This is a genomic window from Streptomyces sp. 7R007, assembly GCF_054850255.1.
In genome coordinates this window covers 1-57,671 of sequence record NZ_JBTWMV010000013.1, presented here as the reverse complement: position 1 = coordinate 57,671, position 57,671 = coordinate 1, and the positions used below count along the sequence as shown (strand labels likewise).

The 57,671-nt window shown below is 70.6% G+C and carries 44 protein-coding genes and 3 pseudogenes; 27 read left to right on the top strand and 20 right to left on the bottom strand.

Going from position 1 to position 57,671, the window contains the following annotated elements; all coding sequences use genetic code 11:
* Positions 1–637 precede the first annotated feature (637 nt).
* From ACYF6T_RS18920 to ACYF6T_RS18910, 3 genes are all read right to left on the bottom strand, one after another.
* On the bottom strand, positions 638–3,706 hold the full coding sequence (locus tag ACYF6T_RS18920; protein WP_461697905.1) for an alpha-L-rhamnosidase-related protein: 3,069 nt from the start codon (positions 3,704–3,706) through the stop codon (positions 638–640).
* Positions 3,707–3,924: 218 nt separating this feature from the next.
* On the bottom strand, positions 3,925–6,633 hold the full coding sequence (locus tag ACYF6T_RS18915; RefSeq protein ID WP_461697903.1) for a SpoIIE family protein phosphatase: 2,709 nt from the start codon (positions 6,631–6,633) through the stop codon (positions 3,925–3,927).
* Positions 6,634–6,875: 242 nt separating this feature from the next.
* Positions 6,876–7,901 (bottom strand): LacI family DNA-binding transcriptional regulator, encoded by a 1,026-nt coding sequence (locus ACYF6T_RS18910; RefSeq protein ID WP_461697901.1) that lies wholly within the window; start codon positions 7,899–7,901, stop codon positions 6,876–6,878.
* A 227-nt stretch (positions 7,902–8,128) separates the two neighbouring features.
* On the opposite strand from ACYF6T_RS18910, the gene ACYF6T_RS18905 reads away from it, so the two are divergent.
* From ACYF6T_RS18905 to ACYF6T_RS18885, 5 genes are all read left to right on the top strand, one after another.
* Positions 8,129–9,490, top strand: coding sequence for an ABC transporter substrate-binding protein (locus tag ACYF6T_RS18905; protein ID WP_461697899.1), 1,362 nt, complete (start codon positions 8,129–8,131; stop codon positions 9,488–9,490).
* Positions 9,487–10,413: a carbohydrate ABC transporter permease gene (locus tag ACYF6T_RS18900; RefSeq protein ID WP_461697897.1), complete on the top strand. Its 927-nt coding sequence runs from the start codon at positions 9,487–9,489 to the stop codon at positions 10,411–10,413. Before ACYF6T_RS18905 ends, ACYF6T_RS18900 begins: the two co-directional genes overlap by 4 nt.
* Positions 10,414–10,417: 4 nt before the next feature.
* Positions 10,418–11,281 carry a carbohydrate ABC transporter permease gene (locus ACYF6T_RS18895; RefSeq protein WP_461697895.1) on the top strand — a complete coding sequence of 288 codons (864 nt, stop codon included), beginning with the start codon at positions 10,418–10,420 and terminating at the stop codon, positions 11,279–11,281.
* Between the two features lie 146 nt (positions 11,282–11,427).
* Positions 11,428–13,509 carry a glycoside hydrolase family 2 protein gene (locus tag ACYF6T_RS18890; protein ID WP_461697893.1) on the top strand — a complete coding sequence of 694 codons (2,082 nt, stop codon included), beginning with the start codon at positions 11,428–11,430 and terminating at the stop codon, positions 13,507–13,509.
* Positions 13,510–13,567: 58 nt separating this feature from the next.
* Positions 13,568–15,238 (top strand): ricin-type beta-trefoil lectin domain protein, encoded by a 1,671-nt coding sequence (locus ACYF6T_RS18885; protein WP_461697891.1) that lies wholly within the window; start codon positions 13,568–13,570, stop codon positions 15,236–15,238.
* A 166-nt stretch (positions 15,239–15,404) separates the two neighbouring features.
* On the opposite strand, the gene ACYF6T_RS18880 is transcribed toward ACYF6T_RS18885, so the two are convergent.
* Complete coding sequence (locus tag ACYF6T_RS18880; protein WP_461697889.1) at positions 15,405–15,977, bottom strand: TetR/AcrR family transcriptional regulator; 573 nt, start codon at positions 15,975–15,977, stop codon at positions 15,405–15,407.
* A 185-nt stretch (positions 15,978–16,162) separates the two neighbouring features.
* Between ACYF6T_RS18880 and ACYF6T_RS18875 the strand changes: the two genes are divergently transcribed.
* Both ACYF6T_RS18875 and ACYF6T_RS18870 read left to right on the top strand, forming a co-directional pair.
* Entirely contained in the window at positions 16,163–17,614 is a 1,452-nt protein-coding gene (locus tag ACYF6T_RS18875) for an MFS transporter (protein WP_461697887.1), read from the top strand.
* Positions 17,615–17,712: 98 nt separating this feature from the next.
* The gene (locus ACYF6T_RS18870) at positions 17,713–19,179 is read left to right on the top strand and encodes a carboxylesterase/lipase family protein (protein WP_461697886.1); all 1,467 of its coding nucleotides are present in this window, start codon (positions 17,713–17,715) and stop codon (positions 19,177–19,179) included.
* Between the two features lie 435 nt (positions 19,180–19,614).
* Here ACYF6T_RS18870 and ACYF6T_RS18865 read toward each other — a convergent pair whose 3' ends face one another.
* Together ACYF6T_RS18865 and ACYF6T_RS18860 are read right to left on the bottom strand one after the other, a co-directional pair.
* Positions 19,615–19,926, bottom strand: a complete 312-nt coding sequence (locus ACYF6T_RS18865) for a type II toxin-antitoxin system PemK/MazF family toxin (protein WP_461697884.1) — start codon at positions 19,924–19,926, stop codon at positions 19,615–19,617.
* The gene (locus ACYF6T_RS18860; protein ID WP_461697882.1) at positions 19,923–20,108 is read right to left on the bottom strand and encodes a hypothetical protein; all 186 of its coding nucleotides are present in this window, start codon (positions 20,106–20,108) and stop codon (positions 19,923–19,925) included. The genes ACYF6T_RS18865 and ACYF6T_RS18860 overlap by 4 nt, the downstream gene beginning before the upstream one ends.
* A gap of 720 nt (positions 20,109–20,828) precedes the next feature.
* On the opposite strand from ACYF6T_RS18860, the gene ACYF6T_RS18855 reads away from it, so the two are divergent.
* The gene (locus ACYF6T_RS18855; protein ID WP_461697880.1) at positions 20,829–21,245 is read left to right on the top strand and encodes a hypothetical protein; all 417 of its coding nucleotides are present in this window, start codon (positions 20,829–20,831) and stop codon (positions 21,243–21,245) included.
* A 625-nt stretch (positions 21,246–21,870) separates the two neighbouring features.
* Here ACYF6T_RS18855 and ACYF6T_RS18850 read toward each other — a convergent pair.
* Positions 21,871–23,220, bottom strand: a complete 1,350-nt coding sequence (locus ACYF6T_RS18850) for a LuxR C-terminal-related transcriptional regulator (RefSeq protein WP_461697878.1) — start codon at positions 23,218–23,220, stop codon at positions 21,871–21,873.
* 448 nt (positions 23,221–23,668) lie between these two features.
* Here ACYF6T_RS18850 and ACYF6T_RS18845 point away from each other — a divergent pair, with 448 nt between their 5' ends.
* Both ACYF6T_RS18845 and ACYF6T_RS18840 read left to right on the top strand, forming a co-directional pair.
* Entirely contained in the window at positions 23,669–24,370 is a 702-nt protein-coding gene (locus ACYF6T_RS18845) for a cutinase family protein (RefSeq protein WP_461697876.1), read from the top strand.
* A 112-nt stretch (positions 24,371–24,482) separates the two neighbouring features.
* Positions 24,483–24,782 (top strand): annotated as a pseudogene (locus ACYF6T_RS18840) (transposase); the annotation flags it as partial.
* Positions 24,783–25,148: 366 nt separating this feature from the next.
* On the opposite strand, the gene ACYF6T_RS18835 reads toward ACYF6T_RS18840, so the two are convergent.
* Positions 25,149–26,222, bottom strand: coding sequence for a lipocalin family protein (locus tag ACYF6T_RS18835; protein WP_461697874.1), 1,074 nt, complete (start codon positions 26,220–26,222; stop codon positions 25,149–25,151).
* A 72-nt stretch (positions 26,223–26,294) separates the two neighbouring features.
* On the opposite strand from ACYF6T_RS18835, the gene ACYF6T_RS18830 reads away from it, so the two are divergent.
* The gene (locus ACYF6T_RS18830; RefSeq protein WP_461697872.1) at positions 26,295–26,969 is read left to right on the top strand and encodes a TetR/AcrR family transcriptional regulator; all 675 of its coding nucleotides are present in this window, start codon (positions 26,295–26,297) and stop codon (positions 26,967–26,969) included.
* A gap of 15 nt (positions 26,970–26,984) precedes the next feature.
* Here the strand turns inward: ACYF6T_RS18830 and ACYF6T_RS18825 are convergent, their stop codons facing one another.
* Positions 26,985–27,893, bottom strand: coding sequence for a LysR substrate-binding domain-containing protein (locus ACYF6T_RS18825; RefSeq protein WP_461697870.1), 909 nt, complete (start codon positions 27,891–27,893; stop codon positions 26,985–26,987).
* Positions 27,894–28,095: 202 nt separating this feature from the next.
* Between ACYF6T_RS18825 and ACYF6T_RS18820 the strand changes: the two genes are divergently transcribed.
* From ACYF6T_RS18820 to ACYF6T_RS18810, 3 genes are all read left to right on the top strand, one after another.
* Positions 28,096–29,316: an FAD-dependent oxidoreductase gene (locus ACYF6T_RS18820; protein WP_461697868.1), complete on the top strand. Its 1,221-nt coding sequence runs from the start codon at positions 28,096–28,098 to the stop codon at positions 29,314–29,316.
* Between the two features lie 40 nt (positions 29,317–29,356).
* The gene (locus ACYF6T_RS18815; RefSeq protein WP_461697866.1) at positions 29,357–30,250 is read left to right on the top strand and encodes an alpha/beta hydrolase; all 894 of its coding nucleotides are present in this window, start codon (positions 29,357–29,359) and stop codon (positions 30,248–30,250) included.
* A gap of 92 nt (positions 30,251–30,342) precedes the next feature.
* Positions 30,343–31,281, top strand: a complete 939-nt coding sequence (locus ACYF6T_RS18810) for an NAD(P)H-dependent oxidoreductase (RefSeq protein WP_461697864.1) — start codon at positions 30,343–30,345, stop codon at positions 31,279–31,281.
* Positions 31,282–31,317: 36 nt separating this feature from the next.
* Here the strand turns inward: ACYF6T_RS18810 and ACYF6T_RS18805 are convergent.
* From ACYF6T_RS18805 to ACYF6T_RS18790, 4 genes and pseudogenes are all read right to left on the bottom strand, one after another.
* A pseudogene (locus ACYF6T_RS18805) lies at positions 31,318–31,470 on the bottom strand (FAD-dependent oxidoreductase); the annotation flags it as partial.
* 100 nt (positions 31,471–31,570) lie between these two features.
* Positions 31,571–32,575, bottom strand: a complete 1,005-nt coding sequence (locus ACYF6T_RS18800) for a DNA polymerase Y family protein (protein WP_461697862.1) — start codon at positions 32,573–32,575, stop codon at positions 31,571–31,573.
* Positions 32,576–32,702: 127 nt separating this feature from the next.
* Positions 32,703–32,858: a hypothetical protein gene (locus tag ACYF6T_RS18795; protein WP_461697860.1), complete on the bottom strand. Its 156-nt coding sequence runs from the start codon at positions 32,856–32,858 to the stop codon at positions 32,703–32,705.
* 428 nt (positions 32,859–33,286) lie between these two features.
* Entirely contained in the window at positions 33,287–33,580 is a 294-nt protein-coding gene (locus ACYF6T_RS18790) for a hypothetical protein (protein WP_461698080.1), read from the bottom strand.
* Between ACYF6T_RS18790 and ACYF6T_RS18785 the strand changes: the two genes are divergently transcribed.
* Entirely contained in the window at positions 33,533–33,811 is a 279-nt protein-coding gene (locus tag ACYF6T_RS18785; protein WP_461698075.1) for a DUF6233 domain-containing protein, read from the top strand. The genes ACYF6T_RS18790 and ACYF6T_RS18785 overlap by 48 nt on opposite strands.
* Here the strand turns inward: ACYF6T_RS18785 and ACYF6T_RS18780 are convergent.
* Positions 33,789–34,307: a GNAT family N-acetyltransferase gene (locus tag ACYF6T_RS18780; protein WP_461697859.1), complete on the bottom strand. Its 519-nt coding sequence runs from the start codon at positions 34,305–34,307 to the stop codon at positions 33,789–33,791. The two genes, ACYF6T_RS18785 and ACYF6T_RS18780, sit on opposite strands and share 23 nt — an antisense overlap.
* Between ACYF6T_RS18780 and ACYF6T_RS18775 the strand changes: the two genes are divergently transcribed.
* The 4 genes from ACYF6T_RS18775 to ACYF6T_RS18760 all read left to right on the top strand — a co-directional run bounded on the left by ACYF6T_RS18775 (position 34,306) and on the right by ACYF6T_RS18760 (position 37,490).
* Positions 34,306–34,896: a helix-turn-helix domain-containing protein gene (locus ACYF6T_RS18775; RefSeq protein ID WP_461697857.1), complete on the top strand. Its 591-nt coding sequence runs from the start codon at positions 34,306–34,308 to the stop codon at positions 34,894–34,896. The genes ACYF6T_RS18780 and ACYF6T_RS18775 overlap by 2 nt on opposite strands.
* Positions 34,893–36,065 carry an MFS transporter gene (locus ACYF6T_RS18770; RefSeq protein ID WP_461697855.1) on the top strand — a complete coding sequence of 391 codons (1,173 nt, stop codon included), beginning with the start codon at positions 34,893–34,895 and terminating at the stop codon, positions 36,063–36,065. The genes ACYF6T_RS18775 and ACYF6T_RS18770 overlap by 4 nt, the downstream gene beginning before the upstream one ends.
* Before the next feature lie 73 nt (positions 36,066–36,138).
* A complete protein-coding gene (locus ACYF6T_RS18765; RefSeq protein WP_461697853.1) occupies positions 36,139–36,270 on the top strand; it encodes a hypothetical protein in 132 nt (43 codons plus the stop codon).
* Positions 36,267–37,490 carry a bifunctional class I SAM-dependent methyltransferase/NUDIX hydrolase gene (locus ACYF6T_RS18760; protein WP_461697851.1) on the top strand — a complete coding sequence of 408 codons (1,224 nt, stop codon included), beginning with the start codon at positions 36,267–36,269 and terminating at the stop codon, positions 37,488–37,490. The genes ACYF6T_RS18765 and ACYF6T_RS18760 overlap by 4 nt, the downstream gene beginning before the upstream one ends.
* A gap of 263 nt (positions 37,491–37,753) precedes the next feature.
* Here the strand turns inward: ACYF6T_RS18760 and ACYF6T_RS18755 are convergent, their stop codons facing one another.
* Complete coding sequence (locus ACYF6T_RS18755) at positions 37,754–38,353, bottom strand: TetR/AcrR family transcriptional regulator (protein ID WP_461697849.1); 600 nt, start codon at positions 38,351–38,353, stop codon at positions 37,754–37,756.
* A gap of 118 nt (positions 38,354–38,471) precedes the next feature.
* On the opposite strand from ACYF6T_RS18755, the gene ACYF6T_RS18750 reads away from it, so the two are divergent.
* The 3 genes from ACYF6T_RS18750 to ACYF6T_RS18740 all read left to right on the top strand — a co-directional run bounded on the left by ACYF6T_RS18750 (position 38,472) and on the right by ACYF6T_RS18740 (position 41,015).
* A complete protein-coding gene (locus ACYF6T_RS18750) occupies positions 38,472–39,221 on the top strand; it encodes an SDR family NAD(P)-dependent oxidoreductase (protein WP_461697847.1) in 750 nt (249 codons plus the stop codon).
* 14 nt (positions 39,222–39,235) lie between these two features.
* Positions 39,236–39,985 (top strand): SDR family oxidoreductase, encoded by a 750-nt coding sequence (locus ACYF6T_RS18745; protein WP_461697845.1) that lies wholly within the window; start codon positions 39,236–39,238, stop codon positions 39,983–39,985.
* A 487-nt stretch (positions 39,986–40,472) separates the two neighbouring features.
* A complete protein-coding gene (locus ACYF6T_RS18740; protein ID WP_461697843.1) occupies positions 40,473–41,015 on the top strand; it encodes an ATP-binding protein in 543 nt (180 codons plus the stop codon).
* 61 nt (positions 41,016–41,076) lie between these two features.
* On the opposite strand, the gene ACYF6T_RS18735 is transcribed toward ACYF6T_RS18740, so the two are convergent.
* Complete coding sequence (locus ACYF6T_RS18735; RefSeq protein WP_461697841.1) at positions 41,077–41,649, bottom strand: TetR/AcrR family transcriptional regulator; 573 nt, start codon at positions 41,647–41,649, stop codon at positions 41,077–41,079.
* Positions 41,650–41,796: 147 nt separating this feature from the next.
* Between ACYF6T_RS18735 and ACYF6T_RS18730 the strand changes: the two genes are divergently transcribed.
* The 3 genes from ACYF6T_RS18730 (at position 41,797) to ACYF6T_RS18720 (ending at position 46,037) form a co-directional block, all read left to right on the top strand.
* Positions 41,797–42,537 carry an ABC transporter ATP-binding protein gene (locus tag ACYF6T_RS18730; RefSeq protein ID WP_461697839.1) on the top strand — a complete coding sequence of 247 codons (741 nt, stop codon included), beginning with the start codon at positions 41,797–41,799 and terminating at the stop codon, positions 42,535–42,537.
* Entirely contained in the window at positions 42,534–44,957 is a 2,424-nt protein-coding gene (locus tag ACYF6T_RS18725; RefSeq protein WP_461697837.1) for an ABC transporter permease, read from the top strand. The genes ACYF6T_RS18730 and ACYF6T_RS18725 overlap by 4 nt, the downstream gene beginning before the upstream one ends.
* Positions 44,958–45,158: 201 nt before the next feature.
* Entirely contained in the window at positions 45,159–46,037 is an 879-nt protein-coding gene (locus ACYF6T_RS18720) for an MBL fold metallo-hydrolase (protein WP_461697835.1), read from the top strand.
* Between the two features lie 202 nt (positions 46,038–46,239).
* On the opposite strand, the pseudogene ACYF6T_RS18715 reads toward ACYF6T_RS18720, so the two are convergent.
* The 3 genes and pseudogenes from ACYF6T_RS18715 to ACYF6T_RS18705 form a co-directional block, all read right to left on the bottom strand.
* A pseudogene (locus ACYF6T_RS18715) lies at positions 46,240–47,496 on the bottom strand (DUF4246 family protein).
* A 6-nt stretch (positions 47,497–47,502) separates the two neighbouring features.
* A complete protein-coding gene (locus ACYF6T_RS18710; RefSeq protein WP_461697833.1) occupies positions 47,503–48,108 on the bottom strand; it encodes a hypothetical protein in 606 nt (201 codons plus the stop codon).
* A gap of 180 nt (positions 48,109–48,288) precedes the next feature.
* On the bottom strand, positions 48,289–49,446 hold the full coding sequence (locus tag ACYF6T_RS18705; RefSeq protein WP_461697831.1) for an FAD-dependent monooxygenase: 1,158 nt from the start codon (positions 49,444–49,446) through the stop codon (positions 48,289–48,291).
* Positions 49,447–49,533: 87 nt separating this feature from the next.
* Between ACYF6T_RS18705 and ACYF6T_RS18700 the strand changes: the two genes are divergently transcribed.
* On the top strand, positions 49,534–50,091 hold the full coding sequence (locus ACYF6T_RS18700) for a TetR/AcrR family transcriptional regulator (protein ID WP_461697829.1): 558 nt from the start codon (positions 49,534–49,536) through the stop codon (positions 50,089–50,091).
* A 164-nt stretch (positions 50,092–50,255) separates the two neighbouring features.
* Here ACYF6T_RS18700 and ACYF6T_RS18695 read toward each other — a convergent pair whose 3' ends face one another.
* A complete protein-coding gene (locus ACYF6T_RS18695) occupies positions 50,256–51,143 on the bottom strand; it encodes an arylamine N-acetyltransferase family protein (protein WP_461697827.1) in 888 nt (295 codons plus the stop codon).
* A gap of 267 nt (positions 51,144–51,410) precedes the next feature.
* Between ACYF6T_RS18695 and ACYF6T_RS18690 the strand changes: the two genes are divergently transcribed.
* Positions 51,411–57,611: a DNRLRE domain-containing protein gene (locus ACYF6T_RS18690; RefSeq protein WP_461697825.1), complete on the top strand. Its 6,201-nt coding sequence runs from the start codon at positions 51,411–51,413 to the stop codon at positions 57,609–57,611.
* Positions 57,612–57,671 lie beyond the last annotated feature (60 nt).

The following is a 57,671-nucleotide window of genomic DNA, read 5'->3' as shown; positions in this document are numbered from 1 at the left end:
GGCTATCGACGCCGCATCATGAACCCGATCAACAAAGCGCGAAGGAAGACGGCGAACACGATGGTGATCCCCCATGTGGGCAGCCCTGCTGCATCCGGAGACCAACCGTGTTGGTGACCATCGCACGTTCGCCTCTCGCGTCGCCTGCCTCGCTTACCCCGGACACGATGAGCAGCATAGGTGAGGGGCCCGTCCGGGCATGACACGGACGGGCCCCTCATCGAGCGCCGGGCAGGCCTTGCACCTGCATCTCCCCGCAGGAAGCGGGGCGTCTTTCCTTGGACCACCAACGCAGCACCAGCCGACCGGAGTTCGGCGACCAGCTCTAGATCCACTATAGCCGGTGCAAGCGCATGGTCTTGGCAGTGGCGTTGCAAGCACGAGGCCCGCGGCGGCAGATCAAAGGCATCGCGGCGCGCGCACGAAGACGCCGCTTCGCCCGCACTGCCAGGTGGCCCATCCGGGCAGGGGCACCGCACACGCACGTATGGTCAGCAGGCTGGGTGCGTAGGAGTGTTGCGTGCCGCGTTCGGCACGAACCCCCGGGGCCGCGGCACGGCCCCGGGCCGGGTGCCGGCGCTGCCGCGGGGGCTGCGCCTGGTGCCCGGACCCTGGGCCTCGACGGTGTGCCGCCGGGTCAGCCGGCCGGGATCGCGTGGAAGCCGGTGTGGCCCGATCCCACCCGGTAGATCGCTCTGCCGTCCCTGACTCCCAGGTAACTCGCGTCGCCGGTCACCCGGTAGGTGCCGCCGTCCACCGTCGGCAGCGCCACGGTGGCGGTGACGTTGACCGGGACGTCCACGGACGTGTTCACGCCGTAGCGGACGCGGGTCCAGTCCACGCCGACCTCGCCTCGCTCGGTCCACTGGGTTCCGGAAGCGTGCGTGAGGCCCTTGTCGGCGGGCGCGATACGCACCGTGGCCGCGCCGGGTGAGGTGACGGTCAGGCCCAGCACGCCCTCCAGGATGCCGGTGATGCCGGAGCCTCCCCAGCCGTGCGAGAAGCTCTCGTTGCTGCTCTGGGAGACCTGGGCGCCGGTGCAGGCGGAGGTCGCGCAGCCCGGGGTCCACTGCTCCCACAGGAAGGTGCCGCCCTCGGCCAGCACCTGGGCGGGGCCGTCGTGGGTGGGGTCGGTGAGCAGGTCGACCAGGGTGTCCGGGCGGTCGGTGATCCGCAGCGCGTCCAGCAGCGTGCGCAGGGTCATCGGGCCCTGCTGCATGCCGAGTTCGGTGATGCGCTCGCCGAGCGCCGCGTACTCGGACGGGGTGGCCACGCCGTTGGCGACGGGAAAGGTCGTGGCGTGTTCGCCGCCGTGCTCGATGCGGCTGCCGTCGGCGGTCAGCCCGTCGCTCCAGGCGCCGGTGTCCGGATCGCGCAGCTGCGTGCGCATCGCCTCGGCGATCCGGTCCGCGCGGCCAGCGTACGTCGTTTGCGTGCCGGTGTCGTCGAGCGCGGCGGCGGCCTCGGCGACGGACCGCAACGCGCCCACGCCGAGGGCGTTGACCACGGTGCGGTCGGTGTTGCCGCTGGTGACGTAGCCGTACCGCATGGGCGCGGGCCAGTCGATGATGCCGTACAGGTAGGAGCTGGTGCCGCCGGGCAGGTCGGCTATCAGGCCGCGGCTGTCGACGGCCGCCCAGATGTAGTCGGCGATGTTCTTCATCACCGGCATGGCCAGGGCGAGGAGTTGCCGGTCGCCGGTGGTTTCGTAGTAGCGCAGGACCCAGGCGGGGAACATCTCGGTGTAGTCGGGGATGTCGCGCTTGGCGTCGCCGTTGGGGTAGACGGCGTTCATCGCGCCGTTGCCCCAGTAGCGGGCCTGGGAGTTCATGAAGGCGACGATGGCCTGGCGGGTGAGGCTGCGCTCCCCGGAGGCGGCCATGGTGGCATACGACTCGTCCACGGTGTCGCCGAGGAACTGGCCCTTCTCCCGGGTGGGGGTGTCCAGGAAGACGTTCTGCGCGGACTGCAGGGCCGAGCGCTGCATGAGGGCGAAGACGTCGTCGAGGGTGTCGTCGGAGGAGGTGAAGGCGGCCGGGTGGGCGGCGTCGGTGTTCTGCACGACGGCGGTGACGTCGTCGGTGGTCAGGTTCTCGCCGGGGTCGCTGATCTGCAGGTAGCGCCAGCCCCAGTAGGTGAAGGGGCGCGCGGTCTGGGCGCCGTCCTTCTCGGTGTAGGAGAAGCGCATGGTGCTGCCCTGCGTGTCCAAAGCGGAGGTGCCCGCGCGGGAGTTCTCCACCCAGGCGCCCGCGTCGTGGGCGGCGCTCAGCGGTTGGTCGACGGTGACGTTCCTGCCGTCCACGGCGGTGACGGTGCGGGTCTCGGGGTGGCCCGCGCCATAGCCGTCGGCCGGGGCGTCGACCACGATCTCGTCGCCGGCCACGACGTTCGACGTCGCCGCGAGCGTGAGCGTGGTGTCGCCGGTCTGGACGGCCGAGGCCAGGGTGGAGTTGTTGCGCCGGTAGCTGGTGGTGAACGTCAGCCGGCGGCCCGCGGTGCCCTCCCGCAGCCGCACTGACGGCACGGCCGAGTAGATTTTACCGAAGTCGGCGAAGACGGTGCCGTCGGGCAGGTGCAGCAGGGACACCGGGTGGACGACCTGGTAGGACAGGTGGGCCTGCAGGGCGGAGAGGTGGGTGAAGGCGCACGGCGCGGAGGCGCCCTCGTAGGAGGAGCAGGAGGCGGGGGCCGGCCGGGGGTGGGGGCCGACGACGGTGGCGGCGGACCAGCCGCCGTCGTCGTAGCCGGCGGTGTCCCAGCCGGTCAGTTCCGCGGTCGCGTCGTAGTACTCGACGCGGTCGCCGGCGTCGCTGTTGCGGTAGGTCAGCGTGTCGACGCGCTGGGGGTCGTAGCGGTGCACCTTCCAGGAGCCGTCGGAGACCATCACGTCCCGGCTGCCGTCGGCGTGGTCGACGACGACCTTCACCAGCAGGCCGTCCGGCCCCTCGGGGCTGCTCGGCCCCTTCGCGCGGCCCTGGCAGGTGCAGTTCCAGTAGTGGGTGACGACGCCGACCGGGAGGTTCTCGCCGGCCTCGACGCCGTGCAGCGTGGCGACGTCGTAGTAGCCCTCCCCGGCGTACTCGTAGGAGGAGCTGCGCTGCACCACGCGGCCGGCGACGTCGACCTGCCAGTCGCCCATGGCGGCGACGTAGACGCGGGCACTGCGCACGGGGCTGCCGTCGGACACCCGCATGACCTTGCGGGCGGCCGTCCATTCGTTGGCGGCGTCGTTGCCGGTGGCGGGTCGGCGGATCCACTGGGCGCCGGACCAGTCCTGGTCGCCGAGGCCGGTGCCGAAGGACGCGGCGGCGTAGGGCGATGCCAGGCCGGCGCGGTCCCAGGTGCGCACGCTCCAGCGGTAGGACGTGCCGGGCCGCAGCCGCGGTCCGTCGTAGGCCACCCAGGACTGCTGGGAGCCGGACACCCGGCCGCTGTCCCAGACGGTGTCGCCGTCGGCGTCACGCACCACCAGCTGATAGGCGGACTGCACCTCGCCGCTGTCCGTGTCCTGGGGCAGCCAGCCGAAGGACGGGGTTCCGTCGACGGCCGACGGGTCGGTACGGTCGTCGACGGTGAGGCCGGCCGGTGCCTCGGGGGCGTGGTCGGGGGCCGGGGCGGCCAGGGCCTGCGGGAGCGCGGTCGCCCACAGTCCCACCACCAGCGCCAGCACACTGATTCTTCGTCGCGGTGACCACCGCAGGTTCATGACACGCTCCCCATCGAGCATTTGAACATTTCAATCGTGCGGGCAGACGCGGGAGTCAGCCAGGGCGCGGAGCGAAAGGGTAGCGACATAAGCCCACTTCACATGGGCAGCCGCTTACACCTCGGACTCGACTCCTGAATTTGAAACGTATCAATCCCTCGTCGTTCGTGAGGCTAGGTAACGGCTGTGTCACCTGTCAACGGCCGTGCACACGCCTGTTACAGGTCGGTCCACTGCTCCAGCAGGGCCTCGGCCGTATCGCCGCCCGGCTCCTTGTCGTCCCGGTCGTGGAGCGCCTGTTCGGTCCAGATGACCTTGCCGCCGGACGTGTAGCGCGTCCCCCACCGCTGCGCGAACCGCGCCACCAGGTACAGGCCCCGGCCGCCCTCGTCGGTGGTGGCGGCCCGGCGCAGATGGGGAGACGTGCTGCTGGCGTCGGACACCTCGCAGATCAGCGTCTGGTCGTACAGCAGCCGTACCGTGATCGGCTGAGTTCCGTAGCGCACCGCGTTGGTGGCCAGTTCCGAGACGATCAGCTCGGTGGCGTAACTGACGCTGTCGAGTCCGCGCTCGGTGAGCCAGCGCGTGCAGGCCGCCCGGACGGGGGCGATGGCCGCCGGGTCCGAGGCGAGGTTCCAGGTCGCGATGTGTCCGGGGTCCATACAGCGGGTGCGGGCCACCAGGAGGGCCACGTCGTCACTGGGACGGGCCGGCAGCACGGATTCGAGGACGGCCTGGCAGGTCGCCTCGGGATCGCGTTCCGGATGGCCGGTGAGCGCGTCCCGCAGCAGCTCCAGGCCTGCGTCGATGTCCCGGCCGCGGGCCTCGACCAGCCCGTCGGTGAAGAGCACCAGACGGCTCCCCTCGCCGAGGGCCAGCTCGGCCGTCTCCACGGGTTCTGTTCCGCCCAGCCCGAGGGGCGGTGACACGGGTACGTGGGGGAATTCGACGGTGCCGTCCGGGCGCACGACGGCCGGGCCCGGGTGGCCTGCCCGGGCCATGGCGGCGCGGCCGGAAGCGGGGTCGTACACCGCGTACAGGCAGGTCGCCCCGGTCACGTCGGGACCTTCGTCGCCGTCGGCTTCGTCCGTGTCGATCCGGGTGACCAGGTCGTCGAGGTGGGCCATCAGCTCACTCGGCGACAGGTCGAGCGCGGCAAGGGTGTGTACGGCGGTGCGCAGCCGTCCCATGGTGGCGGCCGCGTGCAGACCGTGGCCGACGATGTCGCCCACCACCAGCGCCACCCGCGCCCCGGGCAGCGGGATCACGTCGAACCAGTCGCCGCTGACATCGCTCGACTCGGCGGGCAGATAGCGGTAGGCCACCTCCAGCGCGGTCGGCGCGGGCAGGGAGGCCGGCAGCAGGCTGCGCTGCAAGGTCACCGCCATCGCGTGCTCGCGGGTGTAGCGGCGGGAGTTGTCGATGGCGACCGCCGCCCGCGCGGCCATCTCCTCGGCCAGCGCCAGGTCGTCCTCCTCGAACGGTTCCGGCTTCTTCGACCGCCAGAACCCCGCCACCCCCAGCACCACGCCCCGCGCACTGAGGGGCACCGTGATCAGGGAGTGGACGCCGTGCTCCACGATGCCGGCGGCCCGCTCGCCGTCCTTGGGCCCGAATCCGGGCACGTAGCCGGGCACCAGCCCGGGCAGCACGCGCAGATCGGGATCGATCGCACCGCGTCCCTGTGTCATGTCCCGCGCCCGCGCCATCGCCGTCACGAACGTGACGTCCGCGCCGACCGGCGTGAAGGGTGCGTCCCCGATCCCTGCGATCGCCACCCGTCGCAGCGTCCGCTCCCGCCCGGTCGGCTCGTCCCCGCCCAGCACCGGCTCCGCCAGGTCGACGGTCACGTAGTCGCAGAACTGGGGCACGGCGACCTCGGCCAGTTCCTGGGCGGTCCGGGTGACGTCCAGCGTGGTGCCGATGCCCAGGCCGGCGTCGTACAGCAGCCGCAACCGCTCCCGGGCCGCCTCGGCCCGGCCCGAGAGGTGCCTCAGTTCCGTCGAGTCACGCAGCGTCGCGACACTCCCCGAGGTGGCGCCGTAGGGTTCGAGGAGCCGTTGGTTGACCGCCAGCACCCGCCCGCCCGACAGATGCACCTCGTCGGTCGCCTCCCGGCCCGACGCGAGCAGCTCCGCCATCGGTGCCGCCAGCCCGAGTTCGTCCACCCGGCGGCCCTGCGCCTCGTCCGGCAGCTCCAGCAGCCGCCGGGCCTCCTCGTTGGCCAGCAGCAGGCGACGCCGCGCGTCCACGATCACCACACCCTCGCGGGCGGCCCGCAGTACCGCGTCGTGCTGGTTGTACAGGCGGGTGATCTCGGCCGGGCCGAGCCCTCGGGTCATCCTCAGCAGCCGTCGACCGACGAGCAGGGCACCGATCGTGCTGATGACCACCGCGCCCGCGCTGACCCCCACCACCGCCGGCACCTGCGCCATCGCGGCCGCGCTCACGCTCGACACGGTGACGCCGACCACGACACCGCCGACCACCCGGCCCCGGTCGTCGCGCACCGGGGTGAAGGCGCGGATGACCTGGTGGCCGTCCCCTGACACGCGCCCGGTGACCGTGCGTCCCGTGTGCAGGGCATCGAGGTCCGCCCGGACGGTGACGCGCCGGCCGATCATGTGCGGGTCGGTGTCGGCGACTCTGTAGCCGTGCGAGTCGATGATGACGACGAAGCCGACCTTGTCGAACCCCCCGGACCTGGCTGCGTACGGCTGGAGCACCGCGGTGGCGTTCGTGGATGCCAGGGCGTCCGCGGTGCCCGGAGCTCGTGCGATGGCCTCGGCGACGTTGCGGGAGCGGTTGGTGGCCGCCTCGGTGGCCTGCCGCTGCGCCGCCAGCACCAGCACCACCACCGCCGTCACCGCGAGGAGGACGGTCATCGTGACCTGGAGCAGGAACATCTGCCCGACGACGCTTCGCATGCTCAGCAGCGATCGCGGTCCCCGCATGGCGCGCCGTTCGCTCCGCGTGCGCTCACGGTGGGGTGGGGCGTCGGCCGGAGGACGGGACCAGCGGGAATCGGGCATCTTTCACCCCTTTCACCCGCAATTGTCGCATCGACCTGTGACACCGGACGGTCACCACCGCCCACAAGGCGGACGCCCCAGCCGCGGGCGGGGGCCGCTGTCCGGTGGCCGAGTGTCGCCCGTCCGGGCCGAGACGGTCAGCGTGCCTCGCGTGCGTCCGCGGTGCTGCCCCTGACCAGCAGCCGGTAGGGGGCCTTGGCGTCGGCGGGCGGCGGTGCGGTGCCCTCGATGACGGCGACGAGGGTGCTGACCGCGGTGCGGGCGAGGTGCGTCTTGTCGGGCGCGATGGTGGTCAGGGTCGGCGAGCTGTACTCGCCTTCCTGAATGCCGTCGACGCCGACGACCGCGATGTCCTCGGGTACCCGCACGCCGGCGTCGGCGAGGGCGTGCATGGCGCCGATGGCGAGCAGGTCGTTGTAGCAGAAGACCGCGTCGGGCGGCTCGGGCAGGGCGAGGAGGTGCCGCATGGCCTCGGCGCCGAGCCGGCGGTGGAAGCGCGGGGTGGGGACGATCAGGCTCTCGTCCACGAACAGCCCGGCCCGCTCCAGCGCCTGGCGGTAGCCGATGGTGCGCAGTTGAGCGGTCTCGCCGGTGCTGTAGGGCTGGTCGCCGATGGCGGCGATGCGCCGGCGGCCCAGGGAGACGAGGTGTTCGGTGGCCTCGCGGGCAGCGGCGATGTTGTCGATGGCGACGTGGTGGAAGTCGCCGTTGAAGATGTGCTCGCCGAGCAGGACGACCGGCACCCGGTTGGTGCGGCCGCGCAGTTCCTCCGCGGAGATGCTCAGGGGGCTCAGCAGCAGTCCGTCGAACATGGTGGCGCGCGACTCGCGGCCGAGCAGCTCGCGCTCGCGCTCCGCGTCGCCGTCGGTCTGGTCGAGCATGACGACGTACCCGTGCTCGCGGGCGGCGGTGATGACCTCGCGGGCCAGTTCGGCGAAGTAGGGCACGTCGAGTTCCGGGACGACCAGGGCCAGCATGCCGGTGCGCCCGCGGCGCAGATTCCGGGCGACCAGGTTGGGCCGGTAGTCGAGCTCTTCCAGCGCCGCTTCCACCCGGGCCCGCAGTTCGTCGGAGACGGGGACCGACTCGTTGACCACGTTGGAGACCGTACGTATGGAGACTCCTGCGCGTCGGGCGACGTCGCGGAGGGTGGCACCGGCCATCCAGGGATCCCTTCCTAGTGCTGTGCGCTGTTGTGGGCCGCTGCGGCGAGGCTGCCTCCGACTCGCGGCAACCGAATGTTACTCGGGTATTGCATCGTTGCAAAAGACGTCGCATCATCTCTGCATCGTTGCAATCGAGGTGGCGCGTGCGCCGCCGGGACTCCGCTGTGCGCCTATTCTGCGCGCCGTGGATCCGGTGACGCCATCGCCGCAGAGGAGCCGCGCACATGTCCAGACCCACCGTTCCTCGCCGCAGTGTCCTGCGCGGCGCCCTCGGCGTCGGTGCCGCAGCCGCCGGCCTCGGCCCGCTCGCCGCCTGCGCTCCGGGCTCCAGTGGCACCGAGCCACGCAAGCTCACCGGGACGCCGAGCGCCTCGGCCAAGGGCGAGATCACCATCTGGAACCGCTCCGGCGACCTGTTCAAGGTCTTCGACGCGGCCATCGACAAGTTCCGCAAGGCCTACCCGAACGTCAAGGTCAACCACCAGGCCGTCGACATCGACGCCAAGCTGGCCAACACGCTGATCAGCGGCGCCGATCTGCCCGACGGCAGCTTCTGGGACGACGCGAAGATCGGCGGACAGGCCGAGCACCTGTACGACCTCACGGACCTGATCGAGCCGTACCGCAAGGACACCTCGCCCTACAAGCTCTCGGTCAACACCGTCGACGGCCGGATCTACGGCGTCCCCTGGGACCTCGACCCCGGACTGCTGTGGTACCGGGAGGACCTGCTGGAGGAGGCGGGTGTCGATCCGCAGACCATCGCCACCTACGAGGATCTGCTGGACGCGGCGCGGGCCCTGAAGGAGAAGAACCCCAAGGCGGGCCCCATCCACCTGGAAAAGGACCCCTTCCTCGGCCAGCTGTGGCTGGAGATGCTCGCCAACCAGCAGGGCACCAGCCTCGCGGACGCCGAGGGCAGGCTGCGGCTGGACTCCAAGGAGTACCGGACGATCCTCAACTGGGTGCGCACGGCCGTCCACGACGGGCTGGCGACCCACACCGAGTACCTCAAGCAGGGAGACCTCGCCGCCCTTGAGGACGGCCGGCAGGCACTCGTGCCGTGGGCGGTGTGGTGGTCCTTCGCCCCCCAGCAGCTGCTGAAGCAGACCAAGGGCAAGTGGCGGGCCACCCGGCTGCCGGCCTGGACGCCCGGCGGCGCGCGCAGCGGCGCCATGGGCGGCAGCAGCTTCATCATCCCGGCCAAGGCGAAGAACCCCGAACTGGCCTGGCTGCTGTACGAGTTCCTCTGCTTCAAGCAGCCCGGCTACCGCGCGGTGTACGGACCCAGCAGCGTCTACCCGGGCGGCCTCAACACCTCCGTGCCCAGCTACACACCCGCCCGCAAGGCCGACGATCCGCTGTTCAAGCCCGTGGCGGCCCTCGGCGGCCAGAACCTGTGGAAGGTCACCGTGGACGCGGCCGCCGCCATCCCCGCCGCCGCGCCGATCCCGTCCTGGTGGGCCAAGTCGGTCGACTACCTGGGCGACAACGTGCAGCGGCTGATGGAGGGGAAGATGACACCCGACGACGTCATCGACGACTCCACCCGGAAGATCCAGCGCAACCTGGTGGACCGCGCGTGACCTCGGCAACCCTCTCCCCCGTACGCAAGCAGCACACGGCAGCGCCACCACCGTCCCGCACCCGCCGCCGCCTGTTCCTCACGCCCTATCTCTTCGTCGCACCGTTCTACGTCGTCTTCGCCGCGTTCGGCCTGTATCCGCTGGTGTTCGCCTTCCAGTTGAGCTTCACCGACTGGAAGGGCGCGGGCGCGGCACACTTCATCGGCCTCGGCAACTACAGCTACCTGCTCACCAGTCCGGAGTTCTGGTCGTCGCTGGGCAACAGCGCCGTCATGTGGCTGCTCATCGTGCCGGTGCAGATCGTCGGCGGTCTCGCCGCCGCGGTGCTGCTCGCCAACGCCCGTCTGAAGGGCCGCGGAATTTTCCGGGTGGTGTTCATCGCCCCGTTCGTCACCCCGCTGGTGGCCATGGCCCAGGTGTGGATCGTGGTCTTCGACACCGACTACGGCCTGGTCAACGCCCTGCTGAACCTGGTGGGCCTGCCCGACGTCGCCTGGCTGACCTCGACCGCGTGGGCGAAACCCACCCTTGCCCTGCTGTTTCTGTGGAAGACCACCGGCTTCGCGATCATCATCCTGCTCGCCGGCCTGCAGGCCGTACCGCCCGACGTGTACGAGGCGGCGGCACTCGACGGCGCCTCGCGCCGGCGGCAGTTCTGGTCGCTGACGCTGCCGCTGGTGCGCCGCAGCATCGCCTTCCTCGTCGTGGTGCAGACCCTCGCCGTCTTCCAGATGTTCGCCGAACCCTTCGTGGTCACCCAAGGCGGCCCGTACGGCTCGACCACCACCGGCGGCCTGTTCCTCTACAACCACATCACCTCATCCGACCTCGGGACCGGGGCGGCCAACTCCTTCCTGCTCGTCCTGCTGGTGTTCGCCCTGTCCCTGCTGTCCGTGCGCCTGCTGCGCTCCCGAGACGAGTGACCCGATGAAACGCAAGAGCCTCTCGCAGCCCAGGCCGAGCCCCTGGCAGTACCTCGTCCTCGTGGGCCTGGCCGTCGTGTTCGTCTACCCCATCTGGTGGGCGGTCAGCTCCTCTCTGAAGCCGGCGAACGAGATCGTCCGCTCCCCGCTGTCGTTGTCGCCCGGCTCGCTCACCTTCGACAACTACCGGTCGATGCTCCACGACGTACCGATCGGCACCGGGTTCCTCAACACCCTCCTGGTCGTCGTCGTCAAGGGCGCGCTGACCATGTGCCTGTGCCCGCTGGCCGGGTACGCCTTCGCCAAGTACCGCTTCCCCGGCCGCAATCTGCTGTTCGGCATCCTCATGCTCACCCTGATGCTGCCGACGCTCGTCCTGATCATCCCGCTGCTGCTGGAGATGAGCCAGCTGGGCTGGGTCAACACCTACCAGGCCCTGATCCTGCCCGGCAGCATCGACGCCTTCAGCATCTTCTGGATGCGGCAGACCATTGCAGCCGTCCCCGACGAACTCCTCGACGCCGGCCGGGTGGACGGGGCGGGCGAGCTGGGGATCTTCACCCGCATCGTGGTGCCGGTCATCCGTCCCGGCATCGCCGCACTCGGCGTCCTGACGGCCATGAACATCTACAACGACTTCGTCTGGCCCGTCGTCGCCGTCAACGACGAGAGCCACCAGACCCTCCAGGTCGTCCTGTCCACCCTCGCCCAGAACGTCACCGGCAACCGCATCGGCGCCGACTTCAGCACCGTCTGGGGCGAGCTGCTGGCCGCGGGAAGCCTCGCGATGCTGCCCGTCCTGCTGCTGTTCGTCCTGCTGCAACGGCACTTCATCAACGGAATCCTCGCCGGCAGCGTCAAGGGCTGACCGCACAGCCGGCCCGCGTGCCCGCACCCGCCACCGTCATCCACGGCCGGCGCATCGCGCATCCGCGATCGCGAACCGCCCCTCGCCGGGCGCCGGTTGGCCGACCGCACCGCCTCACGCACCTCACGATCGGAGCACCCACGCCCATGCCCGCCCCCCGCCCCGAGTACCCACAGCCGCACTTCGACCGCTCGCACGCCTGGCTCAGCCTCAACGGCACCTGGGACTTCCGGGCCGACGCCACCGCACAGCACACCGCGGCCACCCCCGACGGCTACGACCAGCAGATCACGGTGCCGTTCGCCTGGGAGACACCCGCCTCCGGCATCGCCGCGCACTGGCTGCAGACCGCCTGGTACCGCCGTACGTTCACCGTGCCGTCCGCCTGGCAGGGGCAGCGCATCGTCCTGCACTTCGGCGCCGTCCACCACGAGGCCACCGTCTGGGTCAACGGCATCGAGGTCGCTCACCACGAAGGCGGCTACACCCCCTTCTGCGCCGACGTCACGGACGCCCTCGGCGACGGCGAGCAGCAGGTCGTCGTCCGCGTGCACTCCCCGGCCGACAAGCTCGACCTCGCCCACGGCAAACAGCGCAGCATGCCCCGCGACGACTACGACGGCGTCTGCTTCACCCCCTCCTCCGGGATCTGGCAGAGCGTGTGGCTCACCGCGCGCCCCGCCACCCACCTCACCGCCCTGCGCCTGCGCCCGGCAGCGGACCTGGCCGGCCTCACCGTCGACGCCACCGTCGTGGGCCCGGGCGCCGACGGCTCGCGGCTGACCCTGCGCGTGCGCGACGAAAACACCACGGTCACCCTGGACGTCGGCGCGGACGGGCAGGCCAGTGCCCGACTGCCGCTGGCACAACCGCGGTTGTGGTCCCCCGAGGACCCGCATCTGTACTACGTCGACGCCGAACTGACCAGCGCCGACGGCACCGACCGCGTCACCGGCTACACCGGGCTGCGCTCGATCACCGTCGACGGCGAGGCCCTGTACCTCAACGGACGCCGGCTGTTCGTCCGCGGCGTCCTCGACCAGGGCTACTGGCCCGAGACGGGGATCACCGCACCCGACGACGCGGCTCTGCGCCGCGACCTGGACCTCGCGGCACAGGCCGGCTACAACCTCGTACGCAAGCACCTGAAGCTGGAAGACCCCCGCTACATCCACCACGCCGACCGCCTCGGCATGCTGCTGTGGGCGGAACCCGCCTCCACCGGCCGCTTCTCACCCGAGTCCACCACGCGGTTCGCCGAGCAGATCGAACCGATGGTGGAACGCGACGGCAACTCCCCCGCCATCGTCATCTGGGGCCTGTACAACGAGGAATGGGGCCTGGACTGGGACGTCCCCGGCGACCCGGCCAAGCAGCAGGCGGTGCGCGAGGCCTACGACCGGCTCAAGGCCCTCGACCCCACCCGGCCCGTCGTCGACAACTCGGGCTGGACGCACGTCAAGACCGACCTGCTGGACTGGCACTACTACGACGAGAGCGCCGCCCAGTGGGCCACCACCATCGCCGACCTGCTCTCCGGCGCACGCGACGACTTCCCCGTCAAGCTCGGCCCCGACTGGGTCGTGCGCAAGCAACTCGCCGTGCCGGGGCAGCCGTTGCGCGGCCTGCCCAACCTCAACAGCGAGTACGGCGGCGGCTTCACCGGCCTGGAGCGCGCCTGGCACCTGCGCTGGCAGACCCAGGAACTGCGCCGCCACGACCGGCTCGCCGGTTACGTCTACACCGAGTTGTACGACATCGAGCACGAGAGCGCCGGGCTGCTGGACTTCCACCGCGGGACGAAGGACCTCGCGGGTGTCGATCCGGCCCACGTCAACGCGCCCACCACGCTCGTACTGGACGTCACGCCGGTCGCGCCAGGCCGCGACCTGCTCACCTCCGCGCGGGAGTTCACCGTCCCCGTGCGCGTCTCCCACCATGGCACCGAACCCGTCGCCGGCACCCTGCACACCGCCTGGACGCCCGTGTACGGCTCCACACCCGACTCCCTCGGCAGCCCCGTGCCCTCGGGCCGCGCCGAGGCCAAGCCGTACGTCCTCGGAGAGCCGGTCACCGTGCCCGCCGTCCTGCCCGACGGCTGGACCAGCGGACGTCTGCACCTGGCCCTGGTGACGGACGGCACGGTCGTGGCCCGCACCGCGCTCGACGTGGACACCCGCACCGCACGGCACATCGGCGACGACGCGCAGGCCCACCCCGTCGATTGACCGCACCCGCGACCACTGCACCACCGACACCCACCCGCAACGGAAAAGGAGTCGCACCGTGCGCACAACCCTGGCGCCCCACAGATCAGCCAGATCGACAACCGTGCTCGGCGTCCTGACACTGCTCGCCGCCCTGCTGGCCCTGTGGGCCCCTGCCTCGTCGGCGGCGCCCGCCGGGCAGGTTCTGGCCTCGCCCAACCTCACCACCTACCCGCAGGGCGACGACAGCTACCCGCGGGCCGTCCGTCTCGACCATGACGGCTCGTCGGGCCAGACCATGCTGGCCACCTTCGCCCAGCGCAACCAGGGCACGCCCAGCACGCTGCCCGTCTACCGCAGCACCAACGGCGGCCAGAGCTGGTCCGCCACTCCCATCTCGACCATCACCTCACACACCGCCGGCTGGGACCTGGAGGCACCCGTCCTCTACGAAGTCCCGCGCACCGCGGGGGGCTTGAACGCCGGAGACCTGCTCGCCGCGGGCACCGCCTGGAAAGTGGGCGACTACACCGCGCAGAAGATCGAGGTCTTCAAGAGCACCGACCACGGCCAGAGCTGGCAGTACCTGTCCAACTGCACCCAGACCAGCGGCCTGCCCAACACCATCGGCGCCGGCATCTGGGAGCCGTATTTCCTGCTCGCCCCGAACAACACCCTGGCCTGTTTCATCTCCGACGAACGTCCCGCCAACACCCCGACCAACAACCAGGTCATCGGCCACTACACCTCGACCGACGGCGGCCGCACCTGGAGCTCGACGCTCACCCAGGACGTCGCCTTCCCCGCGGACAACCTGGCCCGGCCGGGCATGTCGATCGTCGTGCCCCTGCCCAACGGCCGGTTCATGATGTCCTACGAGCTGTGCCGGGACGCCACGGACGCGGACCACACCTGCGAGGTGTACACCAAGACCAGCGACGACGGCCTGAACTGGGCGCCCACCGACTCGCCCGGCACCCTCGTGCAGACCAGCGACGGACGGCAGTTGCTGCACACCCCCTACCTGGCCTGGCAGTCGGGCGGCGGCCCCAACGGCACACTGCTGATCTCCGGTCAGCGCGTCGTCACCGGCCCCACCGGCAACAAGGCGGTCATGTCCGAGTCCGGCACGGTGGTGCTGGCCAACACCAGCCTGGGTACCGGTGAGTGGACCGAGATCGAGGCACCGGTCAAGACGGACCCGACCGGCGGCTACAACACCGGCGAGCCCTCCTGCCCCGGCTACAGCTCACCGATCGTGCCCCGGGCCGGCGGGGCCACGTTCCTGTACCTGACCGCAACCTGGCTCGGCACGGGCAACCAGTGCCAGATCCGCTTCAACACCGGCAGCCTCGGCGGCCCGGTGGGACAGGTGACCACCCCGTGGGTGTCGGGCAAGTGCCTCGACGTCGACACCAACACCAGCGGCAACGGCCGGGCCGCGCAACTGTGGGACTGCAGCACGGCCACCGGCCAGCGTTGGTCTGTCGCCCCGGACGGCACCCTGCGGGCCTTCGGCAGGTGCCTGGACATCGACGGCAACGGCACGGCCAACTTCACCAAGGTCCAGTTGTGGGACTGCAACGGCGCCGGCGGCCAGCAGTGGCAGCACCAGCCCGACGGCTCGCTGCGCAACCCGCAGTCCGGCCGCTGCCTGGACATCCCCTCGGGCGCCACCGCCAACGGCACGAAGCTGCAGATCTACGACTGCAACGGCCTGGGCACGCAGAAGTGGAACATCCCCTCGTAACGGACCTCTTGCGTCTCCTCCCGCGAGACACCGAGGTCCGGCGGCCCCGCTCCCGAGCACAGTCCACGGCAGCGGGTCGCCGCGCGGGAGGGATGTGACGCCCGCTGCCCGAGCGCTGGACCGCGGAGTGCGCCTACGGCTGCCTGATGCTCCGCCGCCGCATGTCTCAGGAGTTCGCGTCACCCGTCTGACGCAGGCCGTCGAACATGGTGTCGAAGAGCGGTCTGAGGTAGTCGGCCGATTCGTTGATCTTGGCGATGGCGACGATGAGGTCGAAGATGTGCTCCAGCGTCAGGTCGTCGCGGATCTGGCCGGCTGCCTGGGCAGCGTCCAGTAGGGGACGGCCCGCCTCGATCGCGCGGCTCCGGTGGCTGGTGATGTTCTCGCGGTCGGTGTGCTCCAGCAGCTCGGAGATGATCAGCCGCTTGTGCGGGATGAAGTCGATCTGCAGGCGCAGCCAGGCGATGAGTGCGGCCTCGGGGCTCTGTCCGGGTGCGGGCTTGGCGGCCTCGCAGATCTGATCGACCTCGTCGGCGTACAACGCCTCCAAGAGTTCCTGGCGGCCGGGGAAGTTGCGGTAGAGCGTGGCCATGCCCACCCCGGCGCGGCGCGCGATCTCGGCCATGGAGATGTCGGATGCGGGATCGGCGAACGCCTCCCGCGCCGCGTCGAGGATCTTGCCGCGATTGCGCTGCGCGGCTGCCCGACGATTCGGGAACGCCGTCTTGGCCGTGTCCATGAGCGCCTCCACTCATCGTGCCGGTACTCCGAGGCGCAGCGCCCGGAGCGGAGCTGCACCTCGCAAGTGGACAGCCTATCCGGTAACGCCCTACAGTTAACGGACACCCTATCCGGCATCTGGAGGGACGAAGTGCCATGCCCGATCCATCGCCCACCTCGCACGTGAACAGGCCATCCTCGTCCATGCCCCCGGACGCCTCCCACGGGGTGGCCAAACCCGGAGTCACCCTCGCCGTCGTCGCCGCCGTGGCCTGTGTCGCACAGTTCATGGTGGTGCTGGACTCCAGCATCGTGAACGTGGCGCTCCCTTCGATGAAGGCGGGCCTGGACTTGTCCACCAGCACCCAGCAGTGGGTGGTCAACGGCTATCTGGTCGCCTTCGGCGGCCTGCTGATGATGGCCTCGCGCGCCAGTGACCTGTTCGGGCGGCGGCGGGTCTTCCAGCTCGGCCTGGCCGTCTTCTCCGCGGCGTCCTTGCTCGGCGGACTGGCGCAGGACGGCTGGATGCTGCTGGCCGCGCGCGTTGTGCAGGGCGCGGGGGCTGCGGCGCTGGCACCCTCCAGCCTCAGCCTGATCACGGCCAGCCACACCGAACCGTCCCAGCGCACGCGGGCGATGACCTGGTGGGGAGTTGCCGCCTCCAGCGCCGGAGCCGTGGGTATCGTGGTCGGCGGCCTGCTGGCCTCGGTGAGCTGGCGCTGGGTGATGCTGATCAACGTTCCCATCGGTATCGGTCTTCTCATCGCCAGCCTGACCTGCCTCGCGCCGACCACCACCGGTGAACGGCGTTCACGCATCGACGTGCCCGGTGCGATCGCCGTGACCTTGTCGGCCGCCCTGGTCGTCTACGGCGTCTCGGCCGCACCGGATGCGGGCTGGGGAGCCGCACGCGTCATCACCGCGCTGGTCGTCGGCGTCGCCCTGCTCGCCGCGTTCGTCGTCATCGAGCGCCGCACCGACGAGCCACTCGTCCCCCTGGGGATCTTCTCCGTCGCCAACGTGCGCACCGGCAACCTCCTCACCCTGTGCCTCGGCGTGGTGATCACCGCACCGCTGTTCTTCCTCTCCCTCTACCTGCAGCAGTTCCTGGGCGAAAGTGCGGTGCGCACAGGACTGTCCCTGTTGCCCATGGTCGCCGTCATCAGCGTCGGCGTGCTCCTCTCCCAGAAGCTGATCCCCACCCTGGGCGCCCGGCGCCTGGTGTTGATCGGAAGCGTCGGCGCCGCCCTGGGGCTGGTCGGGCTGGCCCGACTGCCGGCCCACTCCGACTACGTCGGCCATGTCCTGCTGCCCACCATGGTGGTCGGTGCGGGAACCAGCCTCACGATGATGCCGGCGGTCGTGGCCGCCACCAGCGGCATCGACCCCCGCAACGCGGGCGTCGCCTCGGGCCTGATCAACATGTGCCGCCAGCTCGGCGCCGCGCTCGGCCTGGCGACGCTGGTCACCGTCGCCACCACCGTCACCAGCCACAGCCACGCCGACGGGAACGCGGCCGTCGTGGACGGCTACCGCATCGCCTTCTTCGCCCTCGCCGCCCTGAGCCTCGTCGGCGCCGCCCTGGCCCTGCTGCTCAAACCCGCCGAAGTCTCCGCCCCCACCCCGCGCCCCACCGCACCGGCCGACGCCGGCTGACCGCCCCCCACTCCTCCACCGGCGTTCACACCACAGCCGACCGCCGCCGGCAGTGTCCCGCCGACACCCCGGCGCACTCGTCGAAAGAGAGACCCGCAGTGATCGTCGACGCCCCCTGTGGACCGATCGCGGGAGACGACCGGGACACGCACATCGCCTACCTCGGCGTTCCCTACGCCCGTGCGCCCTACCCCGACCACGCCTTTGACCCGCCGCAGCCGTGCGAGCCGTTCGCCACGTGCTTCGACGCGACCGTCTTCGGCCCCTCTCCGGCCCACCCCCTGGTGAAGCAGGAACTCTTTCCCGACCCCGTCATCGAAGGCGACCGGGCTCTCAATCTCAACGTGTACGCCCCGCGCGACGGCGCCGGGCCGTTCCCCGTGGTCATGTGGCTGTACGGGGGTGGCTTCTTCACCGGCAGCAACGCCAGCCCCTGGTACGACGGAGCTTCTTTCGCCCGCGACGGCGTCGTCTTCGTCGTCCCCAACTACCGCCTCGCCGCCGAAGGCTTCATGATCCTCGACGACCAGGTGGCCAATCGTGCCCTGCTCGACATCACCGCCGCCCTGACCTGGATCCGCGACAACATCGCCGCGTTCGGCGGCGACCCTCGTAACGTCACCGTGGCCGGCCAGTCCGCCGGAGCGATGGCCGCACTTGCCCTCATCGGCGCCCCCGGCGCTCGCGGCCTCTTTCGCCGTCTGGCGGTCATGAGCGCCGCAGCACCCCAACTCGCTCCGCTGGAGCGCATGCTCCGGCTCTCGGACGACTTCGCCGACCAACTCCGGGTGCCACGCACCCGCCAAGCGATATCCGCCGTACCGGCAGTGCAACGCCTCGAGCTGGAAAGAACCTGGCTGCCCGGAGAAGTCCAGTCAACCGCCGACAGTGTCGATGAACGCGCCCGCCGAGCCGGCCGGGACTCCCTGCGCTGGCAGCCCACCCACGACGGCACCGTCGTGACCGCCTCCCCGGATCAGGCCCTCGCCGAGCCCGGCGCCCTGGAGGCCCTCATGATCGGCACGACCACACAGGAGTGGAACTTCCTCCTCGGCGACACCACCACCCCCACCGTGGCCGCCTGCGAACAGGGCATGGAGAACCTCGGTCTCGCCGCCCGCGACCTCGTCGTCTATCAGGAGCAGCTGGGCAGCGACAACCCCGGCCATGCCCTCGCCCAGGCCCTGAGCGACCGCACGTTCCGACAGTCGGCACGGCGCCTCGCCGACACCGCGGCACGGGCCGGCACACCCACCTACACCTACCAGTTCGCCTGGCCCGCGCCACTCGTCGGCGCCGCGCACTGCACGGATCTGCCGTTCGTCTTCGATCACCTCGGTGCACCCCAAGCCCCCGACCTGCTGGGAGCTGACGCACCGCAGCACCTCGCCGACCACATGCACACCGCCTTCGTGCGCTTCGCCTACGGCGAATCCCCCGGCTGGAGCACCTATGACACGGATCGACGCATGACCATGATCTTCGACCACCACCCACACGAACACCCCGACGCCCTCAACCGCACCCCCAACGACCTGCACGCGCAGACGCAGTACGTGAGGTGACCCGGCGTCTTCTGCTCGACGCCGGCCGGATCGTGCGGGCGCAGGATTCGTACGTGCAGGGGGGTGGGGCGGAGTACGGGGCAGGCGCTCCCGTGCTCCCCCGCTCGCCGAGAGGTGCATGAGGGGATCGGCGCGATAGCGGCGGCACTCAGCAGCGGGGTTGCGAGGCGGCAGATCCCTCGAAGGTGCAGCTCCGGAGGCGGTGCCCGGCAGCCGGATCGCCTACGGTGCGAAGAAATTGTTCCGCGCGCCCCCGGTATGCGGGGAGCGCGTTCAATGAACAGGGCCTCCGTGATGGCCGTCGTCGCCTTGGTACTGACATGGTCACGCGGATCGCGGTCCAGGCGACGGATCCGACGGCGGACGAGCAGGGCCTTCGCGCTCGTGGGCCGGACGGGGCGACCGCCATCGGTCCCGTCCGGCCCATCGCTCCCCTTACAGGTCGAGGACCGCCCGAAGAGCGTTGTCGACGAGCTCTTGCTGTTCGGGGCCGATGTTGCCGTGCAGTGTGCCGGTCTCGAAGCGGACGGCGGAGAGCTGGAGGAGGTTGACGGCGACGAGGGAGGCGTCGAGCGGAGCGGTCAGACGCACGCTCATCGCCGTGTCGGGGTGCTGCGCGGGCGCGTGGAGCACCAGGACGACGACGGCGTTGTAGGCCTCGGCGAGACCGTCGAGGCTGACGACGAGGACGGTGCGGGTGCCTTTGCCGGTGTCGACGTCCCAGACATCGCCCTTGCGGATGGTCACAGGGCGTCGCCCTCGCCCGCGAGGTCGAGGGGAGCCATCGAGGCGAGTTTGCGGGCGGCGTCCAGCGTCATCTGTCGGCGCACGGCGCGCAGGATGTAGTCGTTCAGCGACGGCGCCTCGGCAGCCGCATCGCGCAGTGGCTTGTCCATGGCGTCGGGGATCCGCAAAGTGATGGCAGTCATGACGCCAAATTTAGTGGCAGCAATGCCGTCAGGGAAGCGTGGCGCAAGCGCGAGTCCCGGACTTCGTCATAGCGGCTGCTGACCGCTTTTCGCGGATCGTGGTCGTTCGTCACACCTCAGCTCCGGCACAGGCCCGGCCCGACGTGTTGTCGGTGGGCCAGACAGCGCTGGCGCACCATGCCGCGGACGCAGGGGGAAAGTGTCCCGGCAGGGGCAGTGCTGACACCGTAGGCCCGGCCACGACGGCCACGCGGGCCGGCGACCGGGCGGGACTCGCTCCGGCCTGGCTGGGCTTCAGGGCCGTCGCATCCGCGGGAGACCGGGGTACCGCCGTCAGGGGGATGTCGACCATGGCGTGCAGCCCGCCCGGGTCGCCCCGGCAGCCGCGTGGACGGTGTTGCCCTCGCTGACGACCATGACGTAGCGGGCGAGGGCGTCGGGATCGGTGTCCGCCGGCAGGTCACCCTCCTCGACGGCACGGGCGAGGCGCTTGGCGAGGGCCTGGCCGCCGGCGAGCCGGCTGTCGGCGAGCCGGCTGTCGGCGAGCCGGCTGTCGGCGAGGAACCTGGCGATGCGGCCGCACTCGCCCCCCTGGGCCCAGGCCGCCTTGCACGGACAGACATCCCGAGGGGCGGCCGGACCGGGTGAGCGCGTCGGCGTCGGCGCATAGCTGGCGCCGCATCAGGCAACGTTCGCCCTGACGATGGCTACTCTGACGACGTGGCCGATGAGAAGGACAGTGGGAGCGGTTCGATCCGACGCACCTCGTGGGACCACCCGGTAGCGGTCACCGTCGCGTTGGAACTGGGCGGCCTTGCTGTCTCCGGGTTGGTCGCTCTGGTGGGGTGGCCGTTCGGGTGGCTGCCCGACGCTGGTTTCGTCCTCCTCGTGACGGGCCTGATCGCGATCGGGCCTGCGGCTGGGCTGTACAGCCGGGCGGCCCCGCCGCGTCGGCTTGCTGTTGTTGCCGCTGTCCTTGCGCTGGCAACGGTGAGACTGCTCGTGGTCGCAGCGATGAACTGGGCCTTTCCTGCGCTGCCTGATCCGGGCGTCTGTATCCTCGTTGGCTACCTTGTTGCGTTACCCGTCGGCGTGGCTGTGCTGGCTTGGTTCCTCACCAGGGCGAACGTTGCCTGATGCGGCACCAGGTCACGGTCCCCGCCATCGCCGCATCGGCACCTGGCACGACAGCCTCTGGTCCGGTACTCGGTCGACCGGCGCACATCACCCGGTTGGCCGGGTCTGGGGGCGCCGCGCCGGGGCACTCGACGGTCCGGTCCCGATGCGTGTTCCTCCAGGCTCGCACTGGGGCGCGAGGGCGGTGCCGCAGCCATCTCTGAGTCGACTGCGGCACCGTCACGAATACGGCGAGTGCGCCCGCCGGGTCAGAGCCGTCAGCTGATACCGGTGCAGGTGTAGGGAGTGAGCGTGGCCGGGCCGACGAGTCCGTTGGCCTGCGCGGGACGGCCGGACAGTGCGGTCGCTGGCCGAGCCGGCGGCCGAGATGGGGTGCTTGCGAAGCTCGCGGGATCGGTGGTCAGGGCGATGACCTGACTGTCGTCGCCGGGCAGGGACACGTGCACGGTGACGCCGTCCCGGTGGGTGGCGTACTCAGCCGGCGCAGTGACGGCACCGTACAGGTGTTGAGCAGGTACGGCGCGCGGACACCTCACCCGGGCACCGTCGAAGGACGAACACCACACCCGAGGCTGACGTGCACCGGCTTCTCCAGGTCGGCCAGCGCCCAGCCCGTCAGGGCATGTCAGGGGAGCTGCTCTTCGGCGCGGACCGGGGAATCCGACTCCATGACATGGGCGAGAGCGGCCCGGGAGCGCACTCCGAGTTGCGCGAAGATGTTGCGCAGGTGGTACTCGACGGTACGGGTGCTGATCGACAACTGGCGTGCCACTTCACGGTTGGTCGCGCCCTGTGCCACCAGGCCGGCGATCCGCGACTGCTGCGAAGTGAGCAGCGCCGGTGCTCCCGTCCCGGATGGCACGGCGGGTACTCCTGTGGGCGTCTCCCCCGCCGCTCTGAGCTCGGCGTTGGCCTGCTCCGTGGCCGTGTCGGCGCCCAGCTGGTCGAATCCCACGGCGGCGGCACGCAATTGGGCACGCGCCTCCACCGTACGGCGCCGACGCCGCAGCCACATCCCGTACGCGAGGTGGGTCCGGGCGTGCTCGTAGGGACTGTCGACCTTCTCGTGCTGCGCCAGGGCCGCGACGAAGAGTTCCTCGCTGCGCTCGTCACTGGCCACCAGGGCCCGGCAGCGCAGGACGACGGCGGGGCTGTGCGGGTCCGCGCCCCATGCGGCCCACTCGCCGTACTGATCGATCAGGTCTCCTACTTCCGGGTCGTGGCCGGCGAGGACCGCGGCCTCGACGTAGTAGGGGACGGTCATCATCCACAGGCCGAAGTGGCCCCGTCGCGGCCCCTCGTGCACGAGCGGGGCCAGTCGCGCGGCGGCGTGTTCGGCGTTGCCGTGGCTCAACTCCGCGCGGGCCCGGGCCCATTCGGCGAGCGTTCTGGTCTGGCTGAGCCCGTGGGCGTGGGCCGTGTGCAGCGCCGACTGGGCGTGCGCGGCGACTGCTTCCGCGTCGCCCGCGATGGAGGCAGTGAGGGCGAGGACCGCGGACAGGCCGGCTGCCACGTTGCGTTGTGGGTGCGCGGCGGCGGCTTCGAGACCGGCTTCGGCGTGTACGCGCGCCTGGTGGTAGCGGCCCTCGCGCAGTTCGGCGTAGGCGAGGTGTTCGAGGATGCGTGGCACGAGCGTCGGCGTCATGGAACGGGCGGTGGCCAGAGCCTGGCCGAGGACCTGCCGAGCCTCGGCCAGGTCGCCCAGCATGAGCGCGATGGTGCCGGCCGACAGCAGCCGCGAGGCGTCCTGCTGCGTCGTCAGTACGTGCCGTACCGGAGCGAGGAGCACCTTGGCGCGAGCCAGGTCACCGTGCAGGACGCGGTGGATGCCGTCGCGATAGGCGCGCCAGAAGGCCTCGACGGGATCGTCGTCGACGCCCGTGGGGAGTGACCCGGCAGAGGGATCGGGCGAGGGGCACAGCGCGTTGAGCGCGGTGAGGTATCCGTCGCGATCGCCTCCCAGCCAGGCTGCCATGGAGGCATGCACCGCCGCCTCGCGTGAGCGGGCCACATCGGTTGTCCGCAGGGCTCTGGAGGCGAGGAGCAGGAGGTTGTGGGCATCGGCGACGGGACCGTCACGCAGCAGATGCAGGCCGAGCGCCAACTCCTCGTGTGCGGGCTGCGGTTGCTCGACTCGCGCGAGGGGAGCGTCCGGTTGAGATCCGGGATCCGTGCCAGTCGCATCGTGCCCCACGCGCACCACCGTTCTCTGTGCCCTTGCTGTGCCGATGGTAGCGAGCGACCGACAGACGCGGGCCCTGTTCCGAGGCATTACTGACTGTCCGTCTAAGGAACGGGCCGGTGCTCGACTGGTGATTCCACCGATACGTGCGGGGCGTCGTGCTTCCTACGGTGCTGTTGCGCTCGGCTCACGGACCCTCGTGACGAGCGCGCGGACCACCGCTCAGGAAAAGAGGAACCACATGTCCCGTCATGCTTCGTCCCGGCGTCGTCTCACCCTGGTGTCCCTGGCGGGCGTGGGCGCGCTCGGCGCGGCCGGCATCTACTTGCTGCCGTCCATGGCCTCGGCCGCCCCGTGCTCCGACGTGGAGGTCGTCTTCGCCCGCGGTACCGGAGAGGCGCCCGGGCTGGGCATCACGGGTACCCCGCTCGTGAGTGACATCAAGAGTGGGCTGCCGGGTAAGACCGTGTCCTCGTACGCCGTCGCATACGCGGCGAACTTCTCGCAGACGAGCGCCGGGCCGGGCGCGACCGACATGACGCGACGGGTCACATCGGTCGCGGCCGAGTGCCCCAACACGTCCTTCGTGCTGGGCGGCTACTCACAGGGCGGCAGCGTCACCGACATCGCCCTGGGCATACGTACGCAGTTGGGCACCGGCCGCGCCATCCCCACCGACCTGGCCAATCGCGTCAAGGCGGTCGTCGTCTTCGGCAACCCCCTGCGTCTGTCGGGCCGCACCATCACCTCGGCCAGTGACGCGTTCGGCCCCAAAGCGGTGGAGTTCTGCAACACCGGTGACCCGGTCTGCGGCAACGGCAGCAACGGCGCCGCGCATCTGACCTACCACCTCAACGGAAGTGTCGAGCGGGGGGCGAAGTTCGCCGTGGATCGGATCAACCAGGGCCGACCCGGAACGGACGCGTCCCACGCCAGGCGGTGACGAGCGATCCGCGCGACGCGTAGCCGTATACCAAGGTGAGTGCGTGTTTCTGAACCGGCTTGGCGGACAGTCCCGGGCTCTACGCTGGCGTGGTGCCCGAGGACGCGGAGCGCGGCTGCGGCTGATACACCCCGAGATCACCATCGTCTGGGCCGACTCCGCCTCCGCCGGACAGTTCATCGACTGGGCCAAGAGGAACCTGAACCTGACGCTCGAGACCGCCAGCCGGCCGAAGGACACCAGCGGATTCGTCGTCCTGCCGCGCCGCTGGGTGGTGGAGAGGTCGCCGGCCTGGATCATGCACGCTCGCCGGCATGCCCGGGACTACGAACGGCTCATCCAGCATTCGGAATCGTTGATCACCTGGGCCGCGATCACACTCATGACCCGGCGCATCACGCGCCGGACCCCCCGCAGGAGCGGACAGCCGGCCTCCCGCGAAGCCGAGCGTGACTGATCGTTGTGAAGGCGGTGGCGGCCACCTTCACCCACAAGTGCCGCAGTCTGCGGAGGAGTCCACTCTCCCACCAAAGACCTGGCCCGCGACCGGCCCTTGGCCCGACAGCCGGTTATTGAGCCCGGGCGGGCCTGGCCCTGAAGAGCACGAGGCGCACGGTACCGCCGTGTCGTCTGGCGGCGTCTCTCCATTGCCTTGAGGCCCGGGGCATTGTCCACTCGCCCTTTTACACAGATCACCCGAGTCGTTACGGCGGGCGCGCTCCGGGGACGGGCGTGGACGTCCCCGGAGCGGCTGGGCCGTTCAGCGCAGTCGGCTGGCTCAGCGCTTCCAGTTGCCGACCATCTCGACGTAGTTCTTGCCGGTGACGTGCTTGCCCTCGTAGGTGCCGCTGAAGGATGCCGTGCCTTCGTACCGGCTGTCGCCCTCCGGCTCCTGGGCGTCGGAGCCCGTGATGCCGACGGCGAGGTGGGTCCTGAGGCTGGGGATGTCGACGGTCCAGCGCGTCGGGTAGGAGTTGCCGCTGGTGGGGCTGGTCCAGAACCTGTGGGCGCCGTCGGCGAGCGGCTTGACCGCGGCCAGGTCGTAGGAGCCGTCCGGGTGCAGCACCGTGGCCCAGGCGTTGCCGGTGCTGCCCGCGTAGTCCCAGACGGCGACCCGGTCGCCGTTGGGCAGACTGAGGTTCATCCATGTCCAGTGGAAACTGCTGCTGTTGAGGGACAGCGGGCCCCACTGGCGGTCGAGCCACGTCTCCCCGGACACCTTCTCGGTCTTGCCCTGGACGGTCAGGGTGCCGGTGGTGCGCATGGAGGGGAAGGCGTACTCGTACTGCTGGTTCCCGAGCAGGGAAAAGGTGCCGGTACCGGCGTATTCCATGACCGGGCGGCCCTCGGTCTGGAGGTGAAAGTCGAGGGCACCCCACGGGGTGGTGGCCTTGACCGACATGTTCTGCGCGTCGCCGGTCCAGGTCAGGCCGGGCATCGTGATGTCGAGTCCGCTCGTGCTCCAGTGGTAGTCGTTCTTGTCGATCGGGACCTCGTAGCTCTTGTACCAGCCGGTCTTCTCGTCGCTGACGGTGACGGCCAGCAGCCGCCTGTCCTGGTTCGGCATGTTCAGCGTGTGCACCAGCACCCCGAAGTCGTGGCCGCCGGCCTTCACCTGGCTGGTGAAGTAGATGGAGTCGGCGAACTGGGTCCCCGGAGCGGGGGACTGCGCGGCGAGATCGGCGGCGGGGTCGATCGTCGTCGGAACCCCGGAGTAGGGGGTGCTCAGGGTGCGGCGTGTGCTGGGGGTGCCGGCGTCGGCCGTGGCCTGGGCGGCGGGCACGGCGGCCGCGCCGAGGAGCGCGGCCGCGACGACGGCGACGCCCAGTCTGGTCCGGATGGTCTTCCTCACGGGGTCCTCCCTGATGCAAGGGGTTGGCTGCCGAGCGGCGATTCGCTCAACGGCTGTAGAGTCAATGTAGGCATGGAGGACGAACTGACTCAACAACTGTTGAGTGAAAGGAATGTGATGACCGACACCTCACCCTCCGGGAGGGCGGAGCGGCGCGCTCGTACCCGCGCGGCGATCCTGGACGCCGCACGGCAGGAGTTCGCCCTGCGCGGCTACCAGAAGGCAACGATCCGGGCGGTGGCCGACCGGGCCGGCTGCGACCCGTCGCTGGTGATGCAGCACTTCGACAACAAGCAGAAGCTGTTCAGGGCCGCGTCCGAGCTGAACCTGGACATGACGGACGTACTGGCGGGCCCTGCCGAGGAACTCACCGACCGGATGGTGCGTGTGGTCTTCCAGTACATGGACGAAAGGCCGGAGGCCACCACGTCCACACTCCGGTCCATGCTCACGCACGACGAGAGCGCCGAGGAGGCGCTCAAGCTGTTCAACCTGGAGGAGATGGTCAGTCGCATCTCTCCCGTCGGCGCATCCGACAGCGAAGCGAGGGAGCTTCGGGGCCAGTTGGTCGGAGCGTTGACACTGGGGGTCGCGATCGCGCGCTACGTGCTGAAGTTCTCCACCGTCAGCAGGGCCAGTGTCGATGATCTCGTGACGTGTCTGCGGCCTGCCGTCAACGCGATACTGCCGGACGCGCAGCAGACCCTTGAGCAGACGGGCCGGCAGACCGGCGCATCCGGAGGCTAGTGTGATGTTGCAGATTCAGACCGTAGGGCTGTTCTCGACTGTCTGGCCGGCCTGAGCGGCGATGCGGCGCAGCCACATGTGGGCCGGTTCCCGCTCATGCAGGGGATGCCACCACAGGGACTCCACCAAGTGGCCGATCTCGAAGGCAGGTTGCACGACGGTGATCGATGGTCCGGCAAAGGGCGCGGCCGCGGCCCGTTCGGGCATCAGGCCGATCCGGTCGGTCCCCGCGACCAGGTGGGGAATGGCCAGGAAGTTCTCCGTGACGATCTCCGCGTGCGGTTCGATGCCCTCGGCGTGCAGGCGGTTCAAGGGGGAGAAGACCGGCGACGGGTGGCGGTAGGGCAATACCCAAGGGCGTTGCGCCAGTTCCTCCCGTCCGAGGACAGCGGGGGCGCGGTCGGCGGACACCACGCACACCCAGCGGTCCTTGTACAGGTCGAAGGTGGGGATGTTCGACAGGATGCCCTGGGGCAGGACGAGGGCGTCCACCGTGCGCAGGTTGTCCAGCGCCTGCTGCACGACCCGTTCGGTGCTGTGCTGGAACCGCAGCCGCACGTTCGGCGCGGCGGTGCGGACCAGGTCGGCCAAGGCCCGCCCGAACGTGGGCAGTTGGCAGTCGGCCATGATCACGGTGAACTCGTGCCGGGCCTGCGTGGGATCGAAGTCGGGGCGCGTCTGGAGGACCCGGTCCGCCCAGCTCAGGGCCTGCTCGGTGTGTTCCACGAGTCGTTCGGCCAAGGGGGTCAGCTCGTAGCTGTTGCCCACCCTGACGAGGAGTTCGTCGCCGTAGTGCCGGCGCAGCCGGGCCAGGGCCGCGCTCAGCGAGGGCTGGCTCAGACCGAGCCGTTGTGCGGCGCGCGTCACACTGCGCTCCTGGAGGAGCGCGTCCAGCGACGGCAGCAGGTTGAGGTCCAGCGTCACGGCACCCACCCCGAATGATCATCAGTCCTGTCTATGCCCAGCATAAGCGATTTCGGCTTCCCTGATCCCCGGGCGGACGCGAGAGTGGTGGCACGGCTCGGCGGGAGTTCGTGTCAGACGGACCGCCGTCACCCCCAGACGTTCGCATGCTCGGGCCTGCGCCGATCGATGCAGGTGTTCCGAGCCCATCAAGGAGGCGACAATGCCGTCGTTCCATGTCCTGATCGCCGGCGGAGGCATCGGAGGGCTCTGTCTGGCGCAGGGTCTTCGCCGCGCGGGCATCAGCTGCACCGTCTACGAGAGCGCGCCGGGCATCGGGCGGGGCGGCTACCGCCTGCACATGAACGGCGCGGGTGGCCGCGCTCTTCAGCAGTGCCTGCCGGATGCCCTCTTCGAGCTGTACATGCAGACCTCGCGCGAGACGCCGCGCCGTGAGGTCATGGTCGTGCTCGACCACCAGGCCCGCGAACTGGGCGCCCGCCCCCACATCGGCCCGCCCAATGACCCGAGCCGGCCGCACACAGCGGTCAACCGGCGCACGCTGCGCCAGATCATGGGCGTGGGCCTGGAGGACATCGTCCGCTACGACAGCACCGTCACCGGCTTCGAGACGGACGGGGAGAAGGTGCGGGTGCTGCTCGACGACGGCACGAGCGAGACCGGGGACGTACTGGTGGGCGCCGACGGCATCAACTCCGTCGTGCGCCGGCAGTTGCTGCCCGACATTGCAGTCGTGGACACCGGAATACGCGGCCTGTACTCCATCGCACCGCTGACCGACGATCTGGCAGCGAGCCTGCCCGAGGCACTGTTCGACGGCTTCGCCATCGCCACGGGGCCGAACGGCGCGATGTTCGCGTACGGCGTGTACCGGCCGCGCCGGCCGGTCGCCGAGGCGGTGGCCGAACTGGCGCCCGGCGCCGCCGTCGATCCCGTCGCCCCGTACATCATGGTCAACCTCGGCCTTCCGCCCGGCAGCCCTGTCGCCGCCCAGGCTCCCGACCTGTGGGACAGCTCGGCCGAAACCCTGCACGCGCTGATGCGCACCGCGGTACGGGGCTGGGATCCCGCCCTGGCCGATCTCGTCGAGCACGTCGACGCGTCGACGATCTTCCCGGTGGCCACGCGGCACCTACAGCCGGCAGAGCCCTGGCCGGCCGGCCGTGTCACCCTGCTCGGCGACGCGATCCACGCCATGCCTCCCTCGTTCGGCTCCGGTGCCAACACTGCACTGCGCGACGCCGCGGCTCTCGCCCGGGCCCTTGAGCGCGCCGCCCACGGTGACACACCTGTGGCGGCGGCCGTGGCCGAGTACGAGTCCGAGATGCGCGCCGAGGTCTTCCCCATCCTGCGCGCCTCGGCCGACCCGCGGGGCCTCGACGCCGACTTCCTGCCCGACGACCTCCCCGTCAGTCACACCTGATCGCCGACTTCCCGACACGAGCCGCACCACGAGGAGACCCATGCCTGTCACCGAAGACATCGAGTTCCGAGTGTCGGAACTGACCCTGCGGGGCAAACTGTTCCGCCCGGCCGACGGCCCGGAACGCCCGCCCGTCGCCATCCTCCAGGGCGGCCTGGGCGGTCCCGCGGAATCCATGTTCGCCATGGCCGAGGGCTTCACCGACGCCGGTCTGGCCTGCCTGATCTACGACCACCGCAACACCGGCTACAGCGACGGCGAACCCCGTCAGCAGTTCGATCCCTGGCAGCAGTGCCGGGACCTGCGCGACGTCATCACCCATCTGACCCTGCGCGAGGACGTCGACCCCGACCGCATCGCCCTGTGGGGCATCAGCATCGGCGGCGCCAACTCCCTCTTCACGGCCGCCACCGACCGCCGGGTCAAAGCGGTCGTCAGCATCATCCCCCCGGTCAGCGGCTGGAGCGCACGCACCCTCCAACCGGCCGACACGCTCGCGGAGCTGGAAGCGCTCATCCCCGCCGACCGTCAGGCCCAGCTGCGCGGCGAGCCGGCCGCGAGCATCCGCCTGCACGGCGTCCCGGAACCCGGGGCCCCGGTCATGTTCAGCGACCAGGAGGGTCTGGAATTCGTCGAGAACATGATCCACGATCTGCCCAGTTTCCGGAACGAGATCACTATCTCGACCCTCGACCGCATCTTCGAGATGGAGGTGCGCGCCTACGCCGAACGCATCACCGCCCCGGTCCTGATGATCCTCGCCTCCAAGGACACCGTCGCCCCCGTCGAGGAGGCCCGCGAGATGTACGAGCGGATCCCCGACCCGAAGGAGGTCATCGAGTACCCGGGCCAGCACTACGAGATCCTCTCGAACCACTTCCCGGAGATCGTCACCCGCAGCGCCGACTGGCTGGCCGCCACCCTGCGCGGCTGACCGCCCCACCATCCGCTCCCGACCGGTCCGCCGGAGCCCGCGTGGCCCGGCGGACCGCCCCCGTCCCCCGACCACACAGAGAGGTGTCGTCGATGCGTCTGCTCGGACTTGCCTGCGGGCAGCAGGACGGCAGTGCCGAGGTACTGCTGAAGGCCGCGCTCACCGCGGCCGCGCGCGAAGGAACAGCCGTCGAGATGGTACGGCTGACCGACCTGTCCCTGGTGACCGCCGCCACCGCGGACGCCGGGGACGACGCGGCCTGGTTCTGCGACCGGCTGCTCGACGCGGACGGCGTGATCGTCAGCTCCCCCACCTACACCCGCAGCGCACCGGGCGCGTTGAAGCTCCTCATCGACCGCGCCTTCGGTCCGCGCACGGACGTCGTCTTCGTCCGTGAGGCCCTCGCCCACCGCGAACACGGCCCGGCCGAACAGAAGGAAACTCGCGGCCTTCTGGGCCTCGACACGGCCCCCGACCCGCGGGTCCTCAAGCCGCGCGTGGCCGGCTTCATCGCCGTGGGTGGCTGCCCGTCACCCCACTGGCGCACGCTGACGCTGCCCACTCTGCACGCGCTGGCCTTCCCCCTGCACATGGCCGTCGCCGACCAGATGGAAGTCCCCACCCCCGGCGGCCTGGGCGGCATAGCCACCGACCCGGCGGCCGTGGCGCGCGCCGAGCGGCTGGGCGGCGCGGTCGCCCGGCAGCTCGGCCTGCCCCACGACGAGGTCCGGTTCCTGGGCGAGCCCGGCACCTGTCCGATGTGCCACCTCGACCTGATCGTGCTGCGCGGTGGCCGCGCCGAATGCGGCACCTGCGGGGCCGCGGGCCGTATCGTCGTCGAAGACGGCGACATCCGGGTCGACTTCTCCCCCGCCGGCACCGCTTCCTCCGTCCACACGCTTACGGAGCTGGAGGAGCACTACCGGGAACTGCTGAACGCCGCCACACTGGAGCCAGACCCCCAGGAAATCGACAAGCACGCCGCCGCGTTCCGCGACAGCGTCCCCGTCCTGCGCCCACCACGACCGTAGACGACCGCTCGCGGGCTCTCGGGAACTGTGGACCGCGGCCGTGAGCGCCCGGGTCAAGGTGGCGGCGTCCCGCAGCGCGCTGTTGGCGCCGGTGCCGAAGCTGGGCGGCATGGCGTGAATGGCGTCGTCGAGCAACGTGACCCTGCTGGTGCTCCAGGGCTCCGCCGGCTCCAGGCGGCGTACGGCCACCGGGAAGAGAGTCGAGGCGCCGATGCGTTCGGCGGCTTCGGCCGGCGCCGGATGCCAGCCCCGCACAGCCCGGCGTGCCGACGAACACGTTTGCGTCAGGTCAGGAGGCGCGGCGGTAGAGGGCGGCGGGGCCGATGACGCCGGGGCCGAACTTCTCCCGCACACGGTCGACGGCCGCTTCCGCCACCAGCCGCGCCTCACGGGTGTCGTCGAAGGTGATCTGCCGAGCGACCTGGCCGGCGTCGACGAGGTCCTCGCCCCTGAGGGCCAGACTGGTCAGTCGGCCGCGCTGCAGGCCGGCGGCGTCCATCAGCTGGTAGGCGACCAGGCGCAGGTCGTCGTCGTGCGCGGACGGCTCCGTAAGGCGACGGGTCCTCTCCCACGAGGTGCCGCCCGCGAAGCGCAGGGTGAGGGTCAGCGCCCGGGCGGCCTGCTCCCGTCGGCGCAGACGCACACCGAGGCGTACCACCAGCTCCAGCAGGGCGGCGCGCACCTCGGCGCCGTCCAGGAGGTGCCGGTCGAAGGCGCGGCGGGCGGTCGCGGTGGCGGGCAGGGCGCGGGGGACGACCGCGCGCGGGTCGATGCCGCGGGCCCGGTCGGCGGCCGTACGCCCGGCGCGGCCACCCAGCAGCCGCTGCACCGTGGCGGCCGGCACCGCGGCGAGCAGGCCCACGCTGTGAATGCCGTAATCCCGCAGCACCTCCGCCTGGCGTGGACCGATGCCGTGCAGCGCCTCCACCGGCAGCGGTGCAAGCCAGTCGGCGGCCTGCTCCGGGGCCACGGCCAGGACGCCGCCGGGCTCGGGCACCTGGGCGGAGGCGGTGGCCGCCACCGTGATCGAGGGGCCGATACCGACGCGGACGTCGACACCGAGACGGCAGAGCGTGCGCACCCGCAGGATCTCGCCCAGACCGCGGGCGTCGGTGCCGTGGTAGCGCAGCGCGCCCTTGAGCTCCACCAGGGCCGCGGCCGGCGGCAGCGCCTGCACCACGGTCGACAGCCCGGCGAGCTCCTCCAGGACCTGCCCGTACAGCTCCCGCCCCAGCCGGTCCGGGCAGCGCACATGCATCACCGTCGCTGCCTGGCGCGCCCGTCCGTTCGTCATGGCCCACCTCCTGCAACCCATGTTATCGAACAGAAAATCGAACACGCCGCCCGGCGTCGGCGGATCCTGCTCCCGTCGCCTCCCGCATTCATGGGCCGCGGTTCGGTCCGGCCGGCGTGACGCGCGCTTACGGGCTCTCCAGCCAAGCGGTGCACCAGGAGCGGAAGCCGGGACTCACCGGCACGAAGCCGCCCCAGTCCGGATCGATCTGCCAGATCTCCCCTGCGTGCGGGCCGTTGAGGATGAGCCGTGTGTAGATACCGCAGCCTTGTTCGGCCAGCATGAGGGTGCCCTGGGTCAGATCGGCGGGCGATCCGATCGGGCCGGGCAGGGGGCCGGTGAGTCCCGGCTTCCGCTCCTTGCTCGCCCCGGGCGCGAGGCGGTCAACGGCATGATGCCGTGTCCGGGCCCGGCCGGGTCGTTGCCCACCTCCGCGACGAAGGACCGGTATTCCACCGGCAGAGTGATGCCGTGCGATGTCTCGAACGCCCGGATCTCCACCTCCGGAAGCTGCGGCGCCAACGCGTACCGGTGCGTGCACGCCCCGAAACGCAGCCGCTGCGGGTCCCGTGCGGCCATCTCCCCTATCCGCGTGCGAACGCCGCCCCCGTCCCAGATCGCCACTCATCGACCGTAACAACGACGTCCGCGCGCCCAGCAGGACGCCAAGGACCGGCGAACCTGTACGTGACCACCAGCACTCTATGCCGATCACACTTCGATGGCACAGGACAGGCACGCACGGGGTGGGCAGGGGTGGATCATGAGCATAGAATCAAAAATATGTTCGATGATCTGCCGCCCGATCTGGACCGCCTGCGTACCCTGCGCACCTGGCACGCTCTGTGGGTCCAGCGCATCGACGCCAAGATCGCGGCCGTACTGCGGCGGCAGGCCGAAGTCGAGCGCGGCCGACGGCGCAGGCCGCGGCCGCCGGAATGGGTCGTCGAACTCGGCATCGGAGCCGAACGCCGCCCCCTCCAGATCCACGCCGGGGACTGCCATATGACCGGCTCCCGCCGCCGCCCGGTCAGCCGGGACGAAGCGCGCCGCCTCCTGACGGGCGGTTTGCGTGCCTGCACCCACTGCCGACCCGACGTCCAGCTGGACGTCATCGGGTTATCCCGAGCGAATACGGCCGGCCGCCGCCGACTGCTCGCCGCTCGCCGCGTGATGCGTACCGGCCGAAGCAGAACGTTCCTCCGCGCCCCGCTCACGTCAGGGGCAGCTGCATGAGCGTCAGGTCGAGCCATCGGCCGAACTTCGTGCCGACTTCCGGCACCGTGCCGACGTGGTGGAACCCGAACCGTTCATGCAACCGGATCGACGAGGTGTTCTCCGCTTCGATGCCCGCGATGACGACGTGGTGGCCGGCATCGCGCGCCGCCGCGATGAGCGCGGCCAGCAGTGCGGAGCCGATGCCGAGCCCGTGGCTGCCTTCCCGGACGTAGACCGAGTCCTCCACCGTGTGGCGGTATCCGTCCAGCTGCCGCCATGGGCCGTAGACCGCGAATCCGGCGACTTCTCCGTCCACGTCGGCCACGAACGCCGAACCGCGTTCCAGGTGGGTGGCCAGCCAGGCAGCCCCTTCGGTGGGGGACTGCGGGGTCTGCGTCCACAGCGCCGTGGAGTGCTCGATGGCGTGATTGCGGATCGTATGGATGGCCTCGGCGTCGTCGAGGTGGGCGGGACGTACCGTCACGGTGCGGCTTCTCTCGTATATTGGATTCATGTCCAATATAGTAGATCCGCTGGTGGGCCAGATCGCGGCCCGTGTCCGCACCGAACGGGAACGCCGCCGGTGGACTCTGGCCCAGCTCGCGGACGCCTCCGGTGTCTCCCAGGCGATGATCAGCCGGATCGAACGCGGCGAGAGCAGCCCCACCGCCGTCGTACTGGGAAAGCTGTCGGCGGCCTTCCAGCTCAGCGTCGCCTCACTGCTCGCCCTCGCGGAGGAGACGCAGGACGCCAGGGACGCAGCCGCCGGAGTGCGCCGCCGGGAGGAGGCCACCGAGTGGCGCGACCCCGCCACCGGATACCGGCGCCGGCAGATCACCGGTGCGCGGTTTCCCGCGGAGATCGCCGAGATCTGCCTGCCCGCCGGCGCCCGCGTGCCGTATCCGGCCGCCGCCTTCGCCTTCGTACGCCAGGTCGTCTGGGTCCTCGACGGCCAGCTGACCTTCCACGACGGCGACGCGGTGCACGAACTCGCCGCGGGCGACACCATTGAACTGGGCGAGCCCGCGCCGCGCGTCTTCGCCAACACCACGGACGCCGCGTGCCGTTACGCCGTCATCCTCACGCGCAGCACACAGCCATGACCCAGCCCCTTCCCCGGGGCGGCACGTTCCTCCTCGCCGCCATCGCCGGAACCGCGATCGCGAACAACTACGCCATCCAGCCCGCGCTCACGCATGTCGCCGCCGACCTGGACGTCCCCCTGTCCGCGATCGGCCTGGTGCCGACCGCCGCGCTCACCGGCTGCATGACCGGCTTCGCCTTCCTGCTCCCCCTGACCGACCACCTCGCCCCGCACCGTCTGGTCACCGCGCAGCTCACCCTCCTGGCCGCCGCCCTCGTCCTCGCCGCGGCCGCACCGGGGCCCGCCCTGCTCCTGACCGCCTACCTGCTCATCGGCGGCGCCGCCAGCGTCGCCGCCCAGGCCGGCACCATCGCAGGCCGCCACGCCCCGCCCGGGCGCCGCGGAACGGGCGTCGCCGCCGTCGCCGCCGGCATGTCGGCGGGCATCCTGCTCAGCCGCCTGGCCGGAGGGACGCTCACCGACACCCTCGGATGGCGGCGCATGCTCCTCGTCTTCGCCGCCCTCGCCCTGCTCGGCGCGATCACGGCCCACGTCCTCTTGCCCCGGCAACGGCCCCGTTCCGACCACAGCTACCGCGCCACCCTCGCCTCGCTCGCCCTGCTCCTGCGCCACCACCCGCAACTGCGCCTGGCGGTGGTCACCGGCGGCCTGTGGTACTTCGCCTTCAACCTCGTCTGGGTCGCTCTGGCCATCGCCTTGGCCCAGCCTCCTTACGGGTTGGGGCCGACCGCCATCGGCATGTACAGCCTGGCCGGGGTCCTCGGCTTCGCCGCGCTCCCTTTCACCGGACGCCTCACCGACCGGTACACCGCCCGCACCGTGATCACGGCCGGCGTACTGGCTGCCGCCGCCGGAACCGCACTGCTGGTCACCGGCCTGAGCAACCCCGCGGCCACAGCACTCGGGCTCGCCCTGTTCGACGCGGGCTGCTTCGTCGCGCAGGCGGCCAACCAGAGCCGGATCATCGCGCTCGATCCTCAGCGCTCCGGCAGCCTCAGCAGCGTCTATCTCGTGCTGTACTTCACGATCGGCGCCGTCGGCACCGCCGTCGCCGCACCCCTGCTGAACTCCTGCGGCTGGCAGGGCATCAGCCTCACCGCCCTCACCGCGCTGCTCGGTGCCGCCGTCCTCGGGCTCACCGGCACAGGCAGACGCGTCACGGCTTGAGGCGCCACGGCGTGCCACCGCCGCACACGCCCGAGGTGCCCTAACCTGGCCTGCCAGACATGACGGGGGCGGAATGACGCAGCAGTACACACCACACTCCGGCAGCGGCATCTACGAGGAGAGGCACGGCGCCGCCCACGGCGGCACCGCACTCGGCGAAGGCTGCCACCGCACCCTGCACCGGCTGTGCGGGGAGGCTGTGTGAACACGCCCGATGCCACAGCTCCGGAGCGGGTGAACGCGGATGCCTGGCGGGAGTACGGGCGCCGGCAACTCGACCGCGGCTACCAGCCCGCGGAGGTCAGCGACATCGACTGGGGCTTTTGGGGCACGGGCCCCGGCTCCGGCGTCCTGGGCGAGATCGCCGGTCTCCGGCTGCTGGACATCGGCTGCGGTGCCGGCGTCCATGCCGCACACCTTGCCCGCGACCACGCGGCCTTCGTCGACGCCATCGACATCTCCGCCACCCAGCAGCAACGTGCCCGCGACCGGTTCGCCTCCGTGCGCGGCGTACGGTTCCTGCTCGGTGACGCCGTGGACCACCTGCGCGACGCCGAACCCTACGACCTCGTCTACTCCGTGCACGGCCTCGCCTACACAGACCCCCGCCGCCTGCTGCCCGTGCTGCGGACAGGGATCCGCCCGCACGGACGGCTGGTCTTCTCCACCCTGCACACCAATCTCGACGGGCGAGGACCCGGCGACACCGTCGCCGCCCGTCACGAGGAGGTGCGGCTGGCCGACACCGCTCCCATCCCGGTGCGGATGTGGGTTCTCGCCCCCGAGGTGTGGGAACGGTTGCTGGCCGAGCACGGCTTCGCCGTGGAGTCCATCGACCTCCTGCGCGCCCCCGGCGCCGACAACCCGGTCGTGGTGCAACTCATCCAGGCCCGCCGCCATCAACGGTTGACCCCGCGCCCGGTCGTCGCCCGGGAGCGCGGCGATCACCCGCCCCACGCACAGGCCGCCCTGGGCGTCGGCATCATCGTCACCGACGCGCACGGCCGCGTGCTGATGGGACAACACCGCCTGGGCACCTTCGAGTTGCCCGGCGGCAAGGTGGACGCCGAGGGCTCCAGCGGCGAGTCCATCGAGGCCGCCGCGGCCCGTGAACTCGCCGAGGAGACCGGTCTCGTGGCGCGCCCCGAGGACATCCGGGTGCTCGCGCTGCTCCTGGACGCACGGCACAGCCTCAACCGCCTCACGGCCGCCGCGCTGGTCCGCCACTTCCACGGCACCCCTACCGCCAGGGAGCCGGACGTCGTCGCGCGCTGGCAGTGGCACAGACTGGACGCGCTGCCCGGCCCCTTGTTCGTGCCCTCCGCTCAGGTCCTGCGCACCTGGCGCCCCGATCTCCCCATCGCCCATCCCCCCGCCCACTGCTACCCCGTGCATTTCCCTCAGCCCGCCACGGCCGCGCACTGACCACATGGCACGAGAGGAGCCCCGCAGTGACACCGGCGCCGCGTCGCAACGATCGTCGCGGCAACCGCGCCGTCTTCCCCGGGTCGCACGTGCATCCCAGGGGTTCGGCCGCTCCCTGATCCAGCCACGGCCGCGGCCCATCGGGTGCCGTGCCTGCTCGCAGCATCCCGGGAGTGCGCGGCCAACGCACGGCGGGTGACGGCCTCACGGTTTCTCGACGAGGTGCTGTCGCCGGGAACGACCGTGTGCGCGCAGAGGTCCGGTCACGCCCGCAGCCCGTCCACCGCCGTGTCGATCGCCGCCAGCGCCGCCGTCGTGTCGAGCCCCGCCCTCGACACGAGCGAGAGCCCCTGGACGACGTAGAGCAGGAGTTGCGCCTGCGCTTCGGGAGAGTTGGCGTCCGTGACCTCTCCGGCGGCCTGTGCGCGACGCAGTGCCTCGGCGACGATGTCGGTGAACCGGCGGTATGAGCGGGTGACGATCTGCGTCGCTTCGCTGTCCTGCGGGACGAGTTCGGCCGTCGTGTTGCCGACCAGGCAGCCCTGCGGCACCCCCGCGTCGGAGATCAGTTCGTCCAGCCGGGCGGGGTGGGTGAGGATCTCGCGCAGGGCGGGCAGGAGCGGGCTGGTGTCGAGCGCGGCCGTCAGATGCCGTTCGTACACCTCCCAGTAGAGCTTGACGGCTTCGAGGTAGAAGCGGCGCTTGTCGCCGAACGCGCCGTAGAGGCTGCCGCGTTCGACGCCAAGCGCGTCGACCAGGTCCTGGATCGACGTCGCCCCGTATCCCCGGGACCAGAACAGTTCGAGTGCGCGCTCCAGCGTCTGTTCCTTGTCGAACTCGCGGGGGCGTCCGGTGCGTGCCACGTGATCGATCCTACGACTTCTTGACTGGACGTTCAAGAAGTCGTAGCTTCCGTTGCACCACTTCTTGAACGGTTGCACAGAAGTCGGTCGCTCACTGGCCGGCACGAAGGGCGAAACCATGGAATTTGCAGGCAAGACGGCACTCGTCACCGGGTCCGGCGCGATCGGCGGACTCGGGCACGCGACGGCCAGGGTGCTGGCCGCGGGCGGAGCCGACCTGATCCTGACCGGCACCGATCCTCAGCGCGGCGCCCAGGTGGTGGAAGACATCCGGGCGGCCGGTGGCGGGTCCACGGGGACGGTGCGTTTCGTCGCTGCCGACCTGTCCGACGGGGCGGGCGTACGACAACTCGTCGAGGACGCCGGAGCCGTCGACATTCTGATCAACAACGCGAGCGTGATGACGTTCTCCCCGACGACCCTGCAGGACCTCGCCGACTACGACGCCGCCTTCGCGGTCAATGTGCGCGCCCCGTTCCTGCTCACCGCCCGGCTGGCGGAGAAGATGGCGGCGGGCGGCGGCGGCAGCATCGTCAACGTCAGCTCCACCGCGGCCGGCCTCGGCATGCCGGGCATGGCCGTCTACGGCGCCACGAAGGCGGCGCTCGAATCCCTGACCCGCACCTGGGCGGCGGAGTTCGCCGAGTCGAACGTCCGGGTCAACGCCGTCGCCCCGGGCCCGATGCGCACCTCGAAGGTGCTAGCGGCGATGGGCCCCGACATGGGCGGCATGGGCCTGACCACAGCGCTCAAGCGCACCTCCGACCCGGCCGAGGTGGCCCATGTGGTCGCCTTTCTCGCCGGCGACCGGGCCAGTTACATCACCGGGGCGATCGTGGCCGCCGACGGTGGCCGCACCGCGATCTGAAGAGAGGCGCAACCATGGATCGTCTTGCCGGAAAGCACGCACTGATCACCGGGGGAACGAGCGGCATCGGCCTGGAGACGGCCCGCGAGTTCCTCGCCGAGGGAGCGACTGTCGCCATCACCGGCCGCTCAGAGGAAAGGCTGGACGCCGCAGCACGGCATCTGGAGGGACCGCTGCTGACCATCGTCAGTGACGCCGGCGACGTACCCGGCCAGGCCAAGCTCGCGGCGCGGCTGCGCGAGGAGTGGCCCAAGCTCGACATCCTGATGAGCAACGCCGCCGACGTCACCCACCTGCCGATCGAGGCATGGACCGAGGAGGCGTTCGACAGGCTCCTCGCGACCAATCTCAAGGCACCGTTCTTCCTGATCAGGGACCTGCTGCCGCTCTTCTCGCAGCAGTCCTCGGTCATCCTCGTCGGCTCGGTCTCGGCGTACATCGGACACGAGAACGCGACGGTCTACGGCGCGGCCAAGGCGGGCCTGCTCTCCTACACGCGCGGACTGACCTACGAGCTGAAGGACCGGGGCATCCGCGTCAACGGGCTGAGCCCGGGCCCGACGATCACGAACGTGTTCGCCCCCCTCGGCCCCGAGCGCCAGGCCGCCCTCTACGAGGAACTCCGGCAGACCGTGCCTCTCCATCGCCTGGGAACGGCCACCGAGTTGGCGAAGGCGGCGGTGTATCTCGCCTCCGACGAGTCCGCCTACACAGCGGGAACCGTCCTGCGCGTCGACGGGGGCATCGGGCAGCTCGCGTACTAGCCGCTGATCGGCCTGGGGCCTCGAACGAGGTCTCCCGCCTGATCGGCCTGGGGCCTCGAACGAGGTCTCCCGCCTGATCGGCCTGGGGCCTCGAACGAGGTCTCCAGCCTGATCGCCCGTCTCGGCGAGGTGTCCACGCATCCCGTCCGGGCGCGGATGCCGCGGCGTGTGACCTGGTGCGTCAGCTCACCACGGCTCCCGGACTCGCCTCGCCACGGTGGCCCGGGCCCACCGCGAGCTACAAGCGGCCGGCCGGGCTGGTCAGGAGCCCGCGCGGAGCGGGCACCCGGGCCACCGTGCCGGCCCGCCCCGGGCCCTCGGTCGACGACCGGCTCGCCGAGGGCGCGCGCCTCCGTCAGCACCGCGCGCCGCGCCGGTGCCGGCGACGAACGACTCCTCGCGACGGTCCGCCTCGCCCTCAACGAGGCACCCGGGTGAGGGGACATCACGTCGCGTGGCGCAGGCGTCCGCTGGCAGTGTGCCCCTCATGGATCACACGGAAGCACTGCTCATCGGCGGACGGGCCGGGGTCGGCAAGACCACCGTGGGGTGGGAGGTGTCGGTCTTGCTGCGGGTGGCGGGGGTCGCCCACGCGATCGTCGAGGCCGACTACCTGGGGCACGTGCATCCGGCCCCGGAGGGGGACCCCCGACGGTCGGAGATCACCGAGCGCAACCTGACCGCCGTGTGGGGCAACTTCGCCCGGCTCGGGTACCGGCGGCTGATCTATACCAACACCGTGAGCGTGCTGGCCGAGTCGGGCGGCATGTTCGAGCGGGCCATGGGAGCGGACGTCGGGCTCATACGCGTGCTGCTCACCGCCTCCGACGAGACGGCCCGGGAGCGGCTGACGGGGCGGGAGATCGGGTCGGAGCTCGCGGCGGAGCTGGCGAACAGCCACCGCAAGGCACGGTTGCCGGAGGCACGGACACCGGCCGTGACCGTGCGGGTGGTGACCGACGGGCGGTCCGTCGGGGAGATCGCCCGGGAGGTGGTGGGCGCCACCGGGTGGTGCGGCGGCGCGAGTTGAAGGGGTAGTACAGCGCCGTGTGTCGGCACTCGTGGGAGGGGCCTCCCGCCCAGCACGCAGGTCACACTCGGTCGGTCTCGATGCCGGGCAGGCACAGCGTGCGGAACATCTCGTCGATCTCCTCCGGCGAGCTCTGCGGGCTTTCGGTCAGCCACCACTCCAGGCAGGCGAGGTGTGCGGCGACGACGAAGCGGACGACCGCCTCGCGGGGCACTCCGCGGGGAGTCGTGGAGGGGATCTCGTCGCGGACGACATCGGCGAGGAGTTCCTCGATGTGCTTCAGCACGGGGCGCAGACCGCTCTGGGTGAAGACGGCCTGCGCGAGGTTCCGCTGCTCCTGGATGTGACGTAGGAACGGCAGGCTGAATCGCAAGGGGTCGCGGTTCGGTGCCGCGGTCGCGTGCGGCGGCTGATGCCCGATCAGGGATCGGAGGTCGGCGAAGCCGTCCTTGAGCAACTCGTCCTTGTTCGAGTAGTGGTTGTAGAAGGTGGACCGGCCGACATCGGCTCGGTCGATGATGTCCTGGATGGTCACGCTCTCGTAGCCCTTCTCCGCCATGAGCTGGAGCAGGGCGCGCTGGAGAGCCTGCTGTGTGCGGCGGACCCTTCGGTCCGGCCTTGTGACCACGATCACACCCCTGTTCCTGGACGTTGAGTGCGGATGCTGTTCGATTCGGCACACCGCTCCCCGGCCTGCTTCTTGTCCGGCCTGTGTTTCTGGACCTTAATCCGTTAGTGAACACGCGTCCAGAAAAACTGGCCAAGGATGAGGTGGTGCCCCATGTCTCCCCCGATGGGAATCTCCGCAGGTGATCCGGTGATCGCCGCTCGTGGACTCGTCAAGACCTATCCGCTGCCCTCGGGTGAGGTGACCGCGCTCGGCGGCGTCGAACTGCACGTCAGTGCAGGGGAGTTCGTCGCCGTGGTGGGCCGGTCGGGCAGCGGCAAGACCACGCTGCTGAACCTGCTGGCCGGGATCGACCGGCCCACCGCCGGAGAGATCCTCCTGGCAGGCACGGCCGTCCACACGCTCAAGGGCTCGCAGCTCGCCGCATGGCGGGGCAGGTGCATCGGCCTGGTCTTCCAGTTCTTCCAGCTCCTGCCCACCTTGACCGTGGCGGAGAACGTCATGCTGCCGATGGACCTGTGCGACACCGTCCCCGCACGGCACCGCCGCGCCCGGGCCCTGGAACTGCTGACCGAGGTCGGGATCCGCGAACAGGCGGACAAGCTGCCTTCGGCACTCTCCGGCGGGCAGCAGCAACGCGCCGCCATCGCACGGGCCCTGGCCAACGAGCCCCCCGTGCTGCTGGCCGACGAACCGACCGGCAACCTGGACTCGGCCACCTCGGACAGCGTGCTGGACCTGTTCGCGCGGCTGGCGGCGGACGGCCGGACCGTGCTCATGGTCACCCACGAACGCGATCTGTCCCGCCACGCGACCCGGCACATCACCCTCGCCGACGGCCTTGTCAGCAAGGACACGGCGACCCTGGGCGCCCGGCAGGACGTGGTCTCGTGACCCGCCTGCGCCTGCGGAAGCTGCGCCGCGACCTGTGGGCGACCCGGTCGAGGGTCGCGATGATGACGGTCGCGATCGCGGTGAGCGTGCTGGCGGTCACCGCGTTCCTCTCCGCCCGGTCGATCATCGGCCGGGAGATCACCCGCAACTACCGGGCCACCCACCCGGCTTCCGCCACCCTGCACGTGCCCGGCGGGGTCGACAAGGCCGCCCTCGCCGCCGTCCGCGCCCAGCCCGGCGTCCTGGACGCCACGGCCCGCAGCACCCTCCAGGCCCGGATCAGGGTCGGTGACGGACCCTGGCGCACCCTGGTGCTCTTCACCAGTGACCCGGCCGATCCCCAGCGGATCGCCACGGTCGCGGTGGAGACCGGAAGCTGGCCCCCCGCCCGGGGGGCTGTGTTCCTGGAGCGGACCGCCCTCGGCTTCCTGGGGGTGAAAACCGGTCAGCACGTCACGGTAGAGACACCCGGCGGCGCGCCGACGACCATGACGGTGGCCGGTTCCGTACACGACGGCGGAGTCGCGCCGGCCGGGCAGGAGCAGACCGCCTACGGCTACGCCACCACCACCTCACTGGCCCCCCTGGGCCGACCCCCGGCCCTGGACCAACTGCGCGTCGTCGTCGGCGACCACTCCACGGCCTCCACCAGTTCCCCGGCCATCGACCGCACCGCGCAGCGCGTCGCCGCCCGGCTCAAGGCGCTGGGTCACCCGGTCACCAGCATCGACATCCCGCCCCCGGGCCGACACCCCCACCAGGGACAGATGGTCATGGTCGGATTCGTGCTCCTGGCCTTCGGACTGATGGCGCTGCTGCTGGCCTCGATCCTGGTCGCCACGATGCTCGGCGGCATGCTCACCGCGCAGATACGGCAGATCGGCGCGATGAAGGCGGTCGGCGCGCGCACCGACCAGATCCTCCTGATGTACCTGGCCCAAGCCGCCGTCATCGCGGTCACCGCCACCGCACTCGCGCTCGCACCAGGACTCGCCCTGGGGCGCGTCCTGGCCGGGCAGGGCGCCCGCCTGCTCAACCTCGACATCGCCGGCGAGTCCGTGCCCGCCTGGGTGTACGCGGTCGCACTGGGCGCCGGGATCGGTGTACCCCTGCTGGTGGCCCTCGTGCCGCTGCTGCGCGGCAGCCGGATCACCGTCCGCCAGGCCATCGACGACCACGGGGCCGACTCCGGTGCCCTGGGCGGCCTCCTGGAACGGTTCCTGACGCGCCTTCGCGGCCCCAGCCGGACCCAGTTGATGGCGCTGCGCAACATGTTCCGCCGCCGCGGACGCCTCGTCCTCAGCGTCGGACTGCTCGCCGTCGCCGGCACCATGTTCCTCACCGGACTGAACACCGCGGGCGGCTGGAGCTCCCTGGTCACCCAGAGCATCAGCCAGCGCCGCTACGACATCGAGGTACGGCTCGACAAGCCCTACACCGCCGACCGACTCGTGGCACTCGCACGCGCCACCCACGGCGTGGCGGCCGTCGAGGCGTGGGGCCGCACCACGGCCACCGTGCACACGGAGGGGAAGGTCGACGTGGCGCGCGTCTACCCCGACGAAGCCCACGACAGCTTCACGGTGCTGGCGCCCCCCGCGGGCACCCGCCTGATGCGCCTGCCGCTCCTGGCCGGCCGGTGGCTGCGACCCGACGACACCGACGCCGTCGTGCTGAACAACCTGGTGCCCGCGCAGCAGGCCCCCGGCACGACCGTCGGGGACACCGTCACCGTCACCATCGCCGGACACGCCGTCACCCGCCGCGTGGTGGGCATCGTCTCCGACTTCGGCACTCTCGGCGCCGCCTACCTCACCGACCGGGACTACACCGCCGTCACCGGCACTGCCGGCCGCACCGAGATGCTGCGCGTCGTCACCGACCGCCACGACCCCGCAAGCCGGCAAGTGGTCCTCGACCGGCTGGACAAGGCCCTGACCCGGGCGGGCACGGGCATCCAGCAGGCCACCACCATCGACACGCTGCGCGTGGCACTGGACGGACACGTCCTGGTCCTCGCCGACGCCCTGATCGCCCTCGCCGTCGTGATGGGCTTCGTCGGACTGCTCGGCCTCGCCTCGGCGTTGAGCACCAGTGTCCTCGAACGGACCAGGGAGTTCGGCGTGTTGCACACGCTCGGCGCCACCGCGTCCGTGATCCGTGGCGTCGTCGTCACCGAAGGTGTCCTGACGGCCGCGCTCAGCCTGCTGCTCGCGACGGCGGCGGCCGTGCCGCTGACCCGGGTGTTCGGGGACTTCATCGGCAACCAGGCGTTCCTGCAGGATCTCCCGTTCGACTTCTCGCTCCCGGCCCTCGTGCTGTGGAGCCTGCTCACCCTCGCGGGCGCCGCCGTGGCCAGCGCGGCAGCCGCCCGGCGCGCCTCGCGGACGACCGTGCGCGAAGCCCTCGTGAGCCTTTGACCCAGTCACCACCCAGAGCACCGTCCCGGAGGACACCCACCATGAGCCGTACCCGCAAGATCCTGCTGACCGTCGTCTGCATCGGCCTTCTGATGGCGGCCATCCACTTCTCCATCAACGGCATCCCGGCGCTCAGCAGCCTCAACCCCCACGGTCACTGACCGGCCACCGCACACCCACGCAATCCCGAAGAGGCGACTCGTGCCCTATCTTGACAACCTCCCCGACCAACCCGCCCCGATCCCGGTGGGAGACCGCACCGTCGTGCCCCTCGTGGAAGCCGTCGGGCCGGCCCTGCCCGCCCGTGCCACCTTCCCCCGACTCGGGCAAGACGAGCTGCGGGACCTGCTCCAGGCTTACGGAGACACCTACAGCGACCACTCCCGGACCCGCCTGCGCATCGTCTGCCAGGGCTTCGCGATCCTCGGTGCGGGACGGGTCATCCTCGTCGACACCTGCCTCGGCGGGCCGAAGCCCGACCGACCGCATCCCAGAGGCGACTTCGTCTCCCGCTGGCCCTCCGTCCTGACCGCGGCGGGAATCAGGCCGGACCATGTGGACACGGTGATCAACACCCACCTGCACCACGACCACGTCGGCTGCAACACCACGTTCGAGGCGGGACAGCTCAAGCCGACCTTCCCCAGAGCCCGTTACCTGACCACTGCGGCAGAGTACGCCCACGCCACCCGCGGCAAGCCACAAGCCCACATCGTCGGCAGCCTCCTGCCGCTGCACACCTCGGAACAGCTCGACATCTGCGACCCCGACACACGTATCGACGCAGAAGTCACCCTCGTCCCGGCCCCCGGACACACCCCCGGCCACGTCCTGGTCGAGATCGACAGCGGCGGCCGACGCGCCGTACTCGCCGCAGACCTGATCCACCACCCCCTGCAGCTGCGCCGCCCCGACGTGTCCGCCGCCTTGTGTGCCGACCCTCACCAGTCCGCCGTCACACGCAGGCAGATCCTCGGACGGTACGCCGACACCGGCACGCTGTTCCTCCCCAGTCACCTTCCGCAAGGCGGCTACCTGCACAGTGCCGGCGACGGTTGGAGGCTGACGGAGATGCCGTGAGACCGGGCCACCGCGCCCTCAAGCCATGAGTGAAAGGGTGCGCTCAGGTGCGGGACACCCGCGCCGTGAGCGCACCCGTGCGGGGCAACCCGTGCGCGAGTTCGCCCCGACGCCACCCTCGCCGGGGAACCGCTCCTGGCGGAGCGGTACGGCCGGTCAGCGGCCGGGACCTGCGGGGCCCGTCTCGATCGGGCGGGCAGGCTCAGTGCTCGTAGAGGGAGAACTGCCGTTCGTAGAGCTGCTCGTTGTGCTCGTCGACGAAGAACTTGCGCTCCTGCATGAGCTGGTCGCGGAATTCCCTGGCCTGGTCGAGGGTCATGGTCGAGGAGTCGGACCACGGTTGCTGCGGTGGCACATCGGATGTCGAGACGATCTTCGCTGACGGATCCACCAGGAAGTACACGAGAATCTTGCGATGTCCCGGGCGGGTCGGATCCGCGAGGCGGAACGGACCGACGCGGTGTTGCAGGATGTTGGGGAACGCCAGGCAGCGGTCCGCCGGGGTCGAAGCCGATCCCAGGACCTGGTTCAGTGCGTTTTCATCCTCCAAGCCGTAGACCTCACGCACACCCTCGTCGTCGCTCTGCTCGTACTCCGGTTCGGCGAGCGCCGCACGGAGACTCAGGTGACTTTCGGTGATGTTCTCGCTGTCCCAGTAATAGATGCCGGTCGAGACGATCCGCTCGTTCATCATCCCCTCGACGTGCCAGGAGCCACCGGGGTACTCGGGTCTGTCCGGGGTGAGATGAATCGCGGCGATCTTGACGATGACCTGGAGAGAGCGGCCGAGCAGGTCGATGCGGGCGGACTCGTCGGGTATCTCGGGCGGGGTGAAGGCGGGGGCGTCCGGGATGACCGGCCGGCAGTTCACCCACCAGTCGCCGTGGGCTTCTTCCCATGCCCGGACTGCTTCAGCGAACGCCTCCCCCTCACCGTAGGAGGACTTGTCCGGGTATTCCCGCTCCGATCCGTACCACCCGTAGGGATCTGCCTCGATCCGCACAGGGCGCGGCAGCCACTGGAACTTCTCCGAGAACTCGTACTTCGAGTATCGGTTCGTGGGATTGCGCCAAGCCCGCTCCGGTTCACCGCTCACCCCTCGCGCCAGGCACCGCCTCGCGCAGCCGCGAACGCAGCTCGTCGTCGACGAGGTGTCCGACTGCCACACTCCGTCGACGGCGGACACCTCGATGCCGGTACGCGCGTCGCGCAGCGCGGCGTAATGCCGCAATTCGGCGAGCACGTACTGCACCTGCGCCTCGGTGAGGCCCTGGGCGATCGCCTCCTCCCTCCATCTGGCGACGATGTCGGCGTCGTCCATCTTGTCGAACCAGCGCGGCTTCGCCCGGATCTGCGCGCTGCACTCCAACATCTGAAGTTCCTGCAGCGTGCGCGGTGTCGCGAGCGCGACGGAGTGGGAAGCGTGAAACGGCAGCGGAAAAGCGGCTAGCTCAGTCAACGGAGCTCACAGCCCGAACGCGGCGGTCACCTGCTCTTCGAGATCGTCTTCGTTGATGGTGGTGTCGACCTGAATCGTGCGCAGCCGAAGACGCTCGGCCTCCCGCTGAAGGCGTTGGGTGAACATGCGGTCCCGTTCAGCCATATTGCGACGCGCCTTCGCCGGGTCGCTGGTCCTGCCGACGAATCCGTCCCCTGGCAGGGACCGGCTCTCGATGGCCGCCTGGCGGAAGTCAGGTGTGGGAAGGAGCCAGACAGCGTGCTCGGGAACGGCGAGGAGAGGTCTCACGAGGTGCGGCAGCAGCCGGAAGCCCTCGACGATGACGCACGGTTCCCGCGGCAGGCGCAGAAGGTCTTCGACGATCAGATCGAAGCCCTCGCCCCGATACCAGTGGAATGTCTCCAGCATGGTGTGCGGGGACCGGTTCACCCAGCGCTCGTCCATGTCCATGGCCATGAACTGGTGCAGGAAAGGGGCCTGCTCGGGCGTGGTCCGCCCGGCGTGATCCGGCATCACGTCGTCGGTGGCGTACAGGCGCCAGCCGAAGCGGTCCGCGAGCCGGCGGGCGATCGTCGACTTGCCCGCCCCGCTTCCGCCACCCACCCAGTACACGTGCCGCAACCGCGCGGCATCAACGACTCCTTCACACCTTGCGGGCCGCATTCCCCTCCCCTCGAATCCCCTCGAACCGCCATCAGCGTACGCACATCGGCTGGCCGGCGCGGACTGCCCGCGGGCCTCGGGCCAGATTGTCGAGCCCGCAAGGTACCTGGCGGCGCGAGCGCGGTGCCGTCAGCCCAGGCTCGGCGCGCTCCAGTCGGCGTGCCGCAGGATGGCCCGGACGGTCATGCCCGAGGGGGCCAGTCGCAGTCCGGTATTGCGCACGGCCACGGCCAGCGGGTGGGACAGCTGCTGGCCCAGCCGGCCGGCCTGGCGCGCGGCGCGGGCCACGGACTGGCTGCGCGGGCGGCGTTCGGCGTCGTAGCGGGCCAGTGCTGCTTCGACCGTGGGCTCGGCGGCGAGCGCGGCGGCCAGGGTGGCCGCGTCTTCCAGGGCCTGGCAGGCGCCCTGGCCGAGGTTGGGGGTCATGGCGTGGGCCGCATCCCCGAGCAGCGCCACCCGGCCCTCGGTGTACGCGGGCAAGGGCGTCGCCAGCTCGCGGATGTCGTGGTGCAGGACGGCCTCCGGCCGGGTCGCCTCCAGCAGCGCCGGGATCGGATCGTGCCAGTCGCCGAACCGGCGGCGCAGGACGGCCAGGGCATCGGCATGCCGCACGCCGGGCGGCGAGTTGAGCACCGCGTGCCACTCGGCCCGGCCGTCGGTGAAGGCGATGTGACCGAACTCGGCGCCCCTCCCCCAGGTCAGCTCGAAGTCGGTGCGCAACGACACCGGACGCTCGGTCACGGCTCGCAGCACCGTCGATCCGCTGTAGACGGGGGCGGGGTGGCCGGGGAACAACTGGCGGCGCAGCCGGCTGTCCACGCCGTCGGCCGCCACGACCAGATCCGCATCCAGAACTCCGTCCCCGACCGGCACCCGCACTCGGCCCGGCTGCGAGCGGTCGACGCGCGTCACTTCGGCGCCGATGGACAGGCACTCCGCGGGCAGCGCCTCGCGCAGCAGGCGGTGCAGCACGGCCCGGGGAATACCGACGATCGGCGTGCCCAGCTTCCGCTCCAGCACGGCTCCGTCCATCCGGGCCAGCCACCTGCCCTCAGGGGTGCGGGTACCACCGGTGTACTGCGGCCGGGCGGCCGCGCGGACCGCCTCGCCCACGCCCAGGACGTCCAGCGCGCGGATGCCGTTGGCGTGCAGGGAGATGCCCGCGCCCACGTCCGCCAGGACGCGGGCGCGTTCGACGACCGTCACCTCCCAGCCGATCCGGCGCAGCCCAATCGCCGCGGCCAGCCCGCCGACACCTGCCCCGACCACCACCGCGCTGCCCGCCATGCCCAGCCCCTCTCCCTGCCACCCCACACGGCTTCTACAGATGTAGAAGAAGGGTATCCCCGGTCTCTACCGGTGTAGAAAGAGGGGGTGCCCGACGACCGACGTACCGTCCTTGCCGACACGGCGATCACCGTGCTCGCGGAGGCCGGAATGCGAGGACTGACCCACCGCGCCGTGGACCGGGCCGCGGGCCTGCCGTCCGGCACGACCTCCGCCTACTACCGCACCCGCCAGGCACTGCTCACCGCACTCGTCACGCGCCTGGTCGCCTTGGACCAGACGGAACTCGAAGACACCGGAAACCGCACGACGATGCCGCACAGCGCCGAGGAACTGGCGGCAGCCATCACCGCCTTCATCCAGCAGCGGCTGACGGGAGAAGGACGGCGACGCTCCCTCGCCCGCTACGCCTGCGCCCTCGAAAGCGTCCACCACCCCGAACTACGCGAGATCCTCCGCCCGCGCCACAACGCCGGGCGGCAACTCGTCCACGACTTCCTCACCGCCCACGGCGTCCCCGACCCCGAGGCCCGCACCGTCACCCTGCTGACGTGCATAGACGGGATGGTCTTCGACCACCTGGTCAACGGCGGAAAGCCCTCCGCCATCCAGATCCGCACCCTCGTGGCGCAGACACTGCGATGAGCCGTCCCACACCGCGCGACCCCATCCGCCTCGCCGCGAAGAACGGCAGATCGCCGGCCGCCGGGTTCCGCCCGGACTCACTACATGATGAGACGCCGGGGACAACCGCCGGCGGCTGAGGGTGTCGAGGGCGACAACTCGACGAGGGTCTGCCCGCGCGCATCTCAGTTCCGCGACGTCTGTGACTCCTGCCAGCGACGGTGCGCCGAGAGAACATGCGTCCAAAGTCGCTCACGCCTCTCCTCGGCCACTGTGTCCAACCGCAGGTCGAACACGTCGGCGAGCAGGTCGAACCACTCCGTGCGGCGCGTGACAGGCTCGTGCGTGTGCGCGCCGTCGCCGATCCGGCTCAGCACCAGGCCGCGGACGACGTCCGCCCCGGTCGCGTCGCGGCGTTCGGCCATCGGCACCTGGACGAACCCCGACTCCGGCGACGTCGACAGCCACTGGTGCTGCGCCTCGAAGTCGGCCAGGTGCGCCTGAGCCGTGGTCCAGGTCATCCCGGTGAACCCGCCGTCCGGGTCGTGGGTCAGATGCCACGCGGCGCCGTCGGTGGCCTGCTCCAGCTGGAGCACGAACGGTGGCTGATCATGCCTTCCGGCGATCAACGGCAGCGGACCGTGGAGGGCGTCGCCCAACCCGTTGTCGACGTACCACACACCGCCGGGGTTCGTCTCGCTCGGCAAGTGCTCCACCGTCAGCGCGAGGTGGTTGCCCATCACGGCGGGCCGAGGGCCCTCCGGGCCGTGCACTCCCCCGACGTGGCCGCGCACCGCGTAACCGAGCGAACCGAGCAGCAAGCCCAGCGCTCCGTTCATGTGGTAGCAGTAGCCGCCGCGGCCCTGGAGAGCGATCCGCGCCGCGGCCTCGTACGGGTCGACGCTCCACGCTTCGCCGCTCTGGATCCACAACGTCTCATACGGCACCCGTTCAGCATGGCGTCGTACCAGCAGATGCAGAGCCTCCACGGACGGCGGTGCGGCCTCCACCCCGAGGCGGGCGAGGTACGCATGCTGGACATCCGGGTCCAATCGCACCATCGACTCGAACATGGATCTATTGTCGCTTGGTCGTCCGACAACGGCCTGAGCGGCCTCGCGGTGAGCGGCGGTGCGGTCGCCCCCTCCACACCTTTCCCGCTGTACCTACTAATGATCTTCACGCTACTCTAACGCTTCTTTTACTTTGCGTGTCCGGCCTGTACAAACGGCCGACACGTCAACAAGAGGAGCACACAGGTGAGACGGATATCGCGGCGCGGAAGAGCGCCGCGAATCAAGAGCGCCGGCTCTGGCCTCTGGGGCCGGACCGCGCTCGCGGTGGCTGCACTGCTCGCCGCCGAATCGGCGCTCGTGGCCATGGAAACGGGGACCGCCTTCGCCACCGGCCTGACCGGAGGCGCATCGCTCGCACCGGTCGCCTCCACCAAGGACGACGCCAAGGCGTCCACGGCGGACTCGGTGGCAGCCGCGCTGCTGACTGCGCGGCTGCGGCACCGCAAGATCGAGGTGCTGTCGGAGCGTTCGGCGACGTCGACGACATACGCGCTGCCCAGCGGAAAGCTGCAGACATCCACGTACGCCGGGCCGATCCGGCAGAAGGTGGACGGCAAGTGGCAGGACATCGACACCTCCCTGTCGGACACGGGTGCCTCGCTGGAGCCCGACGTGGCGGCGGCGGACATCGCCGTGTCAGACGGCGGTGACACCTCACTGGTGTCGGTGGACAAGGGGGACAAGTCCTTCGGGCTGGGCTGGGAGACGAAGCTTCCGACGCCGTCGGTGAAGGACGACACCGCCTCCTACGACCTCGGTGACGGCCAGAGCCTCACGGTCACCGCGCTGGCGCAGGGCTTCTCGCAGAACGTCGTCCTCGACAAGGCCCCGGACAAGCCGCTGGAGTACCGGATCCCCCTGGATCTGAAGGGACTTGAGCTCTCCGAGGCCGCCTCCGGGCACCTGCTGCTGAAGGACTCCCACGGCAAGCTGGTCGCCGAGGCGCCCGCGCCGATGATGTGGGACTCCTCCACCGACAAGGCATCCGGCGAGTCCAGGCACCAGGCCCCGGTGGACACCAAGGTCGAGACGGCCGACGACGGCTCGCAGACCCTGGTCCTCAAGCCCGGCGCGGACTACTTCGACCAGGACCTGACCTACCCGGTCACCGTCGACCCCACCTCCACCCTGGCGGTGACGACGGACACCTGGGTGGCGACGAACTACACCGACTCGCAGGTCTCCTCGACCGAGCTGAAGTCGGGTACGTACGACGCGGGCACCACCAAGGCCCGTTCGTACCTGAAGTTCGACGTGTCGGCCTTCAAGGGCAAGCACATCACCGACACCAACCTCGCCCTGTATTCCTACTACTCCTCGACCTGCTCCACCTCCGGGGCGGGCACACAGGTACGCCGGATCACCTCGACGTGGTCGTCCTCGGACATCACCTGGGCCGACCAGCCCTCCACCACGACGACCGGCGCGGTGACCAACAAGGCCGCGCTGGGCTACAGCAGCACCGACTGCCCCGGCGGCACGATGAACTTCGATATCGACTCCATCGTGCAGTCCTGGGCCGACGGTTCAGCCAACTACGGTCTGCGCATCGCCGCCGCCGACGAGACCGACAGCCTGACCTGGCGCCGGTTCCGGTCGGCGAACTACGTCTCCGGAGACGGCTCGACCGAGCCGCACCTGACGGTGACGTACAACTCCTACCCGGCCGTGCCCAGTTCGCTCGCCATCGCGCCCTCGCAGGTCAACGCCTACAACGGCAAGCGGTACATCACCACCTACACGCCGACGCTGTCGGCGAAGGTGACGGACGCGGACGGCTCCGCGGTCAAGGCACAGTTCGAAGTCACCAACGACCCCGCCTACAGCAGCGAAACTGCCTACTCCAACACCGTGACCAGCTCCAGCGTCGCCTCCGGCGGCACGGCCAGCTACACCGTGCCCAGCACCGGCGCGCTGCCCGCCCAGCACCTGCGCATGCGCGTACGCGGCTACGACGGCACCGACTACGGCGCCTGGTCGTCGTACCTGTACTTCGTGCCGAACGTCGCCAAGCCCGCCGCACCCAGCGTGGTGTGCGACGCGTACCCGCAGAGCGGCTGGACGGCCAAGGCCGACAACGCCGTCTCCTGCACCCTGGACACCACCTCGACCGACGGCGCGGGCTTCCACTGGGGCCTGGACGACAGTAGCCTGCCGAACAGGAAGCTGGACACCACCGACGGCACCGGCGGCGACGCGCAGACGATCAGCATCGACCCCGCGAACGGCTGGCACACCCTCTACGCACGGACCGTCGACTCCGGCGGAAACCTTTCCTCAGCCACCACCGCCTACAGCTTCGGCGTCGGCGCGGACGGCGCGGCCATCCTCTCGCCGCAGGACGGCGACACCACCGCCCGCCGCCTGACCCTCGCCGCCAAGGGCCTGACCACCTACACCGGCGTGACCTGGCAGTACCGCCGGGGCGAGACCGACTCCTGGCACACCGTGCCGGTCGGCGACGTCACCGCCTCCGGCAGCGCGGTGTCCGCCTGGCCCGTCACCGTCACCTCCGGCACCGCCACCAAGCTGGTCTGGAACACGGTGGGTTCCCTGTCCGAGGACGGTGTCCTGGACCTGCGGGCCGCGTTCACCGACGGCACCACCACCGGCCACTCGCAGACCGTCGAGGTCACCCTCGACCGCGACGCCGGCGACGCGCCGAGCGCCGCGGTCGGACCCGGCTCGGTGAACGAGCTCACGGGTGACTACACCCTCTCGGCCACCGACGCCTCGGCGTTCGACGCGAGCGTGGGGCGCACCTACTCCTCCCGCGCCAACACCACCGACACCGAAGGCCAGGCGCAGATCTTCGGCCCCGGCTGGACCTCGTCGACGGGCGGCGAGTCCAGCGACTACACCCAGCTGCGCAAGACCTCCGACACGTCGCTCGAACTGCTCTCCAGCGACGGCGGCTCGGTAGCGTTCACCGCGAAGTCGGGCGGTGGCTGGACCCCGGAGAAGGGCGCCGAGTCCCTGGTGCTGAGCGGCACCCTGAGCGGGTCGACGTTCACCCTGACCGACTCGGACGCGAACACCACGGTGTTCACCAAGGCCGCGACCGGCGCCGTCACCTGGACGCTGTCCTCCTCCGCCTCCGCGGTCGACGACTCCACCCTGACCGTCGCCTCCGAGACCGTCGCCGTCGGCGGCGAGACCCTCGCCCGCCCGAAGTACGCCATCTCCCCGACCGAGGCGGTCACCGCGGCCACCTGCCAGGCCACGCCGTCCACCAAGGGCTGCCGGGTCCTGGAGTACGTCTACGCGTCCAGCACCACCGCCACTGGTTCGGCGCCCGGTGACTACACGGGCCAGGTCAAGGCGATCAAGCTGTGGGCGACCGACCCCGGCGCCTCCGCCGCCACCGCCGAGACCCTCGCCTCCTACACCTACGACGGCTCCGGCCGGCTCCGCCAGGTCTGGGACCCGCGCATCAGCCCTGCGCTGAAGACGGAGTACACCTACGACTCCGACGGCCGCGTGATCACGCTCACCGAACCCGGCGTCCTGCCCTGGACGTTCACCTACGGCAAGGCCGGATCGGCCCTGACCGCCGGTGACGGCATGCTCCTCAAGGCGTCCCACCCCGCCCTCGCGGAGGGCTCCAACACCACCACGTCCGGTACCGCGGCCACCTCCGTCGTCTACGACGTCCCGCTCTCCGGCACCTCGGCGCCGTACCAGATGGACGCCGCCACGGTCGCGACCTGGGCCCAGGACGACGCCCCCACGGACGCCACGGCCGTCTTCCCCGCCGACACGGTGCCGTCCTCCCACACCGGCGGTGACCTCACTTCCGGCGCGTACACGAACGCGACCGTCACCTACATCGACGCCGACGGCGAGGAGGTCGACGTCGCCGCTCCGGGCGGTGCGATCACCGCCACCGAGTACGACGCGTACGGCAACACCGTCAGCGAGCTGACCTCCGGCAACCGCGCGCTCGCCCTCGGCACCTCCGACGGCGCGGACGGGAAACTGGCCGCGCTCGGGCTGACCGGCCTGTCCACGGCGGACCGCGCCCAACTGCTGTCCACCGTCTCCGTGTACGCACCGGACGGCGGACACCTCACCGACCAGTACGGCCCGCTGCGCCCGGTCACCCTGGTCGGCGACCTCACCGGCGCGACGGCGGACGCCACGCTGGCAGCAGGTTCCACGGTGCTGGCCCGCGACCACACCACGTACGCCTACGACGAGAACCGGCCCGCCGAGGCCAAGGTGTCGGACCTGGTGACCTCCACCACCGTGGGCGGTGCGGTCGACGGCTACGGCACGGACGCCGACCCGCGCACCACACACACCACCTACGACTGGACGACCGGGCAGGAGACCGCGACCACGCAGGGCAGCGACGGCAAGTCCGTCACCTACACGACGTACGACACCAAGGGCCGGGTGCTCAGCACCCGCACCGCGGCCTCCACCGGCGCCGACGCCGGCACCCGGACCTACACCTACTACACGGCCGACGGCAGCGGCGCGTGCGGTGGCCGGCCCGCGTGGGCGGGCCTCCTGTGCCGGACGGCACCGGCGGCGACGGTCCTCGACCGCGGGACCAACCCCGCGGAACTCGTCACCACCGTCTACACCTACGACCGCTGGGGCCAGGACGCCGGCCGCACGGAGACCGCCAACGGCACCACCCGGACCACGACGATCACCGTGGACGCCGCGGGCCGCACGGTGAAGACGGCCGTCACCGGCGGCACCGGCGAGGCCGTGCCCCCGGTCACCCTGACCTACGACCAGGGCAGCGGGCGGGTGACCTCCCAGAGCTCAGGCGGGCAGACGGTCACCTACACCTACGACGCGCTCGGCCGCCAGACGGCCTACGACGACGGGGCGGGCAACACGTCCACGACGACGTACGACCTGCTCGGACGCCCGCTGAAGGTCACGGACTCCGTGCCGTCGAGCACCACCTACACCTACGACGCCGCGGGCCGGACGAAGACCATCACCGACTCGGTGGCCGGCACCTTCACCCCCGCCTACGACACGAACGGAGACCTCACCGGCGAGAGCCTGCCCGGCGGCTACCGGCTCACCGTGGACTCCGACACCGCGGGCAACCAGACCGGGGTCCACTACACGGACTCCAGCGGGACCACCGTGCTGTCGGACACCGCCGACCTCACGGTGCACGGCCGGCAGGCCGCGCACACCCAGACCGACGGGTCCACCACCGAGACGGCGTTCTCCTACGACACCTTCGGACACCTCGTGCGGGCCGCCGACAGCACCGGAACGGGCTGCACGACCCGCGCCTACACCTTCGACGCCAACAGCAACCGGACGGGTCTGACCACGACCTCCGACGACTGCGACAGCGCCACGGCGGACACCACCTCCACGACGGCGTCGTACGCCTACGACGCCGGCGACCGGCTCACCGGCTCCGGCATCACCTACGACGCCTTCGGCCGGACCACCGCCAGCGGCACCACCGCACTCACCTACTACGCCAACGACGTCGTACGCAGTGAGACCGTCGGCACCGCCCGTCTGCTGTGGTCCCTGGACGCCGCCGGCCGGTTCACCCAGTCCACGGCGCAGAGCCAGGCCGGCGACGGCACCTGGAGCACGACGAGCACCTCGGTCAACCACTACGACTGCGCGTGCGACACCCCTGCCTGGACAGCGAGTTCCTCCGGCGCGATCAGCCGGAACGTCGCCGACGTCACCGGTTCGCTGCTCGCGACGACCACCGCCACCGGCGGTACCGTCCTGCAACTGTCCAACCTGCACGGGGACGTCGCCGTCCAGCTGCCGCTCGACACCTCGGTGGCGGCCACCGTGCAGCACTACGACGAGTACGGCAACCCGCAGGACGGCACCAAGGCGGCCACGTACGGCTGGCTCGGCGCGTACGAGCGGGACAGCGGCACCCTGAGCGGCATCACGATCATGGGGGCCCGCCTCTACGATCCCGCCTCGGGCCGCTTCCTGTCCGTCGACCCGGTGTACAGCGGCAGCTGCAACAGCTACGAGTACGCGTGCGCCGACCCGCAGAACAAGTTCGACCTCGCCGGAACCTCCCTCATGGAACGGGTCCAGCAGAGGTGCACGTACTACACGTGCGTGCGGCTGCGGCGGATCTGCAGCAAGTCCTCCCACAAGTGCTCGGCGCAGTGGGACATGTGGTTCCGCAAGGGCTGGCGCTCGGCCTGGATCTACGCGGGCTGGGACTACTACCTCTACGTGCGCGGGACCCGGGTCAAGAAGGGGAACTACTCGCACGGGGAGAACGGCAGGTACAACTTCCACGGTTACTGGTACGGAAACGGTGACGACACCAAGCCGGGCGACCGCGGCAAGCACAAGTGCTGGAAGGGCACCTGCTACTTCGACCCGGGCGACTCCTTCCAGTTCTCCGCCAACGGCCTGGCACACCTGGGCCACACCAAGTACTACTGGAGCATCTACCAGTCGTTCAGCGGCGGAGGCTCCTACCGGGGCTGACCGTCTCCCGCGCTAGCGGGAGAGAGAATCGGGGTGGTGCGGACGGGCTCGACGCCTGTC

Excerpts from the sequence above, each read along its gene's own strand:
- ACYF6T_RS18775 (WP_461697857.1), top strand. The coding sequence starts at position 34,306 with ATGTCCAATATAGTAGATCCGCTGGTGGGCCAGATCGCGGCCCGTGTC.
- ACYF6T_RS18875 (WP_461697887.1), top strand. The coding sequence starts at position 16,163 with ATGCCCCCGGACGCCTCCCACGGGGTGGCCAAACCCGGAGTCACCCTC.
- ACYF6T_RS18750 (WP_461697847.1), top strand. The coding sequence starts at position 38,472 with ATGGAATTTGCAGGCAAGACGGCACTCGTCACCGGGTCCGGCGCGATC.
- ACYF6T_RS18740 (WP_461697843.1), top strand. The coding sequence starts at position 40,473 with ATGGATCACACGGAAGCACTGCTCATCGGCGGACGGGCCGGGGTCGGC.
- ACYF6T_RS18820 (WP_461697868.1), top strand. The coding sequence starts at position 28,096 with ATGCCGTCGTTCCATGTCCTGATCGCCGGCGGAGGCATCGGAGGGCTC.
- ACYF6T_RS18880 (WP_461697889.1), bottom strand. The coding sequence starts at position 15,977 with ATGGACACGGCCAAGACGGCGTTCCCGAATCGTCGGGCAGCCGCGCAG.
- ACYF6T_RS18915 (WP_461697903.1), bottom strand. The coding sequence starts at position 6,633 with ATGCGAAGCGTCGTCGGGCAGATGTTCCTGCTCCAGGTCACGATGACC.
- ACYF6T_RS18765 (WP_461697853.1), top strand. The coding sequence starts at position 36,139 with ATGACGCAGCAGTACACACCACACTCCGGCAGCGGCATCTACGAGGAG.
- ACYF6T_RS18790 (WP_461698080.1), bottom strand. The coding sequence starts at position 33,580 with ATGGCAGTCCCCGGCGTGGATCTGGAGGGGGCGGCGTTCGGCTCCGAT.
- ACYF6T_RS18800 (WP_461697862.1), bottom strand. The coding sequence starts at position 32,575 with ATGACGAACGGACGGGCGCGCCAGGCAGCGACGGTGATGCATGTGCGC.
- ACYF6T_RS18730 (WP_461697839.1), top strand. The coding sequence starts at position 41,797 with ATGTCTCCCCCGATGGGAATCTCCGCAGGTGATCCGGTGATCGCCGCT.
- ACYF6T_RS18780 (WP_461697859.1), bottom strand. The coding sequence starts at position 34,307 with ATGAATCCAATATACGAGAGAAGCCGCACCGTGACGGTACGTCCCGCC.
- ACYF6T_RS18845 (WP_461697876.1), top strand. The coding sequence starts at position 23,669 with ATGTCCCGTCATGCTTCGTCCCGGCGTCGTCTCACCCTGGTGTCCCTG.
- ACYF6T_RS18695 (WP_461697827.1), bottom strand. The coding sequence starts at position 51,143 with ATGTTCGAGTCGATGGTGCGATTGGACCCGGATGTCCAGCATGCGTAC.
- ACYF6T_RS18745 (WP_461697845.1), top strand. The coding sequence starts at position 39,236 with ATGGATCGTCTTGCCGGAAAGCACGCACTGATCACCGGGGGAACGAGC.
- ACYF6T_RS18850 (WP_461697878.1), bottom strand. The coding sequence starts at position 23,220 with ATGGCAGCCTGGCTGGGAGGCGATCGCGACGGATACCTCACCGCGCTC.
- ACYF6T_RS18895 (WP_461697895.1), top strand. The coding sequence starts at position 10,418 with ATGAAACGCAAGAGCCTCTCGCAGCCCAGGCCGAGCCCCTGGCAGTAC.
- ACYF6T_RS18910 (WP_461697901.1), bottom strand. The coding sequence starts at position 7,901 with ATGGCCGGTGCCACCCTCCGCGACGTCGCCCGACGCGCAGGAGTCTCC.
- ACYF6T_RS18705 (WP_461697831.1), bottom strand. The coding sequence starts at position 49,446 with ATGGCGGGCAGCGCGGTGGTGGTCGGGGCAGGTGTCGGCGGGCTGGCC.
- ACYF6T_RS18920 (WP_461697905.1), bottom strand. The coding sequence starts at position 3,706 with ATGAACCTGCGGTGGTCACCGCGACGAAGAATCAGTGTGCTGGCGCTG.
- ACYF6T_RS18830 (WP_461697872.1), top strand. The coding sequence starts at position 26,295 with ATGGAGGACGAACTGACTCAACAACTGTTGAGTGAAAGGAATGTGATG.
- ACYF6T_RS18815 (WP_461697866.1), top strand. The coding sequence starts at position 29,357 with ATGCCTGTCACCGAAGACATCGAGTTCCGAGTGTCGGAACTGACCCTG.
- ACYF6T_RS18890 (WP_461697893.1), top strand. The coding sequence starts at position 11,428 with ATGCCCGCCCCCCGCCCCGAGTACCCACAGCCGCACTTCGACCGCTCG.
- ACYF6T_RS18795 (WP_461697860.1), bottom strand. The coding sequence starts at position 32,858 with ATGCTGGCCGAACAAGGCTGCGGTATCTACACACGGCTCATCCTCAAC.
- ACYF6T_RS18770 (WP_461697855.1), top strand. The coding sequence starts at position 34,893 with ATGACCCAGCCCCTTCCCCGGGGCGGCACGTTCCTCCTCGCCGCCATC.
- ACYF6T_RS18860 (WP_461697882.1), bottom strand. The coding sequence starts at position 20,108 with ATGACTGCCATCACTTTGCGGATCCCCGACGCCATGGACAAGCCACTG.
- ACYF6T_RS18905 (WP_461697899.1), top strand. The coding sequence starts at position 8,129 with ATGTCCAGACCCACCGTTCCTCGCCGCAGTGTCCTGCGCGGCGCCCTC.
- ACYF6T_RS18810 (WP_461697864.1), top strand. The coding sequence starts at position 30,343 with ATGCGTCTGCTCGGACTTGCCTGCGGGCAGCAGGACGGCAGTGCCGAG.